Origin of the sequence: Bradyrhizobium sp. CCBAU 53415, from assembly GCF_028128735.1 — a bacterium.
GTDB lineage: Bacteria > Pseudomonadota > Alphaproteobacteria > Rhizobiales > Xanthobacteraceae > Bradyrhizobium.
Genome location: NZ_LBJF01000026.1, coordinates 277,407 through 335,077 on the forward strand (window position 1 = coordinate 277,407; position 57,671 = coordinate 335,077).

The window sequence follows — 57,671 nt, forward strand, 5'->3', positions numbered from 1 at the left end:
CGAACCGAGCAGGCTCGGCTGGCTCTCGATCGGCAGCAAGGACGCACGCGAGATCAAGACGGTCGACGGCATCTCGGTGCTGCCGGCCGCCGAGGGCGATACCGTCAAGGCTGCCGACGCGATCCGCAAGGCAATTGCGCAAGCCCGTTCCGCCGGCGGCTATGATCTCGTGATCCTCGACGGCCCGGCGATGCCGCTGTCGGCCGGCGGCCGCAAGCTGCTCGATGACACCGACTCGCTGGTGGCCGTCCTGCCGACCAGCCTCGACATCAACGACAGCCTGGAAGAGATCCTGACCGCGCTTGGCCCCGCCGAGCGCAAGCTCGTCGGCGTCGTACTCGACGAGCTCACTCCTGCAATCCAAACGCGCCAGCGAGGCAGACAATATGCTTGAGCGTCGCGTCAACATCGACGGACGGGCAGCAACCGCCGACGTGCCGAGAATCACCGTCGGCGGGCTTCGTATGGCCGCGCTCGACCTGGAAGCCACCGCCGATTTCATGATCGAGGCGACCGATCCTGACAGTCGCATCGGCCGTCCGCTGTTCCTGACCTCAGCCAATGGCGAAGTGCTGGCGCGCTGCTCGACCGAGCCGCAGACCGAACGCCTGTTCCGGGCCGCCGACCTGATCAACGCCGATGGTCAGCCGCTGGTCGCGGCCTCGAGGCTGCAATCCTGGTTCCCGCTGCCGGAACGGGTTGCGACCACGGACCTGTTCCACGTCGTCGCGCGCAAGGCGGAAGCGATCGGCCGCACGTTCTATATGTTCGGGGCAAGCGAGGCCGAGAACGCCGCTGCGGTCGAGAACGTCCAGAAGATGTATCCGCGGCTCAAAATCGTCGGACGCAGCCACGGCTATCTGCGAGGCGAGGCGCTGCGTGCCAAGATCGAGGAGATCAACGCGCTTGCGCCGGACTATCTTTGGGTCGCGCTCGGCGTGCCCAGTGAGCAGGCGTTCGTGGAGGAATACACACCGCATCTCACCAATGTTGGCGTTATCAAGACATCCGGAGGCCTGTTCAACTTCTTGTCAGGGAGCCGTTCCCGCGCACCGCAATGGATGCAGAAGATCGGACTCGAATGGGCCTGGCGCACCCTGCTCGAGCCACGCCGTCTGTTCTGGCGCTATTTGACCACCAACCCCCGCGCGCTCTATCTTCTCTTCAGCCGCCACCGCCCCCTCCGCTAAAACAAGAGCAGAAGACGACATGACCGACCGACCGACCGTCCTTGTCACCGGGGGCGCGGGCTATATTGGCTCGCATGCGTGCCGCGCACTGACCGCCGCTGGCTATCAGCCCGTCGTTTATGACAATCTCTCGACAGGTCATCGCAGCTTCGTCGCCGGCCCCCTGGTGACCGGAGATCTGCTCGACGGTACGGCGCTGGCGCGCGCCTTCGCCGACCACAGGATCACGGCGGTGATGCATTTCGCAGCGGCGAGCCTTGTCGGGGAGTCCATGATCGACCCGCAGAAATACTATATCAACAACGTCCAGGGCACGCTGTCGCTGTTGCAGGCCATGCGCAACGCGGGCTGCCGGCGCATCGTGTTCTCCTCGACCGGCGCCGTCTATGGCAACGCCGATTCCAAGGAGCTGCCGGAAGACTTTCCTTGCGCGCCGATCAATCCGTACGGCGCATCGAAGTTGATGATCGAACGCATGCTCGTCGACTACCGCACGGCCTATGGCTTCGGTGCGTTCTGCCTACGCTATTTCAATGCCAGCGGCGCCGATCCGGCCGGTGGCATCGGCGAGCTGCGCGACAACGAAACCCACCTCATTCCCCGCGCCATGATGGCGCTCCAGGGCCACGTCGACTTCGCGGTGTTCGGCGACGACTACGACACGCCCGACGGCACCGCGATCCGCGACTACATCCACGTCACCGACCTTGCAGCGGCACATGTCGCGGCACTGAAGCTTCTGGAGGGCGGACATGCCGGCGGCAGCTTCAATCTCGGCACGGGCTCGGGCTTCTCGGTGCGCCAGATCCTCGACGCCATCCGGCAGGAGACCGGGCGCGAGGTGCCGCACACCGTCAAGCCGCGCCGCGCCGGCGATCCCACCTACCTGGTTGCCGATCCCTCTGCTGCTCGAAAGGTGCTGAACTTCGTGCCGCATCATTCCGACCTGCCCACAATCATCCGTACCGCCTGGGCCTGGCACCAGAAGGCGCATCCGTTCAGATCGCGTTAGGCAACCATAGCATCCGTAACTTGCCTGCCCTGCGTTCAAACGGCTAGGATGAATGCTCGCTGCCGCCGTTGGCGTATCGCCGACGGCCGCGTCTTACGGCATTGCCGACGATGATGTCGGCATGTGTGGCTCGGCCAAGTTGCGCGAGCCGATTTTCCGAGCGTCCAAGGCCACGATCAATCCGCGCGTCGGCCTGTCATCAGGCGCGGATTCCGGGAGTATCGACCGCATGCATCAGGCTGCACGCCTGGAATTCGAGCGTGTCATGGAGGAGTTCGTCCGCTGGCATGTCGTACCAGAGGACGAGCGCTCGCCTGCGCCTGCCTGGTGGTGGGGGCCCGCCATGGCAGTGGTCGACGACCAGGAGCCGATGAGCGAAACGTGCTGCTGCGCCTTGAGTGTGAGCGAAGGGACGAGCTTCGCCGAGGGCGCGCGCGCCATTCTCGCGCTGTTCATCGAGCAGACATCGCTGACGGAGCCCCAGGCTTTCCCAAGCAAGGCCGCGGGCGGGGAACACGACGTCCGCGAACTGCATCCGCAGCCGTCAGACGACAGCGCGTTTCAGCCGTGACGCTGCGCCTTCGTCGGCCGGGTCCGGCTGGAGCGGCGGCGCGACGGGCAGCGACATCGGCCGCAGCAACTCGGCCATCTGCCGCGCCGGGAGCGGTCTGGAAATGAGGAAGCCCTGCATCTCGTCGCAGCCGTGGGTCCGCAGGAACGCCTCCTGCTCGGCATTCTCTACGCCTTCGGCGACGACGGTCATGCCGAGCGCCTTGCCCATGCTGATGATCGCCTGTGCGATCGCCTGATCCTCCGAATCCTGCGGCAGGTCGCGCACGAAGGAGCGGTCGATCTTGATGGTGTCGATCGGAAAATGCTTCATCAGCGACATCGACGAATAGCCTGTGCCGAAATCGTCAATGGCGAGACGGATGCCGCGACTCTGAATGGAGTCGAGCACCTTGAGGGCGCGACCGACATTGCGCATCATCATGCTCTCGGTGACCTCGAGCTGGAGCAACACCGGCGACATGCCGGAGGCCGCCAGCGCTTCGTCGACGTCCTGCAGCAGATGCTCGTCGACAAACTGACGAGGCGACAGGTTGACCGCCATCGACAGCGGCAACAGGCCGCGGCGCTGCCAGGCCATGGCTTGCGCGCAGGCCTCATTCAGCACCCAGCGACCGATCGGCACGATCAGCCCGGTTTCCTCCGCAAGCGGAATGAACTGTGCGGGCGAGACATTGCCGAGATCGGGATGCGTCCAGCGCAGCAGCGCTTCGACGCCCGTGATCTGGCCGGTCCCCATGTCCACCTTGGGCTGGTAATTCAGCGAGAACTGCTCCCGCTCCAGTGCGCGGCGCAGCGCGCTCTCGAGCGACAGCCGCTCGATCGACTGCGTTTTCACTTCCTTGGAGAAGAAGCGATAGCCGTTCTTGCCGTCTTCCTTGGCAAGGTACATCGCCATGTCGGCGTTCTTGGTCAGTGTCTGCGCGTCGGAGCCGTTGGCCGGATACATCGCGATGCCGATGGAGGCCGTAGTGTGGCACTCGTGGCCCGCGAGCTCCATCGGCTCGGCGAGCGCTGCGAGCAGCCCCGTTGCGATGCGCTGGGCATCGTCGATCTCGCCGCACTGGTCGAGGATGACCACGAACTCGTCGCCGCCGAGCCGCGCCACCACGTCGCTCGTCCGCAAGGCGCGACGCAGCCGGTTCGCCACCTCGAGCAGGAGCAGGTCGCCCGCCTCGTGCCCCAGCGAATCATTGATGACCTTGAAGCGGTCGAGGTCGATGAACAACACTGCAAAACGGTGATCGTGGCGCTGCGCGATGTCGATCGCCGCGCGCAGCAGCGCGTTGAAGGTCTCGCGGTTCGGCAGGTCCGTCAGGCTGTCATGCGAGGCGAGATACTCGATCTGCTCGTCGGCCTTGTTCTTTTCGTCGGCGCGATCGAAATTCTCCATTGCGAAGGAGACGTTGTCGGCGAGGCGCTGCAACAGCTCGACGAATTCGGGCGTGAAGGTCGCCGGTTCGGTCGACATGTAGATCATGACGCCGACGGGCTGGTCGTGCGCGATGAGCGGAAACGCGGCGCCCGAGCGCGCGCCGTCGCCGCGCACGATGGCGTGGAAGGCGCTCACGCGGTCGTCGTTGAGATAGTCGTTGCTGATGCAGGGCTGGCGCGTGCGAAACGCTGTGCCGCTCATCCCACGTCCTTCGGGCCGCTCCGGATCGACGGAGAGCCGGACGTTACGGGTGGTGTCGGCGGACGGGCCTGCGCTCGCCACGATTTCCAGCTGATCGCTGCCGGCCCTTGCCAGCGCGATCGTGGTCGATGTGAACTTGGCGCCATTCGACGCCGCAAGGCAGACGAGGTCGAACAGCTCCGCACGGGACTTCGCCCGCATGATCGCCTCGTTGGTCGCGCTGAGCGCCGCGAACATGCGCGTCAGCCGCTCCTTCTGCGCTTCGGTGCGTGCCTTCTCCTCGGCACGCTCGAAATTGTCGAGGGCAAAGGAGACGTTCTCCGCCAGCCGCTCCAGCAGCGCGACCAGATCGGGCGTGAACGTATTCTCCTCCGGAGCGAGGAAGAGCAGAATGCCGATCGGCTCCCGTCCCGCCCTCAGAAGCGGGAAGCTCGCCGCAGCACGGGTCCCATCCTCCACCGCCTTGGAGTGCCAGTGTGCCGAGCGCGGATCGTTCATATAGTCGTTGACGACACTCGGCTGGCGCGTGCGCAGCGAGGTTCCGATGATGCCATCGCCCTGGGGATGCCCGGCGGAAATGCCGCAGGTCCGTCCGATCATGCGGTCCTGCAGGCGCCCCTTGACCGCAACGACGCGAACGAGCTCGTGTTCTTCGTCGATGATGCCGATCGTCGCCGAGGCGAACACGTCGCCGAGGACCCCAGCTTGGCAAGCGGCCTCAAACAACTCCTTGCGCGTCTTGGCGCGGATGATCGCTTCATTGGTTGCGCTCAGCGCCTCGAACATTCCGCTCAGGCGCTTCCGCTGCTTGTCCGCGAGGGCTTTCTCCTCGGCGCGATCGAAGCTTTCCAGCGCAAAGGCGACGTTGGCCTCGAGCTTGCGGAGCAGCTCGACGAGCTCGGGCGTGAATGTGCCGCACTCCGGGGAGTTGAACAGGAAGATGCCCTCGACCCGGTCGCCGTTGAACAGCGGCAATGCCGCCGCGGAAGCGATGTCGTTGCGGCGGCAACTGGCCTGCCACGGCGCCATGCGGTCGTCGGCGAGCACGTCGTTGCTGACGGCGGGCTGGCCCGTGCGAAACGCGGTGCCGGTCAGCCCGCGGCCCTCGGGCACCTGGTCGGAGGTGGAGAACTTGAACTTACGAACCTCGTCGGCATTCGGTCCATAACTGGCGACCACGCGCAACAGCTCGGCGCGTCGATCGACCAGCGCGATGGTGGCCGAGGTGAACTTGGCTCCCTTCGCGGTCGCCTCGCAGACGAGGTCGAACAGCTCGGACCGCGACCGCGCACGCAAGATCGCCTCGTTGGTGGCGCTGAGCGCCGCATACATTCGCGCCAGGCACTCTTCTTCCGCGGCGATCCTGGTTTTCTCGGCCTCGCGGCCGAAATTCTCGATCGCGAACGAGACGTTCTCCGCCATGCGCAGCAGCAGCGCGACGATCTCCTCGTCCTTGGCCCAGGAACGGCTGATGAAGAACAGCAGCACGCCGACGCTCTCGCCGTACCTGATCAGCGGCGCGACGACGCAGGCGGCAACACCGGTGTTGACGTTGGCCTGCTCCCAGGGAGTACCCTTGGTACGGCTGGCGAGATCATCCTCGACGATGACTTTCTGGGTACGAAACACCTCGCCGGAGATGCCTTTGCCGTAAGGATTTTCCGGGTCGACCGAATAGCGCGCCTGGGTCACGAGCTCGAGATTCTGCCCGGTGGCGGCGACAGGCTTCATCCAGTGCGAATCCGGCTCGCGGAGCAGGACGATGGTCGCCAGCGATTTGCCGCTGTGAACGGAGGCATCGCATACGAGCTGGTACAGCTCCTGCTCGGTCTTGGCGCGCAGGATCGCTTCGTTGGTGGCGCTGATGGCACCGAACATGCGGTTGAGCCGCCGTGTCGCCCGCTCACTCGTCTGCCGCGCGGTCTCGCGCGCGAAATTGGCCAGTGCGCAGGATATGTTCGCCGACATGCGCTCGAACAGCGACACCATCTGCTCGTCCAGCGAATTGGCTTCGCTACGCGTCACAAACAAGACGCCGACGCTTCTGCCATTGCAGAGCAGCGGCAGCGCCGCGGCCGCGCCGATATGAGCCTTGACGGCGCCCTGGCGCCACGCCAGCGAGCGCGGATCGTTCAGATAGTCGTTGCTGATGCACAGCTTCTGATCGCGAAACGCCTCGCCACCGACGCCCGCCCCTTCAGGTGTACCGGCTTCCGTCGTGATCAAGATCGCGCGCAGCCGCGCAACGTCGTCGCCGCAGCCGGCCGCAAAGCACAGCCGCCGGCCGTCCGGCTCCACCAGGAATACGGCAACGGCCAGAAAATCCCCGCTCGAAAATCCGGCATCGCAGACCTTCTGGTACAGCTCGTCCGGCGATCTCGCGTAGAGGATCGCTTCATTGATGGCGCTCAACGCCGCAAATGTGCGCGCGAGTGTCGTCGGCACGATCTCAGCTCCCGGGCATTCTGCCTATTTCTCCCGGTGACTTTATGAGCGGCGCTGGCCTAAGTGGTCGTTATTGCGCACTGCAAACCGTCGATCAGAGTGAACGAGCAGCGAACAAGCAGCTTAAAACTGGCGGAAACAGCCTCGCGCGGCACGGATTTTCGACCAAAGGCGCGTTCTCTTTGCGAATTTGCAGCCCTGCGTTGGTTTACGGGAGATTGATATCGCTCCGGCGCTTTGAGACGATGGCACCTAACGAGCAGCCTGCTAAGGGCACCAAGCTGAGGGAATGCCATGCCGATCGTCAAGGCCGATCGCCTCATGCGCGTCAGCGCCGCACTGCTCCGCGCGGCCGGAGCATCCGAGGAAGAGGCAGATGCGGTCGCGATCGGCTGCGTCAATGCCAATCTGGCCGGCCATGATTCCCACGGCGTCATCGCCGTTCCCAGCTATATCGATCGCGTCAAGGCCGGGCACATCGTCCCCGGCGCCAAGTGGAGCATCGTTCAGGAATCCCCGACCACGACCGTGATCGACGGCCATTGGGGCTTTGGCTTCCACGTCAACGCCAGGGCGATGGCGCTGACGATCGACAAGGCGAAGACGGCCAACGTCGCCGCCTGCACCGTGTTCCGGCAGAGCCATGTCGGCCGCCTCGCCGCCTACCCCTTGATGGCGATGCGCGAAGGCATGATCGGGATTGCAAACGGCAGACTCCGGCCGTTCGCCGAAACACGTGGCCCCGTTCGGCGGCAAGGAGGCGCGGCTCGGCACCAACCCGATCTCGATCGCGGTGCCGTCCGATCTCGATACGCCGTTCTGCCTGGACATGGCGACCTCGGCGGTTGCTGCGGGCAAGGTCCAGCTTGCGGTCGCCCGCGGCGAGGAGATTCCGACGGGATGGATCATCGATGCCGAGGGACGGCACACCACCGATCCGACCCAATACCGCAAGGGCGGCGCGCTGCTGCCGCTCGGCGGTACCGAGGGCTACAAGGGCAGCGGCCTCGCTGCGATGGTCGAGGTGCTGTGCGGCCTGCTCACCGGTCTTGGCTTCGGCGTCGAGCCTACAGGGCGACACAATGACGGATGCTTCATGGCGGTGTTCAATGTCGCCGCATTCCGACCGCTGAAGCAGTTCAAGCGCGAGGTCGCGGAATTCGCGCATTACCTCAAATCGACTCCGCCGTCCGAGGGCAGCGAAGGCGTCTACTATCCCGGTGAGATCGAGGGTTTGCGCGAGCAGCAGCGCCGGCGTGATGGCATCGAGATCGAGGATGCCACGTGGGAAAAATTGCGCGCTCTGGCGCACGAGTATCGGCTCGACACGGTCCTTGGCCTGGCCTGACGGCATCAGGAGAACAGCGGCATGAATCGGCAGATGGTATTGGTCGGCTTCCTTCAGGCGCAGAACTGCACGAACCTGCCGAGCTCCTGGCGGCATCCTGACTCGCGTACCGATTCGATGTCGGCGGACTATTATCAGGAGATCGCCAGGATCCTCGAGGCCGGCAAGTTCCACATGGCTTTCTTCGACGACCGCCTGGCCATGCCGGACCGCTACGGCAACGACCACGCCCACACCGTCGAATACGGCATCCGTTGCGTGAAGATGGACCCGCTGATCGTGCTGACCACGATGGGCATGGTCACCGAGAAGCTCGGCCTGGGCGCGACATGCTCGACCACCTACTATGAACCCTTCGACGTCGCCCGCCGTTTTGCAACGCTCGACCTGATGTCCGGCGGGCGCGCCGGCTGGAACGTCGTCACCTCGCTCAACGACGGCGAGGCGCTCAACATGGGCCGCGACTCCCACCCTGAACATGATTCCCGCTACGACCGCGCCGATGAGTTCATGGAGGTGGTGCTCGGCCATTGGGACACCTGGCAGGACGGTGCGCTCATCATGGACAAGCGAAGCGGCCGCTTCGCCGATCCGACCAAGGTGAAGCGTCTCGACCACAAGGGGCCGGCCTTCAAGTCGCGCGGGCCGTTCACCGTTCCGCGTTCGCAGCAAGGCCACCCCGTGATCATCCAGGCCGGCGCTTCGGGCCGCGGCCAGCGCTTCGCGGGGCGTTGGGGCGAGGTGATCTTCACCGCCGCGCGCAACCTCGCCGCCGCCAAGGAGGGCTACACGGCCGTGCGCAACGAGGCCGCGAGGGCCGGCCGCGATCCCGACCAGATGTTCCTGTGCAATCTGACCACGCCGGTCTGCGCCGCAACCAGGGCTGAAGCCGAAGACAAGATGGCCCTGATCAACAAGCTGCCGCTCCAGATCGATGCGCTGTCGCTGCTCGCCGAAGCGCTCAACTATGATTTCGCCTCCAGGGATCTCGACGAGCCGCTGACGACGGAGGAGCTGAAGAGCATGCAGGGCATCCTGGGCATCCGTGACGGCGTATTGAAGGCGTCAGGCAAGAGCAACCCCAGCGCGCGCGACTTCGTCACCTTCTCCGGCCGCGGGCAAGTGCAGGACGCGATGGTCGGCGGTCCCAAGGAGATCGCGGACAAGCTGGAAGAGATGTTCGTGGAACGCGGCTGCGATGGCTTCGTCATCGCCGCAACCTACGTGCCCGGCTCCTACGCCGATTTCGTCGAGCATATCGTACCGGAGTTGCAGCGTCGCGGCCTGTTCCAGAAGGATTATCGCGGCAGGACGCTACGCGAAAATCTCGGGCTCGAGCGCCCAGCCGCCGGCGCCTGGAAGGTGCAGCCGCGCGATGCCGCGGAATAACGGCGAGGACGGAACATGCGCTGGCTGAAATTTACCGCCTCGGGCAAGACGTCCTGGGGCATCGTTGAAGGTGACCGGGTGATCGCGGTCGATGGCGATCCCTTCGCCGAATGGCAGCGCACCTCGCGGACGCTTCAATTGTCCCAGGTCAAAATCGAGCTGCCACTGATCCCGCGCACCTTCTATTGCGTCGGCTTGAACTATCTGAAGCACCTGAAGGAAGCCGCCGACAAGCGCGGCGAAGTGCCGGCCGTCCCCGATAGGCCCGAGATCGGCTATCGCGCGCAGAACGCGCTGATCGCGCATGACGAGGAGGTCGTGATCCCCTTCTTCGCTACGGACAAGATCCACTACGAGGGCGAGCTCGTCGTCGTCATCGGCAAGAAGGTGAAGCATCTCACCGAACAGAATGCGATGGATTGCGTGTTCGGCTACACCGTCGGCAACGACGTCAGCGAACGCAGCTGGCAGAAGGCCGACCGCAGCCTGTGGCGCTCCAAGAACGCCGATACGTTCAAGCCGATGGGCCCGTGGATCGAGACCGAAGCCGATCTCGACAAGATGGAGACGATCGTCCGGGTCAACGGCACGGAGACCAATCGTTTCGCTACCCGCGACATGATCTTCGGCGTGGTGCCCTTCCTGGTCGAGCTGACGAAGTATTTTACGCTCTGGCCCGGCGACGTGATCTGGATGGGCACCGACGGCGCCTCGCCCGACATCAAGCACGGCGACGTCGTGGAGGTCGAGATCACCGGTGTCGGGACGCTGCGGAACAGGTTTGTGCGGGAGGAGCGGTAGGCCCCCTGCGGCACTTCCTGCAAGTCAGAACGGCAGCGCCACGCCCGTCTTGATCTCCTTCAGCACAACATTGCTGCGGACGTAGCGGATGCCGGGGATGCGGAACATGAACTCGTCGAGAAAGCGGTTGTAGGCCGCCATATCCTGCACGACGACGCGCAGATGATAGTCGGCGTCGCCCGTGGTCGCAAAGCATTCCAGCACCTCGCGGCGCTTGGTGACCCTGGCCACGAATTCGTCGACGAACTTCGCGTCATGCCGCTCCAGCGACACGTGGAGGATGGCCGACATCGCAAAGCCCGCCTGCTCCCGCGCGACCAGCGCCGCATAACCGCAAATGACGCCGCTCTCCTCCAGCGCCCGCACCCGGCGCCAGCAGGCCGATGTGGACATGCCGACCTCATCAGCGAGTTGTTGGTTTGTGGCACGGCCGTCCTTTTGAAGGTAGGCGAGTATCCGGGTGTCCTGGTCTTCGATCATTGGAACCTCTCGATTCAGTTAAATCTACCGAATTTCGCCTTTTGATGCAAAACTCTACCTAATATGCGCCTCAGCTTGGACAAATAGGTAAGATCTACCAGCGTCGCGGGCATAACCTTCCACTGCTGGGCAGGATGCCGCGCGAGGTCCGCCATGGACGCCATTCCATCACTCGACGACTACGAACTCTCCGACCGCTACGACCGCGAGGAGGGCCGCGTCTTCCTGACGGGCACGCAGGCCATCGTCCGCATCGCGCTCGACCAGGCGAGACGCGACCGCGCGAACGGCCTCAACACCGCAGGCTTCATTTCCGGCTATCGCGGCTCGCCGCTCGGCGGCATCGATCTCGAACTGTGGCGTATCCAGCAGCGGCTGAACCGAGACCGCATCGAATTCCTCCCCGCGGTGAACGAGGACCTCGCGGCGACCGCCGTGCTCGGGTCGCAGCAGGTCGAGACGCAAGCCGACCGCGAGGTCGATGGCGTGTTCGGACTCTGGTACGGCAAGGGCCCCGGCGTCGATCGCTCCGGCGATGCGCTCAAGCATGGCAACGCCTATGGCTCTTCGCCGCATGGCGGCGTGCTGGTGGTCGCCGGCGACGATCATGGCTGCGTCTCCTCCTCGATGCCGCACCAGTCCGACGTCGCCTTCATGAGCTGGTTCATGCCGACGCTGCATCCGGCGAGCGTCGGCGAATATCTCGCATTCGGCGAATATGGCTATGCACTGAGCCGCTTCTCCGGCATGTGGGTCGGCTTCAAGGCGATCTCGGAGATCGTGGAATCAGGCGCCTCCGTCGCGCTGCACCCGCCCCGCGACTTCCGCACGCCCGACTTCACGCCGCCGCCGAGCGGTCTGCACTATCGCTGGCCCGACCTGCCGGGCCCGCAGATCGAGGAACGGCTGGAGGCAAAGAAGCACGCGGTCTACGCCTTCGCCAAGGCCAACCCGATCGACCGCCGCATCTACGACATTCCGGGCGCCACCTACGGCATCGTCACCACGGGCAAAGCGCATCTCGATCTGATGGAGGCGCTCCGGCTGATGGGCCTCGATGAAGCGGCCTGCCGCAGCATCGGCATCGACGTCTACAAGGTCGGCATGGTCTGGCCGCTGGCGCTGCATGACGCGATGGACTTCGTGAAAGGCAAGCGCGAGATCCTCGTGGTCGAGGAGAAGCGCGGCATCATCGAGAGCCAGTTCAAGGAATATTTCTACGACTATCCCGGCGCCAAGCCCGCGCGCATGGTCGGCAAGCACGACGAGCAAGGGGCACGGCTGATCTCCTGGATCGGCGAGTTGTCGCCGCGGGCCCTCGCTGGTGTGCTCGCGCGCCGGCTCGACCCGATGTTTCCCGGCCTCAATCTCGCCGCGCGCGCAGCCGCCTTGATGCCGGAAGCGGCGCGCACCATCAACGTCAGAGGCGCGACACGAACGCCGTACTTCTGCTCGGGATGTCCGCACAACACGTCAACGAAAGTGCCGGAGGGATCAAAGGCGCTGGCCGGCATCGGCTGCCACTTCATGGCAAGCTGGATGGACCGCGAGACTTCGTCGCTGATCCAGATGGGCGGCGAAGGCGTGAACTGGGCGGCATCGTCAAGGTTCACCGGCAACAAGCACGTGTTCCAGAATCTCGGCGAAGGCACCTACTATCACTCCGGCTCGATGGCGATCCGGCAGGCGATCGCAGCCAAGGCCAACGTCACCTACAAGATCCTGTTCAACGATGCCGTGGCGATGACTGGCGGCCAGCCGGTCGACGGCCCGGTCAGCGTGCATGCCATCGCCCACAGCGTCCGTGCCGAGGGCGTGGCGCGCATCGCACTGGTGTCGGATGATCCCGCGCACTTCAACCCGGCCGACTTGCCCAGCGGCGTCACCATCCATCCCCGCGAAGAAATGGACGCCGTGCAGCGCGACTTGCGCGACATCTCCGGCGTGTCCGTCCTGATCTACCAGCAGACCTGTGCCACCGAAAAGCGACGCCGTCGCAAGCGCGGGCAGATGGCCGATCCCAAACGCTTCGCCTACATCAACGACCTCGTCTGCGAAGGCTGCGGCGACTGCTCGATCGAATCCAATTGCCTCAGCGTCGAGCCGAAGGAGACGCCGTTCGGCCGCAAGCGCCAGATCAATCTGTCGGCCTGCAACAAGGATTTTTCCTGCCTCAACGGCTTCTGCCCAAGTTTTGTGACCGTCGAAGGCGCGACGCGCCGGAAGAAAGGCGCGAGCCGGATCGACGCGGTCGGTCGCGCAGCCACGCTACCCCTGCCCACGCCCGCAACGCTCGAGCGACCCTACGATCTGCTGGTGACCGGCGTCGGCGGAACCGGCGTGATCACGGTTGGCGCGCTGATCGGCATGGCTGCGCATCTCGAACGAAGCGGCGTCTCGGTACTGGACTTTACCGGCTTTGCGCAGAAATTTGGCCCTGTGCTGAGCTACATCCGCCTCGCCGCGAGCCCCGACGCGTTGCATCAGGCCCGCATCGACCAGGGCGCGGCCGACGCGCTGATCGGCTGCGATCTCGTCGTCAGCTCCTCGCCAAAGGCGTCCGGAACCTACCGGAAAGGCACGCGCGCTGCGCTCAACACCGCGGAGATGCCGACCGGCGACGTCGTCCGCTTCCGCGACGCCGATCTCGCCGCGCCAGCCCGCCTGCGCGCGATCGGCCGCGTGATCGGCGAGAGCAATCTCGGGGCGATCGATGCGAATGCGATGGCCGAACAGCTGCTCGGCGATGCCGTCTATGCCAACATCATCATGCTCGGCTTTGCCTGGCAGCGCGGATTGATTCCGATCTCGCTTCCCGCGCTATTGCGCGCGATCGAGCTCAACGACGTCGCGGTCGAGCGCAACAAGCAGGCCTTTGCCTGGGGCCGGATCGCCGCGGCCGATCCGGACCTGTTGCCGAAGGCAGACGATGCGTCGAAGGCCGAGACGCTCGACCAGGCCATCGACCGTCGCGCCGAATTCCTGACTGCCTACCAAGACGAAGCCTATGCCGCGCGCTACCTGGGAATGGTCGAGAAGGTTCGCCACGACGAGACTCCGCTGAACAGCGAGGCGCTGACCGAGGCCGTGGCGCGCACCCTGTTCAAACTGATGGCCTACAAGGACGAGTACGAGGTGGCGCGGCTGCACATGCAAGGCGGATTCCTCGATGAGCTTAAACGCGAATTCGAGGATGGCTTCAAAATCCAGTATCACCTCGCCCCGCCGTTCCTGCCGTCGCGCCGCGACGGACGTGGACGTCCACGCAAACGCGCCTTCGGCCAGTGGATCCAGATGCCTCTAACCGTGCTCGCGCACTTGAAGGGGCTGCGCGGAACGCCGTTCGATCCATTCGGCTATACCGCGGAACGGCGCGCAGAGCGGGAGTTGATCCGCTGGTATGAGGGCCTGCTCGAACGGATCCTCGGCCAGCTCGGCGCTGCGCGCCTTGCGGATCTCGTCGCGATTGCAAAAGCGCCCATGGAGATCCGCGGCTATGGCCCCGTCAAGGATGCCGCGATCGGGAAGGCGAAGGCGGAAGTCGAGCGGCTGTTCGATGAACTCCACACGCCATCGCCGGCAAAGATGCGCGCCACCGGTTGACGGGGCGCCGGCGAAGCTTCAGCTTCTCAACCCGGGGGCGCCCTGATGGCACTCCCGTGATCGGGTGACGCATCATGGATTTCGACCAGCTGACACTGACCAAGGCCGCGGACGGCCTCCGCGCCGGGAAGGTCACGAGCACCACGCTCACCCGGGAAGCTCTTGCCCGCGCCAAAGCCAACGCCGATCTCAATGCCTTCGTCACGCTGGACGAGGCCGGCGCCTTGACGGCCGCCGCGGCGTTCGACGCAAAGGGCGACAGGAGCAAGCTGCTTGGCGGCGTGCCCGTCGTGATCAAGGACAATATCGAGGTGGCTGGGCTGCCCTGTAGCGCCGGCACCCCCGCGCTGAAGGACTACATTCCGAGGGCCGATGCGCCTGTCGCGGCAAGACTGCGGGCCGCGGGAGCGATCATCATCGGAAAGACCAGCATGCACGAGCTGGCCTTCGGCATCTCCGGCTACAACACCGCGTTCAGGACCGGCACCGAGTTCGGCGTGCGCAACGCCTATGATCGCGCCTTGATCGCCGGCGGCTCCTCGTCCGGGACGGGCGCCGCGATCGGCGCGCGGATCGTCGCGGGCGGGCTCGGCACCGACACCGGCGGATCGGTGCGCGTGCCGGCCGCCCTGAACGGGTGCGCCTCGTTGCGGCCAACGGTCGGGCGGTATCCGCAAGCGGGGATCGCCCCGATCTCGCACACCCGAGACACCGCAGGCCCGATGGCCGCGACGATAGCCGATGTCGAGCTGCTCGACCGCGTCATCGCGGGTGGAGACGAGATTGCGCCGGCTGATTTGAAGCAGGTGCGGATCGGCATCGCGTCGTCGATGCTGACCAATCTCGATGCCGACACGGAGGTCGCCTTCCGCGCGGCAATCGCGAAAATGATGGCGCAGCGCATCACGATCGTCGAGATCGAGATGCCTCGACTGGCGGAGCTCAACGGCCAGGTCGGCTTTCCCGTGGCGCTGTACGAGGCTTACGACGACATGATCGCATACCTCGATCACACCGGTACCGGCCTCAGCATCGAAGCGCTGGCCAAAGACATCTCAAGTCTCGACGTGAAGGGCACTTATGATAGCCTTGTCATCCCGCGCAAGCTGCCGGGCCCCGACAACACGCTGATTGACGCCAAACCGATATACGATGCCGCGATCAAGATCGCGCGCCCCGCGCTCCAAACGCTGTACGGCGATACGTTTTCCGGGAACAGACTCGACGCCATCGCTTTCCCGACAACGCCGCGGGTCGCGATTGCTTCCAATCCCGACTCCAGCAGCCCCGAGAACTTCGGCCTCTTCATCCAGAACACCGATCCCGGTAGCAATGCCGGTATTCCCGGAATCCAGATCCCGGTCGCACTTGGCGGCACCAGCCAACTGCCGATCGGGCTCGAGCTGGACGGCCCGGCAGGCAGCGACCGGCACCTGCTTGCCATTGGAATGGCGCTGGAAATCATTTTCGGACGACTACCGCCGCCGCACCGATCATGAGTAGGGGTTGATCAGCTTCTGCTGCTCGGCGCTGTGATCCACGAGCAGGTCGATGAAGGTCCTGACCTTCGCCGACAGATGATGACGGTGCGGATAGACCGCGTTCATGGAGAGTTCGACGGTCCGATATTCCGGCAAGAGGCGCACGAGGCGGCCCACTTCCAGGTCGTCCTGAATGAGAAACCCCGCCATCAGACAGACGGCGGCCCCCTCCAGGGCGACCTTCCTCAGCGCTTCTCCGCTATTGGTGACGAAGCTGCCCGAGATGCGCACGGAGGCCGGTGTGCCTTTGCGATCAAGGAAGCGCCATTCGTCGCCGAACGGATAGTTCAAGTGCCGACCGCAATTGTGCCCGGTGAGTTCGTCGAGCTTCTGCACCCGGCCGTGCTTCTCGATATAATCGTGCGAGCAGCACAGCACGTGACGCCAGGTGGCAAGGCTCCGCACGATCAGGCTCGAATCAGGCGGCGGGGTCATGCGCAGGGCAACGTCGTAGCCCTCCTCGATGAGATCGACGTCGGCCTCGCCCATGCGCAGATCAATCTTGAGTTCCGCATAGGTCGACAGCAGCTTCGCCACGACCGGCGCGACAAGCGGCACCATGTGCGTGGCGACATGAATGCGCAGCGTGCCGCGGGGCACCGACTGCAATTCGCTCGCGATGTCGTCGGCCTGTTCGATGTCGGCGAGGATCTGGACGCAGCGGTCGTAATAGGCCTTGCCGATCTCGGTAAGATTGACCTTGCGCGTGGTGCGGTGAAGCAGCCTTACCCCGAGCCGGTCTTCCAATGCCTGAATGTGGTTGCTCACCATGGTGGTCGACATGTTGAGCTTGCGGGCGGCTGCGGAGAAGCCGCCTGTCTCGACCACCCGGCTGAACACTTCGAGGCTGGTCAATCGATCCATGCCGCCTGACTATCCGCTCTTGATCGACAATCGCGGGACATTCGTCCCGGATTATCAGTTCACACACATGGCTCGCCCTGCTTGCAGCTTCGCCTGCGAGCGGACGCATGCATCAGCAGCAATCGCGCGACAGAGGCAGCAATCACTCTGGGGCGGTCGCGCGCCTGCTTCGGTAGACATTACGAACCAAGGCGACGGCCCCGATTATCCACCTCCGATGGATAATCCTTCCGGAATTTTGCCAATTATCATGCAGGCCGGCAAGGCCGATAGTCTCAGGGAGCCGACAGGAGACCGCAATGTCCGAGATGCCCCGCACTGAGACCTTCCAGCAAGCGACTGAAATCACTCGCGATTACCCCGAGGCGCCGCCCGCTGTCCCGACCCGGAACAAGGTCCGGCACGCGGCCTTGGTGCTCGCGCTCCTCGCAGGCACGGCAACCACAGCCTACTACGGACACGATTACTGGACCCACGGCCGCTACCTCGAGACCACCGATGATGCCTATGTGAAGGCCGATTCTACGATCGTCGCGCCGAAGGTGTCCGGCTACATCGCAAAGGTGCTCGTCAGCGACAACGAGAAGGTCAAGGCAGGCCAGCTGCTGGCCAAGATCGACGACCGCGATTTCAGGGCGGCGCTCGACCAGGCCCGCGCCGATGTCGCAGCTGCCGAAGCCTCCGTGCGCAACATCGATGCCCAACTCGAGCTGCAACAGCCGATCATCGAGCAAAGCACGGCTGACGTCGCTGCTGCGGAGGCCAATCTGAAATTCGCACAAGAGGAGCGCGCCCGCTACGACGACCTCATGAAGACGGGCTCCGGCACGATCCAGCGCGCGCAGCAGACCGACGCGGCGCTGCGCGCCAGCAGCGCGCAATTGCAGCACGCGAAGTACGGCCTTGTGGCTGCGCAGCGCAAGATCGACGTGCTCACCAGCCAGCGCGCCCAGGCCGCAGCCCAGCTCGAACGCGCCCGTGCGGTCGCGCAGCAGGCGACGCTGAACCTTTCCTATACCGAGATCACTGCGCCGGTGGATGGCACGATCGGCGCCCGTAGCTTGCGCGTCGGCCAGTACGTGCAGGCCGGCACGCAATTGATGGCTGTGGTGCCGCTCGATGCGGTCTATGTCGTTGCCAACTTCAAGGAGACCCAGCTCACGCATGTGCGGCCTGGCCAGCCGGTCGAGCTGTACGTCGACAGTTTTCGCAGTCGGGCCCTGCACGGCCATGTCGACAGCCTGTCGCCGGCGAGCGGGCTCGAATTCGCCTTGTTGCCGCCCGACAACGCGACCGGCAATTTCACCAAGATCGTGCAGCGTGTTCCGGTGAAGATCGTGCTCGACGACCACAGCCTCACCGGTCTGCTTCGCCCTGGCATGTCCGCGGTGCCGACCATCGACACCAAGGCGACCGTGCTGGCCGAGCGAGAGACGGCCAAGCGTCTCGCCGACAACATGCTCCGCCCGAACGGCGGCTGACCCCGGGAAGGCTCCGGCAGAATCGTCAAATCCGCCGGATGATCCTTCCTCGACTATCGAAATCATCCGCATCCTGTCTCCGTACCCGAGACGAGGCTTCCATGAGCACGCTCCAACCCGCCCTCAATGCCGCATCCGCCGCCAGCATTCCCGCGCCCGCCGCTCCGGCGGTGCCGGCCAAGACCTGGATCGCGGTGATCGGCGCAACGCTTGGGGCCTTCATGGCGGTGCTGAACATCCAGATCGTCAATGCCTCGCTCGCCGACATCCAGGGCGCAATCGGCGCCGGTATCGATGACGGCGGGTGGATCTCGACCTCCTATCTTGTCGCCGAGATCGTGGTGATCCCGCTGTCCGGCTGGCTGGCGCAGGTGTTCTCGATCCGCATCTATCTGCTTACCAACGCGATCCTGTTCCTGGTCCTGTCCGCTGCCTGCGCGCTGGCGCATGATCTGTCGCAGATGATCGTACTGCGTGCCATCCAGGGCTTCACCGGCGGCGTGCTGATCCCGATGGCCTTCACGCTGATCATCACCCTGCTGCCGCGCGCAAAGCAGCCGGTGGGCCTCGCGCTGTTCGCGCTCTCGGCGACGTTCGCGCCGGCGATCGGCCCGACCATCGGCGGCTATCTCACCGAGAATTTCGGCTGGCAGTACATCTTCTACGTCAACCTCGTGCCGGGCGCGATCATGGTCGGCATGCTCTGGTACGCGCTCGAAGCCAAGCCGATGAAACTCTCGCTTTTGCGCGAGGGCGACTGGGCCGGCATCGTCACCATGGCAATCGGCCTTTCGGCGCTCCAGACCGTGCTGGAGGAAGGCAACAAGGACGACTGGTTCGGATCGCCCTTCATCGTCAAGCTGTCGGTGATCGCGGCGGTGGCGCTGACCGCCTTCCTGATCATCGAGCTCACGGTGAAGAAGCCACTCTTGAACCTGCGCCTACTGGTGCGCCGTAATTTCGGCTTCGGCATGCTCGCGAACTTCCTGCTCGGCATCGCGCTCTACGGCTCGGTGTTCATCCTGCCGCAATATCTGTCGCGCATCCAGGGCTACAATGCCGAGCAGATCGGCATGGTGCTGGCATGGACCGGACTGCCGCAGCTCGTGCTGATCCCGCTGGTGCCGCGCCTGATGCAGCGCTTCGACGCGCGGATCATCATCGGCGCCGGCTTCGTGCTGTTTGCGGCTTCCAACTTCATGAACATTTACATGACCAGCGACTACGCCGCCGACCAGCTGCTGTGGCCCAACATCGTTCGCGCGATCGGCCAGGCGCTGGTGATGGCGCCGCTCTCGGCAGTGGCAACCGCCGGCATCGAAGCCGAGAACGCAGGCTCGGCGTCGGGCCTGTTCAACATGATGCGCAACCTCGGCGGCGCCGTCGGAATTGCGATCTTGCAGACTGTTCTGACCAAGCGCGAACAGTATCACTCCAACGTGCTCATGCAGTCGGTCTCGATATTCGAGCAGGCAACGCGCACGCGACTGGAGCAACTCACCCGGTATTTCGTCAATCACGGCGTCCTCGATCATGCGGACGCCGCGCATCGCGCCTATGTCGCCATCGGCCGTATCGTGCAGAAGCAGGCCTATATCCTCGCTTTCAGCGACACCTTCTATTTGCTCGGCATGGCGCTGGTCGTGGCGCTGCTCGCCGTCCTCTTCCTGAAAAAGACTGGCCAGACCTCGGCCGGTGGTGCCCACTGACGTCAACCCAGCAAGCAAGGAGCGCGATGATGAAACCCCGCATGAATTTCTACCAGGCCGCCCCAGATACGATGAAGGCGCTGATGACGCTGGAGGAGCAGATCCAGTCCACCGGGCTCGAGAAATCACTGATCGAGCTGGTCAAGATCCGGGCATCGCAGATCAACGGCTGCGCCTTCTGCATCAACATGCACACCGAGGACGCCCGCAAGCGCGGCGAGACCGAGCAGCGCATCTACCTGCTCAATGCCTGGCGCGAATCCCCGCTTTATTCCGACCGCGAGCGCGCGGCACTGGCCTGGACGGAATCGGTGACGCTGATCTCGCAGACCCACGCGCCCGACGACGTCTACGAACAGGTCCGCGCACAGTTCTCCGACGAGGAAACGGTGAACCTGACCATGCTGATCGGCGCCATCAGCGCCTGGAACAGGATCGCGATCGCGTTCCGCGCAGTGCATCCGGTGAAGGTGAAGGCTTCGGTGGCGTAGGGGGCGCTCGCTCACCTAACTCCGCCGTCAGGCCACGCGAAAGCGGGGCATCCAGTACGCCGCGGCCTATCAATGTAACACGACTGCCTCGGAGTACTGGATCGCCCGGTCAAGGCCGGGCGATGACAGCGGTGGGTGCGGCTCAGACCGCCGTCGCCTTGGCGAACTCGACGTAAATCTCACGCAGGCGCGTTGCCATCGGGCCGGGCTTGCCGTCGCCGATCTTCTTGCCGTCGATCGCGACCACCGGCTGCACGAAGGAGGATGCGCTGGTGATGAAGGCTTCCTTGGCAGCGAGCGCCTCGGCGACCGTGAAGGACCGTTCCTCGACGCGGAGCTGGCGCTCCTCGGCAAGCGCGATCACGGCCTTGCGGGTGCAGCCCGGCAGGATCGCGTTGGAATTCTTGCGGGTTACGATGACGTCATCCTTGGTCAGGATGAACGCCGACGACGAACCACCCTCGGTGACGTAGCCATCCTGCAGCATCCAGGCCTCGCCGGCGCCGGCTTCCGCCGCGGCCTGCTTCGCCAGCACCTGCGCCAGCAAGGCCACGCTCTTGATGTCGCGCCGCTCCCAGCGGATGTCGGGCACGGTGATCACGTCGATGCCGGTCTTCGCTGACGCCGCGTTAATGATGTCCTTCTCCGAGGTGAACATCACCAGGCTTGACTTGACGTCACCCTTGGGGAACGGGAAATCGCGCCCCTTGTCGGCGCCGCGCGTGACCTGGAGATAGACGAGGCCGCTCCGGAGCTTGTTGCGCGCGATCAGCTCCTTCTGGAGCTCGGTGATGCGCTCGACCGTCTCCGGCAGCTTCAGCTTGATCTCGCCGACGGAACGTTCCAGCCGGGCCAGATGCGCAGCATTGTCGACCAGCTTGCCGTCGAGCACGGCCGAGACCTCGTAGATGCCGTCGGCGAACAGGAAACCGCGATCCAGCACCGAGATCCTGGCCTCCGAGAGCGGGACGAATGAGCCGTTGACGTAGGCGATCGGGTCCAAGGCAGGTCTCCTGGCGAGAAGGGGATTTAGGCGCGCTTATACGCGAAATGGGGGAAGCGATCACGCTCTATTCGTCATTCTGGGCCGGCGCGAAGCGACGAACCCGGAATCCATTTCGCCTCGAGCCCCGCTGCCCGATGGATTCCGGGCTCGCGCTGCCGCGCGCCCCGGAATGACGGCAGTGGTCAATGCGACAGGATCTTCGACAAGAACTTCTGCGCGCGGTCGCTGCGCGGCTTGCCGAAGAAGTCGTCCTTCGACGCGTCCTCGACGATCTCGCCGCGGTCCATGAAGATCACACGGTTGGCGACCTTGCGGGCAAAGCCCATCTCATGGGTCACCACCATCATGGTCATGCCCTCACGAGCGAGATCGACCATGACGTCGAGCACCTCGCTGACCATTTCAGGATCGAGCGCCGAGGTCGGCTCGTCGAACAGCATGACGATCGGGTCCATGGCGAGCGCACGGGCAATGGCGACGCGCTGCTGCTGGCCGCCGGAGAGCTGCGCCGGGAATTTCTGCGCCTGCTCCTTCAACCCGACGCGCTCCAGGAGCTGCATGCCTTTGGTCTGGGCCTTGTCGTGCGACCGGCCCAGCACCTTCTCCTGCGCCAGGCACAGATTGTCGATGATCTTGAGATGCGGAAACAACTCGAAATGCTGGAACACCATGCCGACGCGCGACCGCAGCTTCGGCAGATTGGTCTTGGGATCGTTGACCTTGGTGCCGTCGACCAGGATGTCGCCGCTCTGGAACGGCTCCAGCGCATTGACGCATTTGATCAGCGTCGACTTGCCCGAGCCGGAGGGACCGCAGACCACGACCACCTCGCCCTTGGTGACGCTGGTGGTGCAGTCGGTCAGCACCTGAAAGGTCGGGCTGTACCATTTGTTGACGTGGCTGATTTCGATCATGACCGACACGCTCTAGCGAATGATGGCGATGCGCGCCTGCAGGCGGCGGACGCCGAAGGACGCGATACAGGAAATGGTGAAGTAGACGACAGCTGCGAACAGGTACATTTCGACGAGACGTCCGTCGCGCTGCGCGACCTTGCTCGCCGCGCCGAGGAAGTCCGTGATCGACAGGACGTAGACGAGCGAGGTGTCCTGGAACAGAACGATGGTCTGCGTGATCAGCACCGGCAGCATGTTGCGGAAGGCCTGCGGCAGCACGACGTAGCGCATGGTCTGCGCGTAGGTCAGTCCCAGCGCGCTCGCCGCGGCCGGTTGGCCGCGCGAAATCGACTGGATGCCGGCACGCATGATCTCGGAGAAGTACGCGGCCTCGAACATGATGAAGGTGATGAGCGAGGATGCGAACGCGCCGACGCTGATCGGGCGCGAGGCGCCGGTCAGCCACTGCCCGATATAGGGCACCAGGAAGTAGAACCAGAAGATCACCAGCACCAGCGGCAGCGAGCGCATGAAGTCGACATAGATGCCGGCGATCCGGCCGAGCAGCTTGAAGCCGGAGAGGCGCATCAGGGCGAGCGCCGTGCCGAAGATCAGGCCGCCGAGTGCTGCGAGGCCCGTCAGGGTCAGCGTGAACGTCATGCCCTCGTAGAACAGATAGGGCAGCGCGCGGCGGATGACGTCGAAATCGAAATTGCCGAGCATCGTTTATTTCCCCGTGATGTAGCCGGGGATCGCGACCCAGCGCTCGAGGAAGCGCATCGCGGTCACGACGACGGCGTTGACGAGGAGATAGAGGAGGGTCGCGGCGGTGAAGGCCTCGAACACCTGGAAGGAGAATTCCTGCATCGAGCGCGCCTGTCCGGTCAGCTCGAGAAGGCCGATGGTGATGGCGACCGCGGTGTTCTTGATGGTGTTGAGAAACTCGGACGTCAGCGGCGGCAGGATGATGCGGAAAGCCATCGGCAGCAGCACGTAGCGATAGCCCTGCACCGTGGTGAGGCCCAGCGCGGTCGCCGCCATCTTCTGCCCACGCGGCAGCGACGAGATGCCGGCCTGGAGCTGGACGGCGACGCGCGCCGACATGAACAGGCCGATTCCGATCGCCGCGGTCCAGAACGGCGCGTTGGGCAATTGCTTGAGCCAGAGCCCGGCGGCTTTGGGCAGAATTTCCGGCAGCACAAAGAACCACAGGAACAACTGCACCAGGAGCGGCATGTTGCGGAAGAATTCGACATAGGCGAAGCCGAACCAGGTGGCCCCCTTCGACGGCAGCGTGCGCATGACGCCGACGACCGAGCCGGTGATCAGCGCGATGACCCAGGCCAGGGCCGCGGTCTCGAGGGTCAGCACCAGCCCCGACAGCAGCATGTCGAGATAGGTGCCGGTCCCCATCGGGTTCGGCTGGAAGAAGATTCCCCAGTTCCAGTTGTAGTTCACGTGTCCCCCGCGCGAACGCGCCAGTCATGGATGTCCTGAGCGCCTATGCAAATGTCCGGCCACCCTGCTGTCAAGAGTGGCCGGACATGATCCCGATCGAAAGATCGAGGTTCTAGCTTACTTGTAATCGTCCGGGTTCGGCGAGTCCGAAGGCTTCGCGAACTCGTGCTTCAGCCCCTCCGAGATCGGGGTATTGAGGTTCAGACCCTTCGGCGGGATCTTGGACATGAACCACTTGTCGTAGATCTTCTGGCCCTCGCCGGAGGTGTAGAGCGCGGCGGTCGCCGCGTCGACGACCTTCTTGAACGGCGCATCGTCCTTGCGCAGCATGATGCCGTAGGGCTCCGGCTTGGAGAACGCGTCCTTCGAGATCACGTAGTCGGACGGATTCTTGGAGCCAGCGACGAGGCTCGCCAGCAGGATGTCGTCCATCACGAAGGCGACCGCGCGGTCGGTCTCGACCATCAGGAAGGCTTCGGCGTGATCCTTGGCCGGGATGATGTTGGCGCCGAGCTTCTTCTCGACGTTGGCCTCGGTGAGCTGCTTGATGTTGGTGGTGCCGGCTGTCGAGACCACCGTCTTGCCCTTGAGATCGTCGATCGACTTCAGGCCGCTCGACTTCTTGAAGACGTAGCGGCTCGCGGTCAGGAAGTGGGTATTGGTGAAGGCGACCTGCTTCTGGCGCTCGGCATTGTTGGTGGTCGAGCCGCATTCGAGGTCGATCGTGCCGTTGGCCATCAGCGGGATGCGCGTCGCCGACGTCACCGGGTTGAGCTTGACCTCGAGCTTGTCGAGCTTGAGCTCCTTCTTCACGGCGTCGACGATCTTGTAGCAGATGTCCATCGCAAACCCGACCGGCTTCTGGTTGTCGTCGAGATAGGAGAACGGGATCGAGGAGTCGCGGAAGCCGAGCGTGATGGCGCCGGTGTCCTTGATGTTCTTCAGCGTGCCGGTCAGCTCCTGGGCCCCGGCCTGGCTGACGACGAAGGTCGCGGCGAGCGCGAGCCCGATGCTACGGAAATGTTTCACTTCTTCTTCCCCTTTCAGGATGATGCGGCCGAATGCAAGCACAAATCGGCCCGGATTAGAATGTGACTTTCGGCTGGACCATGGGCTCAGGTTAACGGCCTTGTCAGTGGTCTTGGTAGTGGTCCTGGCAATTCGCCGAGATCCCAGAACAGCCCGGCCATCACCGTCAAGGCCTCTTCGGTCAATGGCAGCAGGATGTGCTCATTGGGCGCATGCTGGGAGCAGCCGGGATAGGAGTGCGGGACCCAGATCGTCGGCAGGCCCAAAATCTCGGAAAACACGTCGTTCGGCAGCGAGCCGCCGAAATTCGGCAGCACTGCCGGCGCCTTGCCTGTGGTCTCCTCGACCGAATCCGCCGCCCATTTGATCCAGGGGCTGTCGAAATCGGTGCGCGAGGCGGCAAAGCTCTGCGCCGCCCGCACCTCGACCATGGGAAACCCCTTCTGGACCAGATGCGCGCGGATCGCCTCGATCAGCCCGTCGATCTTGGTGCCGACCACGAAACGCAGTTGCAGCACGGCATTGGCCTGGCCGGGAATGGCGTTCGCCGGCTTCTCGATGTTGCCAGCTGACATCGCCAGCACTTCCAGCGTGTTCCAGGCGTAAAGCCGTTCGGCCGCGGACAATCCCTCCTCGCCCCAGTTCTCGGCCAGTGTGGGCTCGTCCGCGGTCGGCACCACCTGCACGTCCGCCAGATAGCTGCGGATCTGGTTGGTGAGCCGTGGCGGCTTCAGGGCATCGAGCAGGAGACGGCCGTGGCCGTCGACCAGCGTCGAGATCGCGTTGACCAGGATGGTCGCGGGGTTGGCGAGCACGCCGCCCCAATTGCCGGAATGGTGGCCGCCGTCGCGCAGATTCACATCGAGATGGACGCGGATGCCGCCACGGCAGCCGAGAAAGAGCGTCGGCCGGTCAGCGGACAGGCGCGGCCCGTCGGAGGCCATGAACAGGTCGGCCTTGAGTGCGTCGCGATGGAGATCGCAGACCTTGCCGAGATCGGGCGAACCGATCTCCTCGCCCATCTCGATGATGAATTTGGCGTTGAAGCCGAGCTTGCCGCCGCGCGCGCCACGTACCGCACGGAGTGCCGCCATGTTGATGCTGTGCTGGCCCTTGTTGTCGGCGGTGCCCCGGCCGTAGAGGCGCGTCCCCGCAACCGCCGTGCGCCAGGGATCGCGCCCCTCGCGCCACTCCCCCTCCATGCCGTCGACGACGTCGCCATGGCCGTAGACCAGCACGGTTGGCGCGGACGCGCTCTCGTGATGCTCGGCGAACAGGAAGGGCGCCTTGCCGCTGGGGGATTCGACGATGCGGCTGGAAAAACCGAGCGCGGCGAAAGCCGGCTGCATCTCCTGCTCCAGATAGGCGCGCAGCTCGGCGCCGCGCGACGGATTCTGGCTCTCGGTCCGATACGCGACGCGGCGGTCGAGTTCAGCGAGGAACGCACCGGATTTGAAGTCGTCCCGCGCGCGGGCGATGGCATCGGCTCTGGTCATTGCTTTCGTTTTCAAGGTTTCGACGCGGGCGAACGTAGCGGGCTACATAGGCCGTCGAAAGTGGCGGGGGCTTGGACAGTTCTTGAAGTTTCTCTTGTAGTTCTCTTGGGATTTCGTTCTTGCTCGCTTGAGATTGGCTTGCCGAGCGCGGCGGCACCGCTGATTTTGACCTTGCCAACGCCCCGGCTCTCTATTCTTGGCCCTTGCCAAGGGCCAATTATATGCAAGAACTTCGCCAAGTTGGGGCGCACATCTATCATCCGAAGAACGCTCAGTACAGGGCGACGAGGGGACCAGCATGGCCAAAGAGATCAGGCTCAACGCCTTTGCGATGAATTGCGTCGCGCATCAGTCACCGGGCCTGTGGACCCATCCGCGAGACCGCACCGCCGACTATAACCGCCTGCCCTATTGGATTGATCTCGCCAGGACACTGGAGCGCGGCCGCTTCGACGGGCTGTTCCTGGCCGACGTGCTCGGGGTCTACGATGTCTATGGCAACAGCCCTGACGCAGCCTTGCGCAATGCAGCACAGACGCCGTCGAACGAACCGCTGCTGCTGCTGTCGGCGATGGCCGCAGTGACGCAAAATCTCGGTTTTGGCGTCACCAGCAATCTGTCATTCGAGCCGCCCTACCCGTTCGCACGGCGGATGTCGACGCTCGATCACCTCACCGAGGGGCGGATCGGCTGGAACGTCGTCACCGGCTATCTCGACAGCGCCGCGCGCGGCGCCGGCAAGGACAAGCAGACCGGACATGACGACCGCTACGACATCGCCGATGAATATATGGAAGTGGTTTACAAGCTCTGGGAAGGGAGCTGGGAGGACGATGCCGTGCTGCGCGACCGCAAGCGCGGCATCTTCACCGATCCCGCAAAGGTTCATCGCGTCAATCATGAGAGCGCGAACTACCGCATCAACAACACCATTCATCTCAGCGAGCCTTCGCCGCAGCGCACGCCGGTGCTGTACCAGGCCGGCACCTCGCCGCGCGGCCGGCAGTTCGCGGCCAGGCATGCCGAATGCGTCTTCATGTCGGGACCGTCGGCCAAGATCATTGCGCCGCGCGTCGCGGCGATCCGCCAGGAAGCCGCCGCGCTCGGCCGCAACCCGGCCGAGATCCTGATGTTCAACATGATGACGATCATCCTCGGCAACACGGAGGCCGAAGCGGCAGCGAAATACGCCGACTACCGGTCGCACATCAATCCGGAGGGCGCGCTTGCCCTGATGTCGGGATGGACCGGCATCGACTTCTCCGGCTATGAACTCGACCAGCAGGTTCGTCACGTCCAGAACGATGCCGGCCGCAGCGCGCTCGACAACGTCACCCGCGGCGATCCCGACCGCGTCTGGACCGTGCGCGACGTCATCGAGCATGTCGGCATCGGCGGCGCCGGCCCGATCGTGGTCGGCACGCCCGAGAGCGTCGCCGACAAGATCGAGGACTGGTTCGAGAAGACGGATGTGGACGGTTTCAACGTCGCGTTTGCGATCTCACCCGGCGATTTCGAGGATATTTCCGACATGCTGGTGCCGGAGCTGACCAAGCGCGGGCGGTACAAGAGCGAATATGCCAAAGGCACGCTGCGCGAAAAACTGTTCGGCGGCGGACGTGCACGGCTCGACGCACCGCATCCGGCGGCGGGGTATCGGGTGGGGAAGAAGGGGTAGACGGAAAGTCGCGTCACACCCAGGCTGTCGTCCCCGCGAACGCGCGCGTCCGCGGGACGACAGCGGGGCTAGACCTTCCCGTCCACCATCACCTCGATCAGCTTGGTGCCCGGCCGGCTGAACGCCGACGCCAGCGTCGCCTTCAATTCGCTGCCATCGCTGACCTTGATGGCCTCGCAGCCGAGCGCCTTCGCCACGCCGGCAAAATCCACGGGCGGATCGACGAAATCCATGCCGACGTAATTGTCGTCGCCATGAAAGGCGAGCAGGCGCTGCTTGATGATCCGGTAGCCGCCATTGTTGGCGATGACGACGTTGAGCGGCAGCTTGTGGTGCGCCGCGGTCCACAGCGACTGGATCGAGTACATCGCGCTGCCGTCGCCCGAGAAGCACACGACGGGCCGATCGGGATTGGCAATGCTGGCGCCGACCGACGCCGGCAGTCCCCAGCCGATCCCCCCCGAGGCAAGGCCATGATAGCCGTAGCGGTCGCGATGCGCCCGCAGCGCCGTGATCTGGCGGCTTGAGGTCAGGCCTTCATCGACCAGGATGGCATTTTCCGGCATGGCCTCGACCATTTGCAGCACCAGAAAATCCGGATCGATGGGCGTGCGGCCCGCGCTCTTGCCGATCTGCTCGACCAGCGCGGCCCGGCGCGCGGTCCAGTTCTTCGGCGCGAGCTCGGCGAGGTGCTGCTTGGCGCGTTGCGCCAATGCCTCGCCACCCATCTCCTTCAGCACCGGAATCAGCGCGCGGAGCGTTTCCTTCAAATCAGCCTTCAGCGCGATCTCGGCGCCGTAGTTCTTGGCGATCTCCCAATCGACGAGGCCGATCTGCACGATGCCGAGTCCGTCCGGCAGCGCATCGACCTCGCTGTAGACCGACATGCGCAGGGGATCACCGCCGAGCGCGATCAGCAGGTCGTAAGGCGCCAGCGTGTCGCGCGCGACCTTCTGCACGCGCGCCAGCGTGCCGACGAAGCTCGGGCTCTCCGAGAGGAAGTGCGAGCCATAGGGCGTCGAGGATTGGTAGGCGGCGGCCCCGAGCAATTCGGCGAGTTCGGCGGCTTCCTTGAGCGCGTTGCTCTTCACCACCTCGTCCATGGTGACGATGACGGGACGCTCGGCCTTCAGCAGCCGTGCGGCAAACGCCCTCAGCGCCTCGTCTGACGGCTTGACCCGCGCGTCGATGCGGGTGGAGCGGCCGAGATCGATGCCGGCTTCGCTGTTGAGGATGTCGCCGGGCAGCGAGATGAACACCGGCCCGGTCGGCGGCGTGGTCGCCACCTTGGCGGCACGGCGGACGATGCGCGGCAGGTCCTCCAGCCGTGTCACCTCGACCGCCCATTTCACCAACGGCTCGGCCATCCGCACCAACGGGCCATAGAGCACCGGCTCCATCAGGCCATGGCCCTGCTCCTGCTGGCCGGCGGTCAGGATCATCGGCGTGCCCGTGAACTGGGCGTTGTAGAGCGAGCCCATGGCGTTGCCGAGGCCGGGCGCAACGTGCACGTTGCAGGCGACCAGCTTGCCTGAGGCGCGGCTATAGCCATCGGCAATCGCCACCACCAGGCTCTCCTGCATTGCCATCACATAGGTGAGATCGGGATGGTCCTTCAGCGCATGCATGATCGGCAGCTCGGTGGTGCCGGGATTGCCGAACAGGTGCGTAACGCCTTCGTCCTTGAGCAGCGCGAGAAAGGCGGAGCGGCCGGTGATCTTGTTCTTCATGTTTCCTCCAGGGAGCGGACGTTGCCGCAAGGACGGGACGCATGATGGCCGAAGTGAGAGGGCGCGCGCAAGGAAGCGCGGTCATGGCTGCGTTGCGCGAGAGAGGCAAACTGCGCTCTCCTGTCCCGGACGCGGCGCAGCGCCATAGCGCGTCGAAGACGCGCGTGAACGCGCTTACGGCGGTGCGGCGCAGAGCCGGGACTCGGATTCGCGCCGGGCTCGCTGACGCATGGGTCCCGGCACCGCGCAGCAACGTTTCACGCTGCAGCGCGTCCGGGACACGAGAGCGAGCAAACGGGGCTACATCTCCTCGCGCCCCAGCTCGAACGGATCCTCGCCGCCCGCGCGTTTCTTCCTTTTCGAGCGCTGCCAGACCACGCCAGGAAATCCCTTCAACGGCACCAGCGGCTCGCCGGTATAGGCCCATTCCTGCAGTTCCTCGATCGCAATGTGATAGAGCGGCTGTCGGCCGGTGCGCTCCCTGAACAGGGCACGGGGAATGTTGACCATGTGCGGGCCGCGCGGACGCTCATAGGCGATCGGCGTGCCGCAATGCGAGCAGAAGCTGCGCGCGGTCTTCGTCGCCTTGTCCTCGTAGCGCGTGAGCGCCGTCTTGCCCGAGGTGATGCGAAACCGCTTCTTCCAGCTTCCGACATAGGTCGCGTAGGCCGCGCCATGGGCTCGGCGGCTGGCGGCGGAGTGGTCATGCCAGGCCCAGCGCGCGGGAACGTCGATCTCGAAGGCAATCTTGCCGCAGAGGCATTGGCCGGTGGCAATACCTGCGGCAGCTGCGGCTTTGGCCATAGGTGTTTCCTCATCGTCATTGCGGGCAGAACGAAACCATCCCGACTGCCTCCGCGGAAAGACTCTGGATTGCTTCGCTGCGCTCGCAATGACGGAGTTTGTGGTAACCGTCGCACAACAAATCAAGCCCGTCATTCCGGGGCGATGCGAAGCATCGAGCCCGGAATCCATCCCACTTCCAGGGATGCGGCCCGATCGATTCCAGGCTCGCGACTTCGTCGCGCCCCGGAACGACGAAGAGGTTACGCCGGCGTCAGCTCGTCATACACGGGATAATCCGTGTACCCCTTCTCCTCGCCGCCATAGAACGTCGCGCGGTTGTACGGCGTGATTGGATAATCGTGCTGAAGGCGGCGTGGCAGATCCGGGTTGGAGATGAAGATGCGGCCGAAGGCAATGATGTCGGCATGGCCGTCGGCGATCGCCGCGTTTGCGGTCTCTCCGGTGAAGCCGCCTGCGGTCATCAGAACGCCGCTGTAGAGCGGCCGAAACAGCGCCATCGCCGACGGCACGTTCTCCCAGTGAACGTCGGCGCGGCCGGCGCCGCTGGAACGCGGCTCGATGAAATGCAAATAAGCGAGACCAAGCTTGTCGAGCGCCTTCACGACGTGGGTGTAGAGCGGCATCGGATCAGGCTCGCCCGAATCATTGGCGATGCCGTGCGGCGACAGCCGGACGGCGACGCGGTTCGCACCCCAGACGTCGATCGCGGCCTGCGTGACCTCGAGCAGAAGACGCGCGCGGTTCTCGACCGAGCCGCCATATTGGTCGGTGCGCTGGTTGCTGCGCGACTGCAGGAACTGCTCGAGCAGATAACCGTTGGCGCCGTGGATCTCGACGCCATCGAAGCCGGCGGCGAGCGCGTTCTTCGCGCCTTGCCGGAACGCCTCGACGATGCCCTTGACCTCATCGGTCTCCAGCGCGCGCGGCGTCTCATAGTCCGAGATCTTGCCGTCGGCCGTCATCGCCTTCATCCCTTCCGCCTTGATCGGTATGGCGGAAGCCGAAACCGGCAGCGCACCGCCGTGGAAGGACGAATGCGAGACGCGGCCGACATGCCAGAGCTGGAGAAAGATGATGCCGCCCTTTGCGTGCACCGCGTCGACCACCTTGCGCCAGCCCGATATTTGCGCCTCCGAATAGATGCCGGGCGTCGCCGGATTGCCGCGGCCGTGCGAGAGCACCGGCGAGGCTTCGGCGATGATCAGGCCACCAGGCGTGGCGCGCTGGCCGTAATATTCGGCGTTTAGCGGCCGCGGCGAAAAGCTCTCGCGCTCGGCCCGCATGCGCGTCAACGGCGCCATCGCGACACGATGCGCAAGCTTGTACGGACCAACCTGCAACGGCTTGAACAACGCTTCGAATTTCATGAGGGCCCCGAATGTCTATGAAAGGATGCGGATCATATCGCGAGGGGCGGCCACCGGAAAAGGCGCCGCCCCTACGAATGCAGATATTCCCTCTCGCGGAACGCGAGAGGGCAGGTTTTACGCCGTCTTGATCCAGACGGCCTTCACGTTGAGATATTCCTCGACGTGCTGCTTGCCCGATTCGCGGCCGTAGCCGCTCATCTTGTAGCCGCCGAACGGCACGGCCGGATCCATCGCCTGGTAGCAGTTGACCCAGACCGAGCCGGCGCGCAGCGATTTCGCCACCGCATGGGCCTTGCTGACATCGCGCGTCCACAAGCCAGAGCCGAGGCCGAACGTGGTGTTGTTGGCGCGCTTGACCAGCTCGTCCATGTCCTTGAACGCGATCGCGGAGATGACGGGACCAAAAATCTCCTCCTGCGCGATGCGCATGTTGTCCTGGACGCCCGCGAACACCGTCGGTGAGACGAAGAAGCCCTTCGAGAGCGCGCCTTCGGTGACGCGTCCACCGCCGGCAAGCGCCTTCGCGCCTTCCTTCTGGCCGATGTCGAGATAGCCGGTGACACGTTCGAGCTGCTGCTCGGAGACCAGCGGGCCGATCTGCACGTTGGGGTCGAGGCCGTTGCCGACTTGCAGCTTCTTGCCGAACTCGGCAACGCGGCCGACGAATTCTTCATAGATCGACTGCTCGACGAACAGGCGCGTGCCGGCGCTACAGATCTGCCCCGAATTGGCGAACACCGCCATGGCCGCACCCGGCACAGCCGCATCGAGATCGGCATCCGCGAACACGATGTCCGGCGACTTGCCGCCGAGCTCGAGCGAGACGCGCTTCAAGTTGCCGGCCGAGGCGCGGATAATCGATTGGCCCGTGACGTGCGAGCCGGTGAACGCAACCTTGTCGACGTCATGATGCGAGGCGAGCGCGGCGCCGGCGGTCTCGCCATAGCCGGGCACGACGTTAATGACGCCGGGCGGAATGCCCGCTTCCATCGCCAGCTCGGCGATGCGCAGCGAGGTCAGCGGCGCTTCTTCGGCGGGCTTGAGCACCACGGTGCAGCCAGTCGCGATCGCCGGGCCGATCTTCCAGATCGTCGCGGTGAGCGGGCCGTTCCAGGGAATGATGGCGCCGACGACGCCGATCGGCTCCTTCAGCGTGTAGGAGAAGATCTCGCCCGGCAGCGAGTTCTCGATGGTCTCGCCATGGATGGCCGTGGTCTGGCCGGCATAATAGCGCAGCATGCCGACGGCGCGCAGGCGATAGGCGCGGGTGCGACTGAGAGGCGCGCCCATGTCGAGCGTGTCGAGCTGCGACAATTCGTCGAAATTCTTCTCGACGAGGTCGGCGAGCTTCAAGAGCAGGTTCTGCCGCTCGAACGGCTTGACCTTGCTCCACGGACCCTCGAAGGCGCGGCGGGCGGCCGCGACTGCGTGATCGATGTCTTCCTTGTCTCCTTCGGCGACGGTTGCGAGCAGCTCGCCGGTGGCGGGATTGCGGGTCTCGAAGCGCTTGCCCGAGGCTGCATCCACCCACTTCCCGTCGATCAGCATCTGCTTGTAGGACCCGTTCGCGAACGGATGGCGCGTGATCGGAATAGCCTGCGATACAGCCATGGCTGCACTCCCTGTCAGGTGATGGATTGGTTCGATCTGGGCGGGATCGTTGGGCCGAGGATACAGCCGTGCCGGATAGGCGTAAAGGCAGCGCGGAACGAAGGTCTCCCATGCCGACTTGTGCGGGGTCGCGCGCGTGCCATGTTATAGCTCGACCGACAGCCCACAATGGAGACGATCCATGCCACATCCCGCCATCGTCAAAGACAACGTTGCCGTGATCACAGGTGGCGCGTCCGGCATCGGATTTGCCGCCGCCACCGCCTTTGCGTGCGCTGGAATGAAGGTGTGTATCGCGGATGTCGACGAGACACGATTGGCAGAAGCTGCAACAAGACTGTCATCCGTCACGGCTGCCACAAACGTGATGACCTTGGCCGTGGATGTCGGCACGGTCGAGAGCGTGACGGAACTGGAGCGCGCCGTACGCAAGCGGTTTGGCGGCACCGACATCCTGATGAACAACGCCGGCATCCAGCCCGGAAGCACGTTGTTTGGCGAGCCCGACCATTGGCAGCGCATCATCGGTGTCAACATGTGGGGCGTCATCAACGGCTCGCGCATCTTCGCGCCCGGCATGATCGCGCGCGGCAAACCAGGCCTCATCATCAACACCGGTTCCAAGCAGGGCATCACCACGCCGCCGGGCGACCCCGCCTACAATGTCTCCAAGGCGGGCGTGAAGGCATTTACCGAAGCGCTCCAGCATGAGCTGCGCAACACGAAGGATTGCCACGTCGCAGCGCATCTGTTGATCCCGGGCTTCGTCTTCACCGGCCTGACCGCGAAGGGACGCACCGAGAAGCCGGCCGGCGCCTGGACGCCGGAGCAGACCGTGGATTTCATGCTGGCACGGCTGGAGGCCGGCGATTTCTACATTCTTTGTCCGGACAATGACGTGCCGCGCGCCCTCGATGAGAAGCGTATGCTCTGGGCCGCCGGCGACATCGTCGAAAACCGCCCGCCATTGTCGCGCTGGCACCCGGATTACGCGGATGCGTTCAAGAAGTTTGTGGAGAGAGGCTAGATCTTTCCCTCCTTCTCCCCTTGTGGAAGAAGGTGGCACCACGGCCTACAGCGTCTCTTGCTTATGCCCGCAGTTCTTGCACGCAAATTTGACCCGGGTCTGCCCCTTCTCCGCCTGCACCCGGTTCGGCGCGCCGCACTTGCCGCAGACGGCCTCGATGCGGGTCGTGCCCTGCTTCACGACGATGGTCTTCTTTTCCATCGATTCGCGGATCAGGCGTTCGGCCTCCTCGCGCAGGGATTGTTTCGACAAAGCTCGTCTCCGCCTCTGCAAAGCGCGAGAGCCATATCGCACCTGCATTCGAAGCACAATGCATGATGAGGATTGCAGCTCCGTCAACATCATGAGGAATGGTCGTAGACACGTTCTATCGAATGAAGCGGCTTCCGCCTGCGCGGTCGGAAAGCCTTTCTCCAGCCGCATCTCGCTCGCGCGCAGCATCGCCGTGTCGGGCTTGCCCTGTCGCATTCCGAGAGCGCAGGCGAAGACGCGATAGAACTAAGCTCCGTCATAGGCGACCAGCAGCAGATCGACACCGGCGTTGATCGCTTCCACTAGGGCGGCACCGGGATGGGGCTGACGGTCGCGCGTGCGGTGATGGCGAGCCATGGCGGCTCGATCAGGCTCAAGCCGACCGACGACGGCGTCGCCTTCGAGCTCCAATTCCCTGTAGCCTAGATCGCGAACACCCAGGCGGCGACGATGGTGGCGATGGTGACGAGACCAGCGATGGTCCAGCCGGCTGCATATTCCAGTTCAGGATGACCGGTCGCCCGCATGATCTCCACCGGATCGGCGGTATGCTTCTCTGCCATGACAGCCTCGCACGTTTCTTCCCGCGACATAGATAAGTCGCATCAGCCGCCATTAGGTTCCATCACGGAAATGCGAGAAATGACGCAGCCTGGTTTGTTCGCCGAATCGGAAGCGGGCCCCGCCGGCCTTCGCTATACGGACAATTTTATCGATCGCGCCGTCGAGCGGGACTTGATCGGCCGCATCGCAGCATTGCCGCTCCAGCGCTTCCAGTTCGGCGCCTTCGAGGGCAACCGCCGGGTGGCATCGTTCGGCTATCGCTATGACTACGCGCTGCAGCGGCTGACCGAGGCCGAGCCGATCCCGGACTGGCTGCTGCCGCTGGCGCGTCAGGGCGAGGCATGGGCGCGGCTGCCGGAGGGCAGCGTCCGGCAGGTGCTGTGCACCGAATATGAGGTCGGCGTGGGCATCGGCTGGCACCGCGACAAGCCGCACTTCAAGGAGATCCTGGGCCTGTCGCTCGGCTCGCCCTGCAAATTCCGCTTCCGCCGCCGCCACGGGGACAGATGGGAACGCCGCACGCTCGAAGCCCTGCCGCGCTCGCTGTACATGATGGATGGCGAGGCGCGGTCGCAATGGGAGCACAGCATTCCGCCGGTCGGGGCGCGCCGCTACTCCATCACCTTCCGGACGATGAAGCGGGCCTGACGGGCCGGCCCAACAAAAAATGCGAAAACAACCCCATGCACAGTAGGACGCCATTTCCGGTGCGGGGCAGGGTGGCGCCGGGCAAGGGCTTGACAGACCGGGACAAAATGGCCGCACCGCGCAATCGTCGCGCGGCCCGCGAACTTGTGGTCCAATCCGCGGCTGCTTGCCAGACTGAGGCCCACGCCACGCTGGCCGCCTGCCGGGCGAAGGTGCCGTGAATTCGCCTCAACATCAGCCAACTAATGAGGCGAATTGAAAAGACAGGCGAAATCGGCAAGCCAATATCGGTCCGCGAGGCCGGCATCACCATGAAGAATTACCTGGCATTTTTCCTGCTTCTGACCATGACCGCGGCTTCCGCACACGGAATTTTGCCGGCGCGGCTATCGCCGCCCACCGGGCTCGTCCAGGCGGGCCTCACCGACAACGACACGACCGCCGGCGGCACCGCGCGGCTGTGCGAGCAGGTGACCTTCTCGCGCGGTCTGCGCTATGGCGAGAGCGAGGCCAATGTGCTCGATGTCGCGACCAGCGCGACCAAGGCGGATACGCCGCGGCCTGTGCTGCTGTTCGTGGCCGGCGACACCTTTACCGGCGACCACACCGCGCCCGAGCTGTCGCGCCAGATCCAGGACCAGGCCATGTGCTTTGCCGCGCGCAACGACATGATCGGCGTCCGCGTCAACTATCGCCTGGCGCCGTCGGCGACCTGGCCGGCCGGCGCGTCCGACCTGGCGGCGGCGCTATCCTGGGTCCACGGCAATATCGACCTCTTCAACGGCGATGCCCGCGAAATCGTCGCGGTCGGCTACGGCGCCGGCGCCTTTCACGTCGCCACCCTGCTGGCCCATCCCGAACTCCAGACCGACCGCGCCGATGTCGCCGGCGTCGTGCTGGTGTCCGGGATCTACCGCGTCGGCAAGGACGCGAGCGACAGCGAGAAGGCCTATCTCGGCACTGACCCCACCCAGTACGACAAACGATCGGTCTTCCCCGGCATCCTCAATGTCGATGTGCCGATCGTGCTGGCCTGGGCCGCGGACGACTCCGCCGGCCTCGTGGCACAGGGCGAGACCCTGAAGAAGACGCTCTGCGGCGCCGGCCATTGTCCGCGCGCCGCACTCCTGCGCAGCCGCGACGGCATCGCGAGCGCTTTCGGCCTGGACGGCTCCGGCGACAGCCTCGCCGAACCGACGCTCCTGCTGGTGCATCAGCTCGAGGCACGCGGGCTGCCGTAGAGGGCGGCGGGCTCATTACTTCGACCGTTTGCCGGGCCACCCCTCTCCCCCGCCCTCCCCCGCAAGGGGGAAGGGAGCGCAGTATGCCGCGCGGCGAGAGCTGGGCTCAAAGCCCAAAGCGGCGCGGCTAGAGCCGAGTTGAAAAACTCAATGCAAGTTGCTCACTCCGACCCCAACCACACGCACAGGTACGTTCCCTCCCCCCTTGCGGGGGAGGGTTAGGGAGAGGGGTACCACACCGGGACTCTCTCGATCAGAAAACGACACACAATCGCCAGCCCTCAGGATGAGGGATCGAGCAGCCCGGTCAACACGCCTGCCGTTTCGTTCGGGCTGCCATGCGCCGCTTTGATGCGGGCCGGCCAGCCATACGATTGACAAACGCTTGACCTAGATCGAGCGGCCCTCGTGTTGGGGGCCAACGACAAGGTGTCGAGCATGCGCGTCACCTGCAGGCTGCTGTTCGTGTTGATCGCCGCCTTCGCCTCGCTCGGCGCGATGTCCCAGCAACGTGCCGAGCAACCGGCAAGCGACGAGGAAATCCGCATCGGCAATGTCATGCCCTATTCGGGACCGCTGTCGGAGTTCGGCGCCATCGGCCAGGCGGAGGCCGCCTATTTCGACATGATCAACGCGCGTGGCGGGATCAACGGTCGCAAGATCCGCTTCATCACGCGCGACGACAATTCCGATCCGGCGACTGCGCTGGAGCTCACGCGCAATCTGGTCGAGGGCGAGGACGTCCACCTGATGTTCGGCTCGTTCGGTACGCCCGGCAATCTTGCGACGCGCCGGTATCTGAACGAGAAGAAAGTCCCGCAGCTGTTCGTCGCCTCCGGCGACGAGGAGCTGAGCCAGGCCAAGGCGTTTCCCTGGACCATGGGCTGGCAGCCGTCGTTCAGGTCCGAGGGGCGCATCTACGCCAACTACATCCAGGCCTATTACCCCAGGAAGAAGATCGTGGTGCTCTGGCAGAACGACCAGTTCGGGCGCATGCTCTACAAGGGCATCCAGGAAGGCCTTGGCGATCTCAACCGGCACGTCCTCGTCGACATCGCCTTCGATATTGCCGATGAGCATCTCGAAGGACACGTCTCGATCCTCAAACGCGCGGGCGCCGACATCTTCGTCTTTCTCGGCGTGCCGTCGACAGCGTCCAAGGTGATCAAGCTGGCGGCGTCGCTCAATTGGCACCCTGTCATCATCGTCAACGATGCCTCCGCATCAATCGCCAATGCGATGGCGCCCGCGGGCCTGGAGAACTCGGCCGGCGTGATCTCGGCGGCGTTTCTGAAGGATCCGAGCGATCCCGCCTGGAAAGACGATCCGGCCATGAAGGACTGGTTCGCCTTCATGGACAAATATCATCGGGTCGAAAGCACCAACAACAGCGCCGCGGTCTATGGCTACGCCGCGGCCGAGGCGCTGACCCAGGTGCTGAAGCAATGCGGCAACGACTTCTCGCGCGAGAACATCATGCGTCAGGCGGCTTCGCTCAGGGGATATCACCCCTCCCTTGCGCTGCCCAAAATCCAGATGAACACCTCGTCCAGCAACTATCTGCCGATCAGACAGATGCGGCTCGTCCAGTTCGACGGCCGTTCCTGGCAGCCATTCGGCGAGGTGATCGAGACGGCCTTCACGGAAGGCGCGGCGCGGTGAGCTTCACGTCAGCGCGCCGTTGCGAACAGCAGCGCGACGACGGCTCCTACCATTTGCTGGGCCCCCCCTCTCCCCCGCCCTCCCCCGCAAGGGGGGAGGGAGCGCAGCGGGATGCGCCGTTACACTGTGCCTCGCTGCGCCATGGCAATGATGAGAACGAGCTCGCGCCACAACAAAGGTATGTTCCCTCCCCCCTTGCGGGGGAGGGTTAGGGAGAGGGTGCCGCACGGGGACTCTCGCGATCGAAACGAACGCTACACGCGGCCGCCCCCCTCACGCCGGCTTGAGCGAGGCCAGCGCGTTCTCCAGCAGCGAGCGCACGCGTGCGGCATCGCCTGATTTCACCACGGCGGGATCGAGATAGAGTTCGAGGCCCGGCGCACGCTCGGTGATGATGCCGCTGTTCTCCGCCGCCTCGTTCAGCGCGTCCACGGAATAGGGAATGACCTCCCGGCTGATGCCCTTCATGGTGATCGCCGGCAGCGCATGGGCGCGGACGATGTCGCTGACGAGCGCGAAGGTCTCGTAGCTCAGCACGATGCCGCCGGGCTCGGCGATCGATTGCAGGCGCGCGGCGAGGTTCGCCTCCGCACCGATGATGGTGTAGTCCATGCGGTCCGTGCTGCCGAAATTGCCGACATTGCAATAGCCCGAGTTGATGCCCATGCGCGAGCGGAACGGCTGCTCGATGCCGGAGGCGCGCCATTTCCCGTTGAGCTCGGCGAGGCGCTGCTGCATGCGCCAGGCCATCCGGAGGCAGGCCTGCGCATCGGCGCGGTCGCCTTTGGTCTCGGGGTCGCCGAAGAAGATCAGCATGGCATCGCCGATGAACTTGTCGATGGTGCCGCCATATTCGTGGGCGATTGCCGACATCTCGGTGAAATATTCGTTGAGGAGCTGGGTCAGTTGCTCCGGCTGCAGCCGCTCGGCGGTCGCGGTGAAGTTCTGGATGTCGGAGAAGAAGATGGTGAGCTTCTTGCGCTCGGTGTGGATGGTGACGTCCTTCTGGCCGGAGAAGATGCTCTTGTAGACCTGGGGCGGGATGTAGCGCGAGATCTTCATCGAGAGCGAGGCGAGGAAGTCGTTGGCGGATTCGAGCTCCTTGTTCATGCCCTTGATGCGGCGCGCCTGACGGCGCTGGAGCGAGAGGAACGACAGGCCGCTGCCGGCGGCGATCAGGAAATAAGCCAGCAGGAACTTGAACGAGAAGATGTTGGCGGCGATCGGCTGGGCGATGATCACCTCCTGGATGCCGCGGACATCCCCCACCTTCCAGTCCGTCTTCGGGCTTTCGGGGTGGCTGTTGTGACAGCTCACGCAGGCCGGCCCCATGGTGACGGGGGCGACCAGGCGGACCTTGTCGTTGAACAGCGAGGTCTCGGTCTCCACGATCTTCTGCTCGGGGTCCTTCCGGAGCGCATCGAGCGCGTCCTTCTCGAACTTGTCGAGCTGGTGCGGGGCACGGTTCTGGAACGGGAAGTCCGAGACGAAGCGGTAGGTGATGTTCTCCTGCTGCGCGCCGATCACCCGGCCGAGCTCGAGCGAGAGGGTCGCCGGAATCGGGATCGCGCCGGGGATGGATTCGTAATTGTGCACGACCTTCGTGGTGCCATCACGGTTGGCCAGCACGCGCCCGACCACGTTGGAGGCGTAATAGCTGCGGACGCTCGATATCACGGAGTTGAGATCGGCAGCCTGCCGGCGCAGCGCCGTCTTGCTGAGCTCGGTCAGGTCCAGCCACACCGCCAGCGGCAGGGCGAGCAGCAGGAAGGCGATCACGGCGCCCGTGAGAATACCGCTCTTGCGCTGATCTTCGGCGATCTCTTGTTTCACTCTGTGGCTCCGCTGTGTGCGATTTTGCGCAAACCCGTCGGGATCTGTGGCAAGGAATGCGGGCACAGAGCCAACAATTGCAGGCCCGCGCAACCCCATTTTATGGTGGTCGGGCCAAACGCCTTTTCGTTTCATCACGGATGTTTAAGATCAGCCCCGTCTGCATCCGCTCCGCCGGGAGATCCCATGACCGAAATCATTCGCATCAAACGCTTCCACGCGCGCCCCGTCATCGTGCCGATGAACCTGCCGCTCCAGACCTCGACCGGGGCGGTCGCCAAAGCGCCGCTGGTGCTGATCGACTGCGAGACTGACCAGGGCGCGATGGGGCACGCCTATCTGTTCTCGATCACGCCCTCGGCCTTGAAGCCGCTGACGGCGATGGTCACGGAAATGTCAGACCTGCTCGCCGGCGACGAGCTGCTGCCGTTCGAGATCGAGCGCAAGCTGAGCCAGCGCTTCACGCTGCTCGGCCTTGCCGGTCTGCAACGGCTGGCGCAATCCGGCATCGATATGGCGGCCTGGGACGCGCTGGCCCGCACACGCGGCCTGCCGCTGGCCCGCCTGCTCGGCGGCGCGCCGAAGCCGGTCAGGGCCTACAATTCGAAGGGGCTCGGCATCATGCCGGCGGGCGCCGCGGTCGAGGAAGCCCATAAGCTGCTGGCTGAAGGATTTCAGGCCGCCAAAATCCGCGTCGGCCGGCCCGATGCGCGAGAGGATCTCGCAGTCGTGCGCGCGGTGCGCAAGGCCGTCGGCGATCAGGTCACGCTGATGTGCGACTACAACCAGGCACTGACGGTGACAGAGGCGATCCGTCGCGGCGAGATGCTCGACGACGAGGGCCTCGTCTGGATCGAGGAGCCGATCCGCCATGACGATTATGCCGGCTGCGCCCGCATTGCCGACGCGCTGCGGACACCGGTCCAGATCGGCGAGAATTTTGACAGCGCCTTCTCGATGCAGTCCGCGCTTTCGGCCGAGGCGTGCGACTACGTGATGCCCGACGTCCAGCGCATCGGCGGCGTCACCGGCTGGCTCCGCGCCGCTTCGCTGGCGCACGCCGCCGGCATCGAGATGTCGACGCACCTGTTCTCAGAGGTCAGCGCGCACCTGCTCTGCGTCACGCCGACGGCGCATTGGCTGGAATATGTCGACTGGGCCGACGCGGTTCTGGCAACGCGGTTGCATATCGAGGATGGCTTTGCGCTGCCGAACGAGGAACCGGGCAACGGCATCGAATGGGATGAAGCGGCGATCGCCAAGTATCTCGTTGGTTGAAAGCGCGCCCGCTACCCCGACGTCGTCATCGCGAGGAGCTCTTCCGACGAAGCAATCCAGAATGCCACCGCGGAACGATCCTGGATTGCATCGCAGAGACCGTCATCGGCCCCTTGGTTTTGCAATGACGGAGTGAAGGTAACATGCGCGTTGCGCGGGGACGGCAAGCGGACCAACGATGCCGCCGCTTGCGCCAGCAGCCGTTCATCCGGAAGCGGTGAGCAGCGCGACAAGCGGCTCAGATGAACTGAAGCAGGAGGATTCAAGTCAGCTCACTTCAGCGAAATCGTGATCGCGCTGAGGTTGGCGGCCATCTCCAACCCGGCCTTGGGGCCTTGCAGGACCATTACGACGCCGTTGTCGTTTCGTAGATGGACTCCGCCCACGCCGCCGACGAGAGCGCCGCCACCGCCAACCGAACTATAGGTGCCGGCGAAGTCGCGGACGTCTCTGATCCCGGACGCCCAGCCTTCCAGGCGGCCGGCAGTCGCGCCGGCCGTGATTCCGAGGCTTATTCCTGTGACGCGGAAGGGATAGCTACGGCCGCGATAGCTCAATACACCACTTCCAGCGCCGCCTCCCACCAGCAGGCCCGCCTTCACGATCTTGACCCGGACATGGCCGGCAGCTTGCGCAAGCGAGGGAGCGGCCGGAACGGTGACGGCGAATAGCGCGATCGCGGCAAGCTGTCCGATCGACCGCAGCGTGGTGCCCATCATCTCACGGCTTCGCAGCATCGACTTTCTTCCAGGTCTGGTCGGGATCAAACAGCGTGAGGCGCCTGGCCACGAAGTCCGTGCGCTTGCCCAGGTCCTTCTGGTAGACAACCCCGGCATGGTTGACCAGGAAGGTCATCACGCCGGAATTGCCGTACTCGGCCGGCCAGGCGATCAGCGCGAAGCCGCCGATCATCTTGCCTTTCACGACATAGTTCATGGCGCCGCCCGGGGCATCGGGTCCCTGTCCCCTGAGGATCCGGAAGTAATAGCCATGATAGGGCGTCATTCCCTCACCGGCTTTGTAGCCCTCACTCGAGGCTTGCGCCGCCAGTGGGCCGAGCGGGCTCGGATCGCTGTCGTCACGCCAGAACAGCCCATCCTTCTTGCCGGGCGACGAGACGATGCGCTGCGCGTAGACGCCTACACCCTCGCCGCGGTCCTTGTCCGCATATTCGTTCTGCGCATCGACGAAAGCGAGCGCGGTCTGGATCGCGTCAAGTTCGTTGCGCCCGATGCGACGACGAAGCACTTCGATGCGCCCCGCGTCGGTATCGAACTCCCAGCCCGTCCTGGTGTTGACCAGCGGAATCGGGAACGGGAATTCATCCGGTCCCAGCACCAGGGTCGCGCTCTTGTTGCCCTGCGCCTTGATGCCGTGCTTGGCGTCATACATCGAGGTGAACCGCAGGCGGATATCGTTGTCTGCGATCTCGTCGCCCGAGGACACGATATCGTCAGCGGCCCTGCCCAGCACTTTCAATATGTCGTCCGGTCCGCTCTTGACCGCGACTGCGAGCGCTGCGGCCGCGTCCTCCGGCGTCTTGTAGGATTGCTGCGCCTGAGCCGCGGAGCCAACAAGCGCCAGCGCCATGATGCCCGGGAATACCGTACGGCGAAACGATTTCAGCCCGATCATGGCAGCACCTCCGCAGGGAGCTTCGCGCCGTCAGCGAGCCAATCCCGGTAGGTGCGGAATGTCAGCCCGAGCTTGTGATAATAGACGCGCAGATAACCATCACGGCCACGGGTCACAGCGCCCGGCATCACCTGCTCGACCTCCTGCGCCATCACGCCGACATAGGCCCTGTCGCTGCCGAGATAGCTGAAACGATAGTAACCGAGGCCGTTGGCGAGACGACCGAGCAGCACGATGTCGTGCTTCAGCGTGACATCCGAGCGCCGGCCGCCGCCACCTCCGCGGCCGCCTCCACCAAAGCCGCCGCCACCACGCGCCGCCATTCCGCCGCCACCACCTCGGCCGCCCATGCTCGGGCCGCCGCCGCCACGCGGCATGCTCGCCATGCTTGACCTGCCGCGCGCGGATGCCGCGGCCGCCGATCGGCCGGACGAGACGTTCATCGCGCCACCGCGATTGCCGCCACCGCTGCGGTTGGCTGCACCGCCGCTGCGGCTCGCAGCCTTGGCGCGGTCGCCGCCACCCTTTGCAGCGGCCTTGGCCCGATCGCCGCCGCCCTTGGCGCGATCCCCGGCACCGGCACGGTCGCCGCCGCCAGGCCGATCGCCACGACCGCCGGCGCGGTCACCCGCGCGATCTCCGGCCCGGTCGCCAGCACGATCACCCGGACCGCCACGGTCACCAGCACGGTCGCCTGCGCGATCTCCCGCCCGGTCTCCTGCGCCCTGATTGGGACGCAGCACCTGGTTGCCGTCACGGCCACGGAAGTCCATCCGGTCCGATGCGCCCGCCTTCAGATTGTTGTTGCCGAAGCGCTGCTGAACGTTGGTGTTGCTGTATCGAACGCCCTGGCGATGCGCGGGATTGTGCTGCCAGCCATTGCCGATGTTCGTGGTCCGATGATTGACGTAGACGTTGCGATTGCCCCAGTTGCAGCCGCCGCCCCAGTAATTGCCCCAGCGCCCGATCGCCCAGGCCGTGCCGAATGCGATGCCGGCCGCAACCACTCCCGCACCGATATAGGACGGATAGCCCCAATAGTAAGGCGGATATTCCGCATAGGGCCAGCTGCCGTAGACGGTCGCCGGATCATAGTACGGCACGTACATCGCTGCGGGATCGGCCTGCTGGATCACGACGACCTGCTTGCCTTCCTGAGACTGGATGCTGACCTTCTGCTGCTTGGTGGTGACCAGCTTCTTGTTGTCATAGGCCTTGGTGCGCAGGCGCTGGATCGCATCCATCACATCGGGCTGCTGCGCGAGAAAGGCGTCGCCGAGCTTCTTGGTCCAATCGAGCTGGTCGCTCATCATGGTCAGTACGTCGGCAGTGCTGGCCAGCGCCTTGACGCTATCGTCCCAGCCCTGCTTGTCCACCTCCGCCTTCAGCGCATCGCCCTTGAGGCTCTTGCGCTCTTTCAGCCAGCGGTCGGCCTGCACGATCTCCAGCGGATAGGTCGAGGCAGCCAGCACGTTCGCAAGCAGTTCGTCGGGATAGAGGGCGATCGGCGCGACCAGGGCCTCCAGTTGTTCGGGCTTCAGAAGCTCGGCCGTCGGCGCAGCCGCCGGCTGCGCCTGCGGGGCGGCGACCGTCTTTTCGGTCGTCTGGGCCCACGCGCAAACGGGCGTTGCCAGCAACAGCGCAAGCACGACTAGACTCTTGCTGCGGCGGAACATCGCATCCTCCATCTCAGTCCTGTCGGGACCATGAGACCGAGAGCGGTACGTTCATTGACAAAAATCAACGAAACGAGCGCGTCGCCTGCTGCAACGCGGGATGCTAGCCCGCGAGCGGCAGTCGAACGGTGAACAGTGCACCGCCAAACGGCTGGTTCTCCGCGGAAATCGTGCCGTGGTGCGCCTCGACGATGGTCCGGACGATCGCCAGCCCCATCCCCATGCCCTCCGGCTTCGTTGTGAAGAACGGATCGAAGATGGTCTTGAGATCGGCGACCGCGATCCCAGGTCCCGTGTCTCCAACGCGAATTTCCGCGTGATTGGCAGAGCGGCTCATGATCACGCTGACCTCACGCTTGTCCGTCTGAACCTCCGAAATCGCGTCCAACGCGTTGAGGATGAGATTGAGCATGACCTGCTGCAGTTGAATGGGATCTCCCTTGACGTGCAAGTCGGTGTCGGGCGGCGCATAGAAGCTCAGCTGGATGTTGCGTCCCGCTGCAAGGTCGCGGACGAACCCCATCACCTCGCGCACGGCCACGCTCAGATCGATATCCCTTAGCTCGAACGGCGCCTTCCTGAGCATGCTCCGCAAGCGGCGGATGACCTCGCTTGCGCGCTGGTCGTCACGCCTGATATCGGCGAGGATCTCGCGCATTTCGCGAAGATCGGGCGAGGCCCCCTTCAGCATCAGTTCCGCCGTCTCGGCATTGGTCAGAATTGAACCGAGCGGCTGATTCAGCTCATGAGCGATCGACGCCGTCAGTTCGCCGACGGCCGAGTAGCGGTTGACGTGCGCAAGTTCGGCCAATCGCTGGCGGGATTCGACCTCGGCAAGGCGCCGGGCCCTGCGTTCGTGAAGCAGACCGCTGATCAATCCCGTCTGGATGAGGATCACCGCTGCGACGAGCGCCACTTGCCAACGGTGTTTTTCCCAGATGCTCGGCTCGCGAAACACGACTTCGCTGCCTTGCTGCAGGTTGCTCTCGCTGATGCCCCACCGTTGCAGTTCGCGCCAGTCGTATTTGGGCGCCGCATATGCGATCGGCTCCATCTTGACGTCTGCGGGCTTCTCGCCACCGAGAATTCGGATCGCCGCACCGGCGGTTTTTTCACCCAGTTCGGCTACAGAATGCATGGGACCGCCGACGATGCCGTGTCCAAAGAAGGACTCTTCAAAACAGAAGATCGGAGCGTTCGCGACGGCACTCAGACGACGCAGCGCGCTCTCGCCATCATGAACGACGCCCGCCGCGTCGACCGACATCAATCCCCAGAACAAGGCTGTATCGGGCGGAAGAGCCGAGGCCCGCTTCAATATCTCGTCGAATGGCAGATCATTGTACCAGACGAAGGCAACACGGCTTTCGAGCGGCTTGACATCCTTCTTGACCTCGTCGAGCCAGAATTTCTCCAGCGTCGACGTCCCGATGACGAGAGCGATCGTCCGCGTCTCCGGCAGCACCTGAAGGACGTTGCTGAAGGCGGTGACAAAATCGTTGCGGACCGAAACCACCGTATCCTTCTCGGTCAGTCTCGCCCGGTCGATCAGCCGTTCTTCCACCGTCGTGAGAACCATCGGCGCCTTCGGAAACAGGTCCGACCGATGCCTCTGCACGAAGCCTGCGGCAGGTCCTCCGACGCTCATGATAATGTCGGGCGGACGGCCCTGATAGATCGAGCGAAGATATTCGACGAAGGGTCCTTCGGGGCCGGGCGTGGTAAACCGCGCAGTCAGGAGCGTGTGCTCCTGAATATCAAGCGGCCACGGCGAGCGCTGCTGAAGCTTTAGCTTGATGCTGCGCGCGTACTCGCTCCAGGGCAGGAAGTCCCGGCCGAACGAATGCAGCAGCAGCACACGCTTCGGTTCGCGGCGGTCGACGTCGCGCTGCTCGGCAGCAGCTACCTGTCCGAGCTGAAGGTTCAACCACCAAAGGACCACTCCGAGCCACAGCAGCGTAGCCGCAACGTCTCGCGGCTTGATCGACGCAATGGAATTGCGCCCGCTCATGCTTCTCTCCGGCGGTCTCGTCCAAACGGCCCCATCACAGCACAATCTGAGCGCGACCGCACCAGTCGCTGTGGCGCAATTCTTCTTTGCACGGCCTTATCGCATTGGGCAGCGGTTGTACCTGATCTCCATGTCCTCCATGCCTGGAAAGAGGCGGGCGATGCTGTTCGCGTCCAGGGCCTTCACACTGAACTGAACGCTGGATAGCATGATGTCGGTGGCGCAGGTCGCGATCAGATTGACGTTCGTGCCGACGTCCCTTCTGACCTTGACCTTGCAGCGCGCGGACTTGCCGATGAGCTGATCGCCATCGACGATGAAACCGCCGCCATAGACCTCGGACATCTCGGTAAAGCCAAGTTTATCTCCTTCGCGGGTGAACACCTTGTCGCACTGATCGGCGCTCGTGGCCCAGGCACCGTTCAGGTCGACCGCACCGGCGCGCCCGTTCATTGCAAGGATCGCGCTTAACGAAAGCGCGACCGCGGCAGGCGATTTCCAACTCCCAGACATGCATCGTTTCCTTCCAGTCAGTTCGTTTCGGATCAATGGCCACCGCTGAAGATCAGGGTCTTGAACGGCAGCAACAGCGCCTGGATGCGCAACAAGAGCGCATGGACGAATCCGATCGCGTCGATGGCATGGAGGACGATCCGCCGGCCGGTCGACGTCTTGGGATCGACGATCGCTTCGTGGTTGCTGGTGTAGGCATTCACGATGCAGGTGCTGCCGGCCGTGACGCCGTCAAGGCCGCCTTTGTAGAGCGGCTCGAGCAACACCAGAATTGTCCCTGGCTTTGCGAGGTTCTGCGCCTCAATGAGCTGTTCGCCGGCCCGAAACTGGCCGGCCGCGATGTAGTCCTGCACAGCGGTCACGACCAGAGGAATCACAGCCCATGGCCTGGAAACGCAGGTTGCCTCGGCAACCATGCCCTCCTTCATCACGCCTGCTTCGATCTGGCCGAAGCCGGCCTGCAGCCGTTCTCGGCCGGCGCCGTCAGGAATCAGAATTCCCGCGGGCCGCATCAGCTGGTTGACGACGTCTCCGGTTCGAACGAGAAATTGCTCGACGCGTCCGTCGACGCCTGCACGCACGAAGGTCTTGTCGAGCTCGACTTGCGCCTCGGCCAGCGAGGCCTCCGCACTCGCCTTCTGCGCCGGCAGCAGCGTCGACACCTGCAAGCTCGCTGCTTCCTTCGCGGCGGTCGCGGCGTCGACGCCGGCCTGACGCTGGTCGACCAGGACCTGAAGCTTCTCGATATCACGCTGCGGCACGATCCCGGGATTGCGACGTTGCAGCTCAGTCTTGACTTCGAGTTCGTCCTTGGCCTGCTGGTAGTTGGCCCTGGCTTCCTGAATTTGCGCCTCGGCCTTGACGACATCGGCCCTCGCCGACGCCATTGAAGCATCGACCTCGGCGACCTTGCGCTTAGCCGTTTCAAGCGCCGCCGTCTGTTTCGAATTGTCCAGCCGGAAGAGGATGTCGCCCTTCTTCACGGCCTGGCTGTAGCCGACATTGACCTCGGCGACACGGCCCGATCCCTCGGGCAGGATCGGGACTGTTCGAAACAGCAACGCCGCATTGGAAGTCGCCGGATGAAAGAAGAAGACGCTGGTGATCAGACCCACGGTCAGCATCAGACAGCCGGTGATACCCCAGCGAAGCTCGTACCACACGGAAAAGAGCGTGATCTCCTTGCCGAACCGTTTGCCCTGGGCAAAGCGCCGGTAGAGATAGTCCGGAAGGATGGTCAGCAACGAGCAGATGATGAGCTCAAGCATGGCTACGCACCTTATGGTCGGTCTCAACCTCCGGTTCGTTCAGACTGATCGCTGCTGGAGCCGCCACCGCACCTGGTTGCGATACTTCGTTTGCAGGATTCGGTGACGTGCCGTCTGCGATCTTCTCCACCGATCCGGCAATGCTTCGTAGCGGCGTTCCGAAGTCCGGCAGCTCGATCAGCGCAAGGACCAAGGCCGCGATCCAGTACAGATGCTCGTGTGTGAACAGAGCGAGAAGTCCCAGCACGGCCACGATCTCGAATTGCAGCTTCTGGGTCTTGTGAGCCATCCGCTCGGGCAGGCTGTGCAGATGCCAATACAATAGACCCACCGCGAAAACGGCCGCGATCAGGATGATTCCCGTCACGATCATCAGCACGTCTGTTTCGCCAGGCGCGGTGATGTAGAATGGCAAATGGTGCGGTGCCATCGGATGAAGCTGCTCGCTCAACGCGCCCTCCTGATCGGGGACCTAGCCGCCGTGGCTTCTATCTTACTCTGGCGACCCCGGTTTTGCTTTGCTTGATTTGAATCAACGGAATGACGGCCGCCCGACCTAGCCTTGCCCGAGCACTGAAACATAGCAGGAGGCATCGGCAATGTCCGCCAATCTCGACACCCTGATCCCCAATGCCAACCAGATCCGCAAGGAAGCGGCCCTCAAGGAAGCCGAAAAGGCGGAGGAATATGCCCGGCTCGCCGCTGCGGCGGAGGATGAAAAGCGTGCCTTGATCGAGCGGCTGAGCAAACCGTCCGGCAAGACCGAGGAAGAGAAGATCCAGCTTGCCGCGTCTATCATTCAGCGTGCGGTGCGCAACGGGCTGACCGAGGTTCAGGTCTATCGCTTTCCCAATACGCTGTGCACCGACAAGGGTCGCGCCATCAACCAGCAGGAAGCGGGCTGGGAGAAGACGCTGACCGGCATTCCGAAGGAAATCTTCCAGCTCTGGACCGACTATCTGAAGCCGCGCGGCTATCGCATCAGCTACCAGATCATCGATTTTCCCGGCGGCATGCCGGGCGACATCGGCGTCACGATTTCGTGGGGCGATTGAGTGCTGATCCGCGCGGATCCGATCCGACAAAGCGAAAGGCAGAGCATGGCAAAGGACGAGGCTGGGGCGCGGATGAAGCGCAAGACCTACGAAAAGGAGCTGGAGAAGCTCCAGGTCCAGCTTTGCCATCTCCAGGAATGGGTGAAAGAGAAGAAGCTGCGCGTCGTGGTGTTCTTCGAAGGCCGCGATGCCGCGGGCAAGGGCGGCACCATAAAGGCGATCACCGAGAAGGTCAGCCCACGCGTGTTCCGCGTGGTCGCCCTTCCCGCGCCGTCCGACCGCGAGAAGTCGCAGCTCTACATCCAGCGCTACATGCAGCACTTCCCGGCCGGCGGCGAAGTCGTGATCTTCGACCGGAGCTGGTACAACCGCGCCGGCGTGGAATACGTCATGGGCTTCTGCTCACCCGCCCAGCACCAGCGCTTTCTCGAGCTCTGCCCGAGTATGGAGAGACATCTGATCGAGAGCGGCATCATTTTGGTCAAGATCTGGCTCGAAGTCGGGATGGAAGAGCAGGAGCGGCGCTTCAAAGCCAGGATCGACGATCCCCTCCGGCAATGGAAGCTGAGCCCGATGGACACCGAGTCCTACCGGCGCTGGTATGATTATTCCAAGGCGCGGGACATTATGTTCAAGGCGACCAGCTCGCAGCATGCCCCTTGGGTGATCGTCCGCTCCGACGACAAGCGGCGGGCGCGCCTGAACTGCATCGCCCATCTCCTGGACTCGATCCCGTACAAGCGTATCAAGAAGGATAAGGTCAAGCTGCCGCTGCGCTCCAACAAAGGGCGCTACAACGACCAGGCGAGCCTGCGTGGCATGAAGTTCGTCGAAGAACGCTACTGACCCGCCCATGAAGAATAGGCCGCGCTGAGCGCGGCCTATTCTCGTTCATGATGCCGTTTATTTTAGTTTGATCGTGACCCCTCCGACGGCCGCCGACACTTCGGCGCCCACCTTCGGCCCGCTAAGCTGCAGGATCACGCCGTTCGCGTTTTGCAACTGAACCGCTCCCGCACCTGCCGCAACAGCACCGCCGGCCCCGCCCACCGCGTAGGAACCTTCGATCGACGCCGGGCCGCGCAAGTTCAACGCACGCCCGACGAACTTGGTCGTCGAGGCGCCCACGGTCAAACCGACGCTCATGCCGGATACGGTGAACGGATAATTCTTGCCGCGCAGGTGCAGCACGCCCTCGCCGCCTCCCACACCGACGATGAAGCCGCCTTTGGTGAAGACCACGGCGACCTGGCCGGTCTCGGCCCGCGACGTCGCGCTGAAGCTTGCGACACCGAGGAGCAAAGCAGCAATAGCAACGAGTTTCTTCATGATTTTCCCCTGAATTTGGCTCCCTATTGAGCCAGAAGCATTGCGAAGTAGCCGAACACGGTGAGCAGGATGCCCGAAACGGCGTAGCCGACCGGAAAACCGATCCAGGGCACTGAACTCTGGATCTCCACTGCGGCCTCACGGCAAGGACCGGAGTGCGAGCGCGCACCGGCCACACCGCCCATCAATACGGCCGGATTGATCTTGAACACGTGATAGCCGATCGCCCAGACGATGAAGGGCGGGATCGTGCAGGCGATGAAGCCGACGATGAAGATCTTCAGCGCGACCGCACCGGTGAGCTGAGCCAGTAGACCTGCGCCGGCATTGACACCGACGATGGCGACGAACACCACGAGACCCAGATCCTCCAGCACGTTGCGCGCCGCGTTCGGCGTATTGCCGAAGAAGCGCAGCCGCGACACGATCGAGGAGACGATCACGCCCGACAGCAACAGGCCGCCGGCGTTGCCGAGACCAACCTTGGCGCCGAATGCCGGGAACTCCACCATGCCGATCAGGAAGCCGATGATCATACCGACCGACAGGGTCAGCAGGTCGGTCGACGTGTTGGTCCTGGCAATACGACCCCACATCTCACCGAGCTCGTTGACGGCGGACTTCAGGCCGACCACCGAGACGATGTCCATTCGCTCCAGCTTGGTCTTCAGACCGGCCGGAATCTGCACGCCGCCGCGCTCGACCTTGGTGACCTGCAACTGGCCGGCGATCGCCGTGTCACGGAAGGACTCGAACGTGCGTCCCACCATGTCCTTGTTGGTGACGAGGATGTCCGCCTGGTCCATGGGAACGCCGAGCGTCTTGGCGTCGGCGACCTCGGGACCGATCAGGCCCATCTTGTCGGTGAGATGCTCGGTCGAGCCGCCAAGAGCGACGATGTCTCCCTTTTGCAGCACAAGATCGGGATCGGCACCTTGCGGCTCGCCGTTCCGTCCCACGTTGACGATCCGGTATTCCGGGTTCATGGCGCGGAATTTGGCGATGCTGATGCCGACGATGGCGGGGTTATCCACCCGATAGGCGCGCAGGCCGAACTGGCGATAGCCGGTGAGGCCGCCGCCTTCGAGATCCTTGACGCCGAACTCCTGCTCATACTGCCTTGCTGCCGCCTTGGCGTCGACACCCCACCAGCGCGGCAGATATTTGCAGATCAGGATGATGCCCACGGTGCCCCAGATGTAGGTGATGCCGTAGGACAGCGCGATCATGCCGGAGGCGTCCTCGGGCTTCATGCCCGCAGGCAGCTTGACGACGCCGGAGGTGATGGCCTGCTCGGCCGAGCCGATGGCGGCCGACATGGTCTGCGATCCCGCCAGCATGCCGCCGGCCGCACCGGTCGGGAGCGCGAACAGCTTTGCTCCGATCACCACCAGCGCAAGGCCGAGCACGCTCGATACGACGGCGAGAATGCAGAACTTGAGGCCGTCGCCTTTCAGGCTGTTGATGAAGGAGGGGCCGACGCGCAAGCCAACACCGTACATGAAGAGGTAGTAAAAGAGACTCTTGACGAAATTGTTCAGTTCGAGCTTCACGCCGTAGGTGGAAGCCCACACCGACAGGCCCGCACCCACCACGATGGCGCCGGCGACCATGCCGAGACCATAGCCCTTGATGCTGGCCCGACCGATATAGACGGCGAGGCCAACGACGAAGAACAGCAGCAGATATGGGTACTGCTGAAGGAACGTGAAAAAGCCCTGCATGTCCCGATCCCCTCTAAGATGCGGCCTTGAGCTTCGGCGCGGCCGCAGGCTTGGGCCTGCCGATCTTCGCCAACGCCTCCGTACGCACGAGCTTCAGGCCTTCCTTGGCGTCGTAGCCGTGGATCTCCTTCACATCGAGCTTGCGCATGAAGTCGATGGTCTCCTGGGTAATGACCTGGCCCGGCACCATGATCGGGAAGCCAGGTGGATACGGGATGACGAAGTTCGCCGAGACGAGCTCGGGTCCCGCTTTCAGCCGCCGGTCGATCTCGGGATCGTTGAGGCGGATGTGCTCGCAACCTGCAACGTCATAAGCGGCATAGAAACCGGTGCGGATGTCGCCTTCGTTGGTCTTCGCTCCGGCATCGCCGCGGAAGCTCGGATGGAAATGCGAGAAATTCGGCAGATCGGGCACATCCTTCATGAGGCTCGTCACCCGTGCCTCGAAGGTCTTCCTCGCATTGGCACCGCCCTGAGCAAGCCCACGATCGATCTCGCCCGCGATCTCGGCGAGCACGCGAATGAGATGCGCGACGTCGCTGCGGGTGTTGTTGATGTTGGACTGGACCAGGATCGAGTTACGCGAGGTCTTGTTGACCTGGATGTTGTACTCGCTCGCCAGGATGCCCTTGAACTGCGTGCCGTCGTAGCCGGCCGTTCCGCACACCAGGGTCATGCGGGTTGGATCGAGGCAGAACTCGTCCTCGTCGAGGCTCTTGAGCGTATTCGCCCAGTTCACGCCGGCCGCGAGATAGTCGGTAAAGCCGCTCTGGCGGTACTGCGCCGGCACCATGGCGTCTGCGCCGAGCACGCGGAAGTATTTCGAAATCAGCGGATTGTTGTTGACCGCATGGCGGATGGCGAAGGCGATCTCGATCGCATTGGCGACGAGGCCGTAACCTTCCAGCTCCATCTGCCGCCGCGAGATATCGAGGCTGGCGATGAGCTGCTGGTTCGGACTGGTGGAGGCGTGCGTGAACACGGCTTCCTTGAACTGCTGTTCGACCGTGTGGAATTCGACGTCCTTCACCGAGAGCATGGAGCCTTGCCGGATCGCGGACATCGATTTGTGGGTCGAGTTGGTCTGGTAGACGCGAAGACGGATCTGCCGCGGGTCAGGGATGAGCCTGGTCTTGAGCAGCACCTCGTCCAAGGGGTTCTTGCCGAGGTCGGCCTGCTGTTTCTCATAGGCCGCGACGGAATTCGGATCCTGCATCCACGCCTCGATCTCGTTGGCTGCGCCCATGGCGGTGCGCCGACGCAGGAATGGCGAGAAGCGCGCGAAACCGAACCAGGCTTCGTCCCACAGGAAGACGAGGTCCGGTTTGATGGCGAGACATTCCTCCATCACGCGGCGCGTGTTGTAGATGTGACCATCGAAGGTGCAATTGGTGAGATCGACCATCTTGACGCGGTCGAGCCGGCCATCGGCCTTGGCGTTGAGCAGCGCCTGCTTGATGGTCTTCAAGGGCACCGCGCCGTACATCGAGTATTCCGTCATCGGGAAGGCCTCGACATAGAGCGGCTGGGCACCCGCCAGCACCATCCCGTAATGGTGCGACTTGTGGCAGTTGCGGTCGACGATTGCGATGTCGCCGGGCGCGAGCAGGGCCTGCACCGCCATCTTGTTCGAGGTCGAGGTGCCGTTGGTGACGAAGAAGACGCGATCGGCGCCGAGCGCCCTGGCCGCCTTCTCCTGCGCCTTCTTGATGTTGCCGGTCGGCTCCAGCATGCTGTCGAGGCCGCCGGTGGTGGCGCTGCTCTCGGCCAGGAACAGGTTCGGACCGTAGAACTCGCCCATGTCGCGGATCCAGTCGGACTTGAAGATCGACTTGCCGCGGGCGATCGGCAGCGCGTGGAACGTCCCGATCGGCCGCTGCGCATATTTCTTGAGATTGTCGAAGAACGGGGTGTCGTAGCGATCCTGGATGCCTTCGAGGATCGACAGATGCAGCTCCAGGAGCTCTTCCACCGAGTAGAAGATGCGGCGCACCACGTTGGCCTCGGGATTGCCGGCCAATTCCTCGACGTCCCGATTTGAGATCGTGTAGAGATCGAGCTCTGGCCTGACTCGCTTGATGATCTGGGCAAGCCGGAGCGCTGAGGCGTCGGCTTCGTCCTTGAGGCCGGCCGTCGCCATGAGAGAGCGAAGGACGGGCGCATCATGCCGCGAGCGCAGGCCAAAGCCCTCGTTGATGATGACCGCTGCGATATCAGGGTTGAGCATGATCGCGCAGAATGCGTCTTCGAGGCTGCCGACGATGACGGGCTCATAAATGAAGCCGTCGACCGGACGACGCAGCTTGCGCCATTCGGCGGCGAGCGCCGGCCATTGGCTGGACGACACGCCGGTCACGATGAGCGTTTCGAAATAGGGCCGGCGCGCCGTATGCGCGCCAAACGACGGCGGCACGAGTTCGGGCGCATCGCCATTGCCCTCGTCCTTCGCGCTCCAGTCGCCGGCATGCTGACGGAACGACCGCGTCGTCAGCGCCTGCGCGATCTTCGTCGCAAGCGCGAACGACGTGGACCCGTCGCCGGCGAATGCCGCTTCCCGCAGCGCCGCCATCAGGTGCAGACCGGGATAGCCGTGAAACTCCTCCGTGACCGAGAGCTCGGCCAGCGCCGCATCGTAGGCCGCGCGATTGCCGACCCGCGCCCAGCTCTTGGCGGCTTCGACGAGATCGCGCCAGTCGTCTGCCCGCGCTCCAGGGCCGGAGAAGAAACGATCGATACGCTGCTCGGAGGATTTGGCATCCTTGGACATGTCTCTCTCCCGGTCCCATGGCAATTGTGATGCGGCATGGTGGCCTCACGGACTGGCGCCCCATTGATCCAAGTCAACGGTCTGAATGATCTCGAAAACCTTCAGTGGCGCGCGTGCATGTCGCAACGCAAAAACCGCTAGCCGCCCTTCGCGTCGCTGCTGCCCAACACACTGTCGAGCGTGCGCAGCCATTGTGCGCTGTCGGTCTTTTCAGCCAGCCCCTCCGCACGGAGGCAGCGAAGCTGCGCGCGGCCGACACGCCTTCGATATAGGCCAGCAACAGGCAACCCGCCGCGATGGGAAACAGCTCTTCGGGCTCGACCAAGCCGAAGGTCGGAACGGCAAGGGTCGGCAGACCCTCGGGGATCTTGCCGGTGACCGGCACCCCCATGGCAGGTAACCCAAGCAGCGTGGCCGCCAGGATCGAGAGTGCCACGATGCTGATGCCGACCGGCAGGCCCGGCAGGTGCCGCTCGCCGAGCAGCAACAGCAGGAGCGCAACGGCACCGACCGTCAATACGAGCAGATTTGTATCGCCAAACTGGCCTGCGATGTGGATTGCCCGATCGAAGAAATTGCGACCGCCGCCAGAAACACCGAACAGAGCTGGCAATTGGCTCAAAATGATGGTGAGCCCGGCGCCCGCCTTGAAGCCGACCAGAATGCTGTCGCTGACCAGGCGGACGAGACTCGAGAGCTTGAACAGCCAGGCGATCAGGCATAGCAGCGCTACTGCGCAGGCGACTAGGCTTGCAATTTGCGCATAGCGAACCGGATCACCTGCTGCGAGCGAACCGACGGTGCCCGCGATCATCAGCGAGATGGCCGAGGTCGGACCAATGGCAAGCTGGCGCGACGATCCGAGCAGCGCATAGCCGATGCCACCAAGAATATAGCCATAAACCCCGGTCTGCGGCGGTAAGCCTGCAAGGCCCGCATACGCGAGCGACACTGGAATCGCGTACGCGGCCAGTGTCACGCCCGCCACTGCGTCGGAGGAGAGCCAAGCGATCCGATACCCGGAAAGCCAACTAAACGGCGAAAACAGACGCGTCCAGCCAACCCGCGGCTCAGACGGCGGCTTCATGGGCTCGCCTCGGAGCGCACGACTTCGCACCGCAATAGAACGATCAGCAAGGCAACCACAGGAAGCCCTAGCGCGAGGTCCGGGGCGGCCTTGGTCATCAGAGCACCGAGAGCGGCGCCAAGGCCGAAGGCGCCGCACACGGCCGTAAAGATGCCGGACCGCCGCAACGTCCCAACCGCGGCGCCGCCGGAAGCCACTGCGAAGATGCCCTCGATCGCTTGGCGCATGTTACCGGTGATCATCACCGTGCTGTACGTCGCGCCCTCGACCCTGGTGAAGACCGCCGCCTGCATTGCGGCGACGAATGAAATTCCCAACGTGCCGGCAATCTCGGGCATCCGATTATGGAGGATCCCGACAGCGATCAGAACGAGGATCTCGATCAACGTACTGATCGCGCTGGCTCTCTCCCCCGCAGCGCGGCGCAGCCAAGCAGCGACCACAATGCCGAGCGCGAAGG

Annotated in this window: 46 protein-coding genes and 2 pseudogenes (2 of these 48 cut by a window edge); 20 read left to right on the forward strand and 28 right to left on the reverse strand. The window is 64.0% G+C overall.

What is annotated here, in order from left to right:
* The 4 genes from XH87_RS25375 to XH87_RS25390 all read left to right on the forward strand — a co-directional run.
* On the forward strand, nucleotides 1-394 hold the final stretch of the coding sequence (locus XH87_RS25375; protein ID WP_271589345.1) for an exopolysaccharide transport family protein. It extends 1,976 nt beyond the left edge of the window; the window shows 394 of its 2,370 coding nt (coding positions 1,977-2,370); the start codon falls outside the window, past its left edge; it ends in the stop codon at nucleotides 392-394.
* The gene (locus XH87_RS25380; RefSeq protein WP_271589346.1) at nucleotides 387-1,190 is read left to right on the forward strand and encodes a WecB/TagA/CpsF family glycosyltransferase; all 804 of its coding nucleotides are present in this window, start codon (nucleotides 387-389) and stop codon (nucleotides 1,188-1,190) included. Before XH87_RS25375 ends, XH87_RS25380 begins: the two co-directional genes overlap by 8 nt.
* A 19-nt stretch (nucleotides 1,191-1,209) precedes the next feature.
* Nucleotides 1,210-2,202, forward strand: coding sequence for a UDP-glucose 4-epimerase GalE (gene galE / locus XH87_RS25385; RefSeq protein ID WP_271589347.1), 993 nt, complete (start codon nucleotides 1,210-1,212; stop codon nucleotides 2,200-2,202).
* Nucleotides 2,203-2,431: 229 nt separating this feature from the next.
* Nucleotides 2,432-2,773 (forward strand): hypothetical protein, encoded by a 342-nt coding sequence (locus tag XH87_RS25390; protein ID WP_333909201.1) that lies wholly within the window; start codon nucleotides 2,432-2,434, stop codon nucleotides 2,771-2,773.
* Here XH87_RS25390 and XH87_RS25395 read toward each other — a convergent pair.
* Nucleotides 2,747-6,853: a bifunctional diguanylate cyclase/phosphodiesterase gene (locus XH87_RS25395; RefSeq protein ID WP_271589349.1), complete on the reverse strand. Its 4,107-nt coding sequence runs from the start codon at nucleotides 6,851-6,853 to the stop codon at nucleotides 2,747-2,749. The genes XH87_RS25390 and XH87_RS25395 overlap by 27 nt on opposite strands.
* A gap of 294 nt (nucleotides 6,854-7,147) precedes the next feature.
* Between XH87_RS25395 and XH87_RS36645 the strand changes: the two are divergent.
* From XH87_RS36645 to XH87_RS25415, 3 genes and pseudogenes are all read left to right on the forward strand, one after another.
* Nucleotides 7,148-8,201 (forward strand): annotated as a pseudogene (locus XH87_RS36645) (Ldh family oxidoreductase).
* Between the two features lie 21 nt (nucleotides 8,202-8,222).
* A complete protein-coding gene (locus tag XH87_RS25410) occupies nucleotides 8,223-9,590 on the forward strand; it encodes an LLM class flavin-dependent oxidoreductase (RefSeq protein ID WP_271589351.1) in 1,368 nt (455 codons plus the stop codon).
* Nucleotides 9,591-9,605: 15 nt separating this feature from the next.
* Entirely contained in the window at nucleotides 9,606-10,391 is a 786-nt protein-coding gene (locus XH87_RS25415; RefSeq protein ID WP_271589352.1) for a fumarylacetoacetate hydrolase family protein, read from the forward strand.
* A gap of 24 nt (nucleotides 10,392-10,415) precedes the next feature.
* Here the strand turns inward: XH87_RS25415 and XH87_RS25420 are convergent, their stop codons facing one another.
* Entirely contained in the window at nucleotides 10,416-10,871 is a 456-nt protein-coding gene (locus XH87_RS25420; protein WP_035712721.1) for an Lrp/AsnC family transcriptional regulator, read from the reverse strand.
* A gap of 153 nt (nucleotides 10,872-11,024) precedes the next feature.
* On the opposite strand from XH87_RS25420, the gene XH87_RS25425 reads away from it, so the two are divergent.
* Nucleotides 11,025-14,474, forward strand: coding sequence for an indolepyruvate ferredoxin oxidoreductase family protein (locus XH87_RS25425; protein ID WP_271589353.1), 3,450 nt, complete (start codon nucleotides 11,025-11,027; stop codon nucleotides 14,472-14,474).
* Nucleotides 14,475-14,548: 74 nt separating this feature from the next.
* Nucleotides 14,549-15,973 carry an indoleacetamide hydrolase gene (gene iaaH, locus XH87_RS25430; protein WP_271589354.1) on the forward strand — a complete coding sequence of 475 codons (1,425 nt, stop codon included), beginning with the start codon at nucleotides 14,549-14,551 and terminating at the stop codon, nucleotides 15,971-15,973.
* Here iaaH and XH87_RS25435 read toward each other — a convergent pair.
* Nucleotides 15,968-16,879 carry a LysR family transcriptional regulator gene (locus XH87_RS25435; RefSeq protein ID WP_271589355.1) on the reverse strand — a complete coding sequence of 304 codons (912 nt, stop codon included), beginning with the start codon at nucleotides 16,877-16,879 and terminating at the stop codon, nucleotides 15,968-15,970. The two genes, iaaH and XH87_RS25435, sit on opposite strands and share 6 nt — an antisense overlap.
* Before the next feature lie 299 nt (nucleotides 16,880-17,178).
* Here XH87_RS25435 and XH87_RS25440 point away from each other — a divergent pair, with 299 nt between their 5' ends.
* The 3 genes from XH87_RS25440 (at nucleotide 17,179) to XH87_RS25450 (ending at nucleotide 20,560) form a co-directional block, all read left to right on the forward strand.
* On the forward strand, nucleotides 17,179-18,360 hold the full coding sequence (locus tag XH87_RS25440) for an HlyD family secretion protein (protein ID WP_271589356.1): 1,182 nt from the start codon (nucleotides 17,179-17,181) through the stop codon (nucleotides 18,358-18,360).
* A 101-nt stretch (nucleotides 18,361-18,461) separates the two neighbouring features.
* Nucleotides 18,462-20,069 carry an MDR family MFS transporter gene (locus XH87_RS25445; RefSeq protein ID WP_271522340.1) on the forward strand — a complete coding sequence of 536 codons (1,608 nt, stop codon included), beginning with the start codon at nucleotides 18,462-18,464 and terminating at the stop codon, nucleotides 20,067-20,069.
* 29 nt (nucleotides 20,070-20,098) lie between these two features.
* Nucleotides 20,099-20,560: a carboxymuconolactone decarboxylase family protein gene (locus tag XH87_RS25450; RefSeq protein WP_271589357.1), complete on the forward strand. Its 462-nt coding sequence runs from the start codon at nucleotides 20,099-20,101 to the stop codon at nucleotides 20,558-20,560.
* A gap of 142 nt (nucleotides 20,561-20,702) precedes the next feature.
* Here the strand turns inward: XH87_RS25450 and XH87_RS25455 are convergent, their stop codons facing one another.
* The 6 genes from XH87_RS25455 to XH87_RS25480 all read right to left on the reverse strand — a co-directional run bounded on the left by XH87_RS25455 (nucleotide 20,703) and on the right by XH87_RS25480 (nucleotide 26,445).
* Nucleotides 20,703-21,563 carry a D-amino-acid transaminase gene (locus XH87_RS25455; RefSeq protein WP_271589358.1) on the reverse strand — a complete coding sequence of 287 codons (861 nt, stop codon included), beginning with the start codon at nucleotides 21,561-21,563 and terminating at the stop codon, nucleotides 20,703-20,705.
* A gap of 185 nt (nucleotides 21,564-21,748) precedes the next feature.
* The gene (locus XH87_RS25460; protein ID WP_271589359.1) at nucleotides 21,749-22,480 is read right to left on the reverse strand and encodes an amino acid ABC transporter ATP-binding protein; all 732 of its coding nucleotides are present in this window, start codon (nucleotides 22,478-22,480) and stop codon (nucleotides 21,749-21,751) included.
* Nucleotides 22,481-22,492: 12 nt separating this feature from the next.
* Nucleotides 22,493-23,185: an amino acid ABC transporter permease gene (locus XH87_RS25465; protein WP_271589360.1), complete on the reverse strand. Its 693-nt coding sequence runs from the start codon at nucleotides 23,183-23,185 to the stop codon at nucleotides 22,493-22,495.
* Nucleotides 23,186-23,188: 3 nt separating this feature from the next.
* Nucleotides 23,189-23,920, reverse strand: a complete 732-nt coding sequence (locus XH87_RS25470) for an amino acid ABC transporter permease (RefSeq protein WP_158670938.1) — start codon at nucleotides 23,918-23,920, stop codon at nucleotides 23,189-23,191.
* A 117-nt stretch (nucleotides 23,921-24,037) separates the two neighbouring features.
* Nucleotides 24,038-24,949, reverse strand: coding sequence for an amino acid ABC transporter substrate-binding protein (locus XH87_RS25475; RefSeq protein ID WP_271589361.1), 912 nt, complete (start codon nucleotides 24,947-24,949; stop codon nucleotides 24,038-24,040).
* A gap of 86 nt (nucleotides 24,950-25,035) precedes the next feature.
* Entirely contained in the window at nucleotides 25,036-26,445 is a 1,410-nt protein-coding gene (locus tag XH87_RS25480; protein ID WP_271589362.1) for a M20 family metallopeptidase, read from the reverse strand.
* Nucleotides 26,446-26,743: 298 nt separating this feature from the next.
* Between XH87_RS25480 and XH87_RS25485 the strand changes: the two genes are divergently transcribed.
* Nucleotides 26,744-28,123 carry an LLM class flavin-dependent oxidoreductase gene (locus tag XH87_RS25485; protein ID WP_271589363.1) on the forward strand — a complete coding sequence of 460 codons (1,380 nt, stop codon included), beginning with the start codon at nucleotides 26,744-26,746 and terminating at the stop codon, nucleotides 28,121-28,123.
* Between the two features lie 68 nt (nucleotides 28,124-28,191).
* Here the strand turns inward: XH87_RS25485 and XH87_RS25490 are convergent, their stop codons facing one another.
* The 4 genes from XH87_RS25490 to XH87_RS25505 form a co-directional block, all read right to left on the reverse strand.
* A complete protein-coding gene (locus XH87_RS25490) occupies nucleotides 28,192-29,853 on the reverse strand; it encodes a thiamine pyrophosphate-binding protein (protein WP_271589364.1) in 1,662 nt (553 codons plus the stop codon).
* A 300-nt stretch (nucleotides 29,854-30,153) separates the two neighbouring features.
* On the reverse strand, nucleotides 30,154-30,657 hold the full coding sequence (locus XH87_RS25495; protein ID WP_035712750.1) for a GFA family protein: 504 nt from the start codon (nucleotides 30,655-30,657) through the stop codon (nucleotides 30,154-30,156).
* Between the two features lie 242 nt (nucleotides 30,658-30,899).
* Complete coding sequence (locus XH87_RS25500; RefSeq protein WP_271589365.1) at nucleotides 30,900-32,027, reverse strand: alkene reductase; 1,128 nt, start codon at nucleotides 32,025-32,027, stop codon at nucleotides 30,900-30,902.
* Nucleotides 32,028-32,144: 117 nt separating this feature from the next.
* Nucleotides 32,145-33,641 carry an aldehyde dehydrogenase family protein gene (locus XH87_RS25505; protein WP_271589366.1) on the reverse strand — a complete coding sequence of 499 codons (1,497 nt, stop codon included), beginning with the start codon at nucleotides 33,639-33,641 and terminating at the stop codon, nucleotides 32,145-32,147.
* 181 nt (nucleotides 33,642-33,822) lie between these two features.
* Here XH87_RS25505 and XH87_RS25510 point away from each other — a divergent pair, with 181 nt between their 5' ends.
* Nucleotides 33,823-34,668: an SDR family NAD(P)-dependent oxidoreductase gene (locus XH87_RS25510; RefSeq protein ID WP_271589367.1), complete on the forward strand. Its 846-nt coding sequence runs from the start codon at nucleotides 33,823-33,825 to the stop codon at nucleotides 34,666-34,668.
* A 45-nt stretch (nucleotides 34,669-34,713) separates the two neighbouring features.
* Here the strand turns inward: XH87_RS25510 and XH87_RS25515 are convergent, their stop codons facing one another.
* Both XH87_RS25515 and XH87_RS25525 read right to left on the reverse strand, forming a co-directional pair.
* A complete protein-coding gene (locus XH87_RS25515) occupies nucleotides 34,714-34,920 on the reverse strand; it encodes a hypothetical protein (RefSeq protein ID WP_025033895.1) in 207 nt (68 codons plus the stop codon).
* Between the two features lie 422 nt (nucleotides 34,921-35,342).
* Entirely contained in the window at nucleotides 35,343-35,483 is a 141-nt protein-coding gene (locus XH87_RS25525; protein ID WP_193374166.1) for a hypothetical protein, read from the reverse strand.
* Nucleotides 35,484-35,562: 79 nt separating this feature from the next.
* Here XH87_RS25525 and XH87_RS25530 point away from each other — a divergent pair, with 79 nt between their 5' ends.
* The 3 genes from XH87_RS25530 to XH87_RS25540 all read left to right on the forward strand — a co-directional run bounded on the left by XH87_RS25530 (nucleotide 35,563) and on the right by XH87_RS25540 (nucleotide 39,035).
* Nucleotides 35,563-36,132 (forward strand): alpha-ketoglutarate-dependent dioxygenase AlkB, encoded by a 570-nt coding sequence (locus XH87_RS25530; RefSeq protein ID WP_271589368.1) that lies wholly within the window; start codon nucleotides 35,563-35,565, stop codon nucleotides 36,130-36,132.
* Nucleotides 36,133-36,443: 311 nt separating this feature from the next.
* The gene (locus XH87_RS25535) at nucleotides 36,444-37,373 is read left to right on the forward strand and encodes an alpha/beta hydrolase (protein WP_333909202.1); all 930 of its coding nucleotides are present in this window, start codon (nucleotides 36,444-36,446) and stop codon (nucleotides 37,371-37,373) included.
* A gap of 438 nt (nucleotides 37,374-37,811) precedes the next feature.
* The gene (locus XH87_RS25540) at nucleotides 37,812-39,035 is read left to right on the forward strand and encodes an ABC transporter substrate-binding protein (protein WP_271589749.1); all 1,224 of its coding nucleotides are present in this window, start codon (nucleotides 37,812-37,814) and stop codon (nucleotides 39,033-39,035) included.
* A gap of 273 nt (nucleotides 39,036-39,308) precedes the next feature.
* Here the strand turns inward: XH87_RS25540 and XH87_RS25545 are convergent, their stop codons facing one another.
* Nucleotides 39,309-40,868 (reverse strand): adenylate/guanylate cyclase domain-containing protein, encoded by a 1,560-nt coding sequence (locus XH87_RS25545; RefSeq protein ID WP_271589370.1) that lies wholly within the window; start codon nucleotides 40,866-40,868, stop codon nucleotides 39,309-39,311.
* Nucleotides 40,869-41,054: 186 nt separating this feature from the next.
* Here XH87_RS25545 and XH87_RS25550 point away from each other — a divergent pair, with 186 nt between their 5' ends.
* Entirely contained in the window at nucleotides 41,055-42,146 is a 1,092-nt protein-coding gene (locus tag XH87_RS25550) for an enolase C-terminal domain-like protein (RefSeq protein WP_271589371.1), read from the forward strand.
* A gap of 272 nt (nucleotides 42,147-42,418) precedes the next feature.
* Here the strand turns inward: XH87_RS25550 and XH87_RS25555 are convergent, their stop codons facing one another.
* From XH87_RS25555 to XH87_RS25585, 7 genes are all read right to left on the reverse strand, one after another.
* A complete protein-coding gene (locus XH87_RS25555) occupies nucleotides 42,419-42,883 on the reverse strand; it encodes a hypothetical protein (RefSeq protein WP_271589372.1) in 465 nt (154 codons plus the stop codon).
* Nucleotides 42,867-43,781 (reverse strand): DUF2950 domain-containing protein, encoded by a 915-nt coding sequence (locus XH87_RS25560; protein ID WP_271589373.1) that lies wholly within the window; start codon nucleotides 43,779-43,781, stop codon nucleotides 42,867-42,869. The genes XH87_RS25555 and XH87_RS25560 overlap by 17 nt, the downstream gene beginning before the upstream one ends.
* On the reverse strand, nucleotides 43,778-45,457 hold the full coding sequence (locus XH87_RS25565) for a DUF3300 domain-containing protein (protein ID WP_271589374.1): 1,680 nt from the start codon (nucleotides 45,455-45,457) through the stop codon (nucleotides 43,778-43,780). The genes XH87_RS25560 and XH87_RS25565 overlap by 4 nt, the downstream gene beginning before the upstream one ends.
* Nucleotides 45,458-45,560: 103 nt before the next feature.
* Nucleotides 45,561-47,468, reverse strand: coding sequence for a sensor histidine kinase (locus tag XH87_RS25570; protein WP_271589375.1), 1,908 nt, complete (start codon nucleotides 47,466-47,468; stop codon nucleotides 45,561-45,563).
* Nucleotides 47,469-47,564: 96 nt separating this feature from the next.
* A complete protein-coding gene (locus XH87_RS25575) occupies nucleotides 47,565-47,921 on the reverse strand; it encodes a hypothetical protein (RefSeq protein WP_271589376.1) in 357 nt (118 codons plus the stop codon).
* Between the two features lie 92 nt (nucleotides 47,922-48,013).
* Nucleotides 48,014-49,249, reverse strand: coding sequence for an HlyD family secretion protein (locus XH87_RS25580; protein ID WP_271589377.1), 1,236 nt, complete (start codon nucleotides 49,247-49,249; stop codon nucleotides 48,014-48,016).
* On the reverse strand, nucleotides 49,242-49,700 hold the full coding sequence (locus XH87_RS25585) for a hypothetical protein (RefSeq protein ID WP_271589378.1): 459 nt from the start codon (nucleotides 49,698-49,700) through the stop codon (nucleotides 49,242-49,244). The genes XH87_RS25580 and XH87_RS25585 overlap by 8 nt, the downstream gene beginning before the upstream one ends.
* 148 nt (nucleotides 49,701-49,848) lie before the next feature.
* Here XH87_RS25585 and XH87_RS25590 point away from each other — a divergent pair, with 148 nt between their 5' ends.
* Both XH87_RS25590 and ppk2 read left to right on the forward strand, forming a co-directional pair.
* Nucleotides 49,849-50,304, forward strand: a complete 456-nt coding sequence (locus XH87_RS25590) for a hypothetical protein (RefSeq protein ID WP_271589379.1) — start codon at nucleotides 49,849-49,851, stop codon at nucleotides 50,302-50,304.
* 45 nt (nucleotides 50,305-50,349) lie between these two features.
* Nucleotides 50,350-51,150 (forward strand): polyphosphate kinase 2, encoded by an 801-nt coding sequence (gene ppk2, locus XH87_RS25595; RefSeq protein ID WP_271589380.1) that lies wholly within the window; start codon nucleotides 50,350-50,352, stop codon nucleotides 51,148-51,150.
* A 57-nt stretch (nucleotides 51,151-51,207) separates the two neighbouring features.
* Here ppk2 and XH87_RS25600 read toward each other — a convergent pair whose 3' ends face one another.
* The 5 genes and pseudogenes from XH87_RS25600 to XH87_RS25620 form a co-directional block, all read right to left on the reverse strand.
* Nucleotides 51,208-51,633: a hypothetical protein gene (locus XH87_RS25600; protein ID WP_271589381.1), complete on the reverse strand. Its 426-nt coding sequence runs from the start codon at nucleotides 51,631-51,633 to the stop codon at nucleotides 51,208-51,210.
* Nucleotides 51,634-51,656: 23 nt separating this feature from the next.
* Nucleotides 51,657-53,357 (reverse strand): aspartate:alanine exchanger family transporter, encoded by a 1,701-nt coding sequence (locus tag XH87_RS25605; protein WP_271589382.1) that lies wholly within the window; start codon nucleotides 53,355-53,357, stop codon nucleotides 51,657-51,659.
* A 13-nt stretch (nucleotides 53,358-53,370) separates the two neighbouring features.
* The gene (locus XH87_RS25610; RefSeq protein WP_271589383.1) at nucleotides 53,371-56,124 is read right to left on the reverse strand and encodes a decarboxylase; all 2,754 of its coding nucleotides are present in this window, start codon (nucleotides 56,122-56,124) and stop codon (nucleotides 53,371-53,373) included.
* A gap of 232 nt (nucleotides 56,125-56,356) precedes the next feature.
* Nucleotides 56,357-57,211, reverse strand: a pseudogene (locus XH87_RS25615) (SulP family inorganic anion transporter); the annotation flags it as partial.
* Nucleotides 57,208-57,671: the 3' portion of a YoaK family protein gene (locus XH87_RS25620; RefSeq protein WP_035706872.1), read on the reverse strand. It continues 220 nt past the right edge of the window; 464 of the gene's 684 nt are visible here — the last part of the coding sequence; its start codon lies off the right edge, out of view — the gene reads right to left on this strand; it ends in the stop codon at nucleotides 57,208-57,210. The gene XH87_RS25620 and the pseudogene XH87_RS25615, both read right to left, overlap by 4 nt.

Excerpts from the sequence above, each read along its gene's own strand:
- XH87_RS25575 (WP_271589376.1), bottom strand. The coding sequence starts at position 47,921 with ATGAACGGGCGCGCCGGTGCGGTCGACCTGAACGGTGCCTGGGCCACG.
- XH87_RS25555 (WP_271589372.1), bottom strand. The coding sequence starts at position 42,883 with ATGCTGCGAAGCCGTGAGATGATGGGCACCACGCTGCGGTCGATCGGA.
- XH87_RS25535 (WP_333909202.1), top strand. The coding sequence starts at position 36,444 with ATGAAGAATTACCTGGCATTTTTCCTGCTTCTGACCATGACCGCGGCT.
- XH87_RS25540 (WP_271589749.1), top strand. The coding sequence starts at position 37,812 with ATGCGCGTCACCTGCAGGCTGCTGTTCGTGTTGATCGCCGCCTTCGCC.
- XH87_RS25570 (WP_271589375.1), bottom strand. The coding sequence starts at position 47,468 with ATGAGCGGGCGCAATTCCATTGCGTCGATCAAGCCGCGAGACGTTGCG.
- XH87_RS25480 (WP_271589362.1), bottom strand. The coding sequence starts at position 26,445 with ATGACCAGAGCCGATGCCATCGCCCGCGCGCGGGACGACTTCAAATCC.
- XH87_RS25565 (WP_271589374.1), bottom strand. The coding sequence starts at position 45,457 with ATGTTCCGCCGCAGCAAGAGTCTAGTCGTGCTTGCGCTGTTGCTGGCA.
- XH87_RS25490 (WP_271589364.1), bottom strand. The coding sequence starts at position 29,853 with ATGAAGAACAAGATCACCGGCCGCTCCGCCTTTCTCGCGCTGCTCAAG.
- XH87_RS25435 (WP_271589355.1), bottom strand. The coding sequence starts at position 16,879 with ATGGATCGATTGACCAGCCTCGAAGTGTTCAGCCGGGTGGTCGAGACA.
- XH87_RS25390 (WP_333909201.1), top strand. The coding sequence starts at position 2,432 with ATGCATCAGGCTGCACGCCTGGAATTCGAGCGTGTCATGGAGGAGTTC.
- XH87_RS25550 (WP_271589371.1), top strand. The coding sequence starts at position 41,055 with ATGACCGAAATCATTCGCATCAAACGCTTCCACGCGCGCCCCGTCATC.
- XH87_RS25605 (WP_271589382.1), bottom strand. The coding sequence starts at position 53,357 with ATGCAGGGCTTTTTCACGTTCCTTCAGCAGTACCCATATCTGCTGCTG.
- iaaH (WP_271589354.1), top strand. The coding sequence starts at position 14,549 with ATGGATTTCGACCAGCTGACACTGACCAAGGCCGCGGACGGCCTCCGC.
- XH87_RS25380 (WP_271589346.1), top strand. The coding sequence starts at position 387 with ATGCTTGAGCGTCGCGTCAACATCGACGGACGGGCAGCAACCGCCGAC.
- galE (WP_271589347.1), top strand. The coding sequence starts at position 1,210 with ATGACCGACCGACCGACCGTCCTTGTCACCGGGGGCGCGGGCTATATT.
- ppk2 (WP_271589380.1), top strand. The coding sequence starts at position 50,350 with ATGGCAAAGGACGAGGCTGGGGCGCGGATGAAGCGCAAGACCTACGAA.
- XH87_RS25580 (WP_271589377.1), bottom strand. The coding sequence starts at position 49,249 with ATGCTTGAGCTCATCATCTGCTCGTTGCTGACCATCCTTCCGGACTAT.
- XH87_RS25560 (WP_271589373.1), bottom strand. The coding sequence starts at position 43,781 with ATGATCGGGCTGAAATCGTTTCGCCGTACGGTATTCCCGGGCATCATG.
- XH87_RS25440 (WP_271589356.1), top strand. The coding sequence starts at position 17,179 with ATGTCCGAGATGCCCCGCACTGAGACCTTCCAGCAAGCGACTGAAATC.
- XH87_RS25530 (WP_271589368.1), top strand. The coding sequence starts at position 35,563 with ATGACGCAGCCTGGTTTGTTCGCCGAATCGGAAGCGGGCCCCGCCGGC.
- XH87_RS25610 (WP_271589383.1), bottom strand. The coding sequence starts at position 56,124 with ATGTCCAAGGATGCCAAATCCTCCGAGCAGCGTATCGATCGTTTCTTC.
- XH87_RS25510 (WP_271589367.1), top strand. The coding sequence starts at position 33,823 with ATGCCACATCCCGCCATCGTCAAAGACAACGTTGCCGTGATCACAGGT.
- XH87_RS25425 (WP_271589353.1), top strand. The coding sequence starts at position 11,025 with ATGGACGCCATTCCATCACTCGACGACTACGAACTCTCCGACCGCTAC.
- XH87_RS25445 (WP_271522340.1), top strand. The coding sequence starts at position 18,462 with ATGAGCACGCTCCAACCCGCCCTCAATGCCGCATCCGCCGCCAGCATT.
- XH87_RS25525 (WP_193374166.1), bottom strand. The coding sequence starts at position 35,483 with ATGGCAGAGAAGCATACCGCCGATCCGGTGGAGATCATGCGGGCGACC.
- XH87_RS25505 (WP_271589366.1), bottom strand. The coding sequence starts at position 33,641 with ATGGCTGTATCGCAGGCTATTCCGATCACGCGCCATCCGTTCGCGAAC.
- XH87_RS25495 (WP_035712750.1), bottom strand. The coding sequence starts at position 30,657 with ATGGCCAAAGCCGCAGCTGCCGCAGGTATTGCCACCGGCCAATGCCTC.
- XH87_RS25600 (WP_271589381.1), bottom strand. The coding sequence starts at position 51,633 with ATGAAGAAACTCGTTGCTATTGCTGCTTTGCTCCTCGGTGTCGCAAGC.
- XH87_RS25450 (WP_271589357.1), top strand. The coding sequence starts at position 20,099 with ATGAAACCCCGCATGAATTTCTACCAGGCCGCCCCAGATACGATGAAG.
- XH87_RS25410 (WP_271589351.1), top strand. The coding sequence starts at position 8,223 with ATGAATCGGCAGATGGTATTGGTCGGCTTCCTTCAGGCGCAGAACTGC.
- XH87_RS25415 (WP_271589352.1), top strand. The coding sequence starts at position 9,606 with ATGCGCTGGCTGAAATTTACCGCCTCGGGCAAGACGTCCTGGGGCATC.
- XH87_RS25590 (WP_271589379.1), top strand. The coding sequence starts at position 49,849 with ATGTCCGCCAATCTCGACACCCTGATCCCCAATGCCAACCAGATCCGC.
- XH87_RS25500 (WP_271589365.1), bottom strand. The coding sequence starts at position 32,027 with ATGAAATTCGAAGCGTTGTTCAAGCCGTTGCAGGTTGGTCCGTACAAG.
- XH87_RS25465 (WP_271589360.1), bottom strand. The coding sequence starts at position 23,185 with ATGCTCGGCAATTTCGATTTCGACGTCATCCGCCGCGCGCTGCCCTAT.
- XH87_RS25420 (WP_035712721.1), bottom strand. The coding sequence starts at position 10,871 with ATGATCGAAGACCAGGACACCCGGATACTCGCCTACCTTCAAAAGGAC.
- XH87_RS25460 (WP_271589359.1), bottom strand. The coding sequence starts at position 22,480 with ATGATCGAAATCAGCCACGTCAACAAATGGTACAGCCCGACCTTTCAG.
- XH87_RS25485 (WP_271589363.1), top strand. The coding sequence starts at position 26,744 with ATGGCCAAAGAGATCAGGCTCAACGCCTTTGCGATGAATTGCGTCGCG.